Raw genomic sequence first — 56939 nt, 5'->3', positions numbered from 1 at the left:
AATCACTACGTCACCAGCGTGCGGTTCCTCGACGACCGTATCGAGCACTACCCGGCCGGCCTCGTCGGCGGCAACGGCCGCCACCACTACGTCGACGTCGAGGCGGTCCGCGTGTGCGACGACGCGGTGCCGGGCCCGTACGAGCTGCTGTGCGAGCTGGCGGCGCGCTACGGCCTCCCGATCGCCGTCACCGAGGCCCACCTCGCCTGCCACGTCGACGAGCAGATCCGCTGGTTCGACGAGCTGTGGCGCGCGGCGCTGCGCTGCCGCGAGGCCGGGGTCGACGTCCGCGCGGTCACGGCGTGGTCGCTGTTCGGCGCGTTCGACTGGCACTGCCTGGTGACCCGCGAGACCGGTCGATACGAGCCCGGCGCCTTCGACGTGCGCGACGGGACCCCGAGGCCCACCGAGCTGGCGCGCTACCTCGCGGGCCTGGCCCGCGGCGAGACCGCCCGCCACCCGGCGCTCGCGGTGCCCGGCTGGTGGCGCCAGCCGTCGCGCCTGATCTACCCGTCGCCCGCCAGCAGCGGGCGAGAGACCCCCCACCACGCGGACGCGGCCGTCCCGCCAGGAGCCTGAGCATGCACATCCTCGTCACCGGCGGCGCCGGCTACATCGGCAGCGTGGTCGTGGAAGAGCTGCTCGCGGCCGGCCACGCGGTCACCGTCATCGACAACCTCAGCAAGGGCCACGCCGACGCCGTGCCGCCCGAGGTCGAGCTGATCCGCGCCGACCTGCGCGAGCCGACGCGGCTGCGCCAGATCTTGCGCGAGGCGCGGATCGAGGCGGTGGTCCACATGGCGGCCGACTCGCTGGTCGGCGAATCGGTGCAGCGGCCCGAGAAATACTACAACAACAACATGGTCGCCGGCCTCGGCCTGCTCGACGCCATGGTCGAGGTCGGGGTGCTGCGCCTGGTGTTCTCGTCGACCGCGGCGGTCTACGGCGAGCCCGAGCGCCAGCCGATCGAGGAGACCGCGGCGACGCGACCGACCAATCCGTATGGCGAGACCAAGCTCGCGCTCGAGCGCGCGCTGGCGTGGTACGGCGGGGCCCACGGCCTGCGCTCGGCCTCGCTGCGCTACTTCAACGCGGCCGGGGCGAGCGCCCGCTGCGGGGAGGTCCACGATCCGGAGACGCACCTGATCCCGCTGGTCCTGCAGGTCGCGGCCGGGCGCTCGCCCCACGTGACAGTGTTCGGCGACGATTATCCGACCCCCGACGGCACCTGCGTGCGGGACTACGTGCACGTCGTCGATCTGGCGCGCGCGCACGTCCTGGCCCTGGACGGCCTGGAGCGCGGCAGCTGCACCTACAACCTCGGCTGCGGCGGCGCCGGCTACAGCGTGCGCGAGGTCCTCGACGTGGCGCGCGAGGTCACCGGGGCCGCGATCCCGGTCCGCGTCGGCGCGCGCAGGGCCGGCGATCCGGCGGTCCTGGTCGCCAGCTCGACGCGCATCGAGAAGGAGCTGGGCTGGCACCCGCGGCCCGGGGCGCTGGCCAAGATCATCGATTCGGCGTGGAGCTGGATGCGGGCGCATCCCCACGGTTATGCGCACAATTGAAGGCGAGCCCACGCGTCGCGTGAGCCCGCCTGCGGGTACGAGTCACCGGGTCATTGATTACCCTGGAGGTACTCGCGGACCCGCTCGGCCGAGGTCCCGACCGCCTGGACGGCCTCGCGCAGCTTCTCCGGGGTCGTATTGAGCGCTCTCGTCCACGAGCGGACTTCGTGCTCCTGGTGGACGTTGATGAGCTTGCGGTCCTGCGGACCGTTGATGTTCGGGTCGTCAGACATGGCTTCCTCCTCCTCCTCCCTTGCTTCCCTGTTCCGGTGTCACGCGGCCGCCGTGCGTCGCTGCTCGGCCGCCTTCATGTGTTCGATCCACGCGTCGCGCTCGCGCTCGTAAGCGTCGGCCAGCTGCGCCGCGTCGCGCTCCGACAGGCTCTGCTGGGCCAGCGGGAACATCTGCAGCTCCTCCTCGTCGACGTGGTGGCCGACCATGTCGGCGAGCACCTTGATCTTGGCCGTCCAGTTCTCGGCGTCGGTGCTGGTCCCGTCGAGCTCGGCCAGCAGGTGGTCGACCTGCTTGTGCTCCTCGATGCCCTCGCGGGTGATGTCGACGGCCTGCGACTCCTGCAGGAATCGCGGGTAGACCACGGCCTCCTCCGCCTTGGCGTGCGGCACCAGCTTCAGCTTGAGCTGGGAGTACAGCGCGAGGGCCTCGGCGCCCTCGGCCTCCTCGAGCTCGTGAAACAGCTCGCTGACCTCTTCGTGCTCTCGCTTCAGGATGTCGTAGATCGTTCGCTTCGTCATGACAAAATCTCCTTGTCGCTCCCCGCCCGCAGGCGGATGCAACTGCCACGAGAACTGTAGGCAGGAGACCGTGGCGAGCAAGCCGAGATCGAGCATTCGCGCGAGGGCTGCGAGCGAGGCGCCCGCCGGGCCCCGAATGCGAGGATCATCCGCCCGCCGCCGAACGAGTAAAAACCCCGGGAAAGTGACAGCGAGGCGGAGAGACCGGCTCGATTCATGGCACCCCGCGGGCCGGCCCGGCCGGCTCTGCTCGCTGTAGAGGTCCGAGGAGCGGCGGCGCGAACGATGGAAAATGCGCGCCGGGGACCGTTGCGGCCCGCGCGCGGTGGCGCTGCGAACGGTCGTGGTCGCTGGATCCCGGCCATTTCTCGACCTTCTCCGGCGGGGGGCGCGAGGGCGGGGGGCGACGCGGGCCCCGGCGCCTCCCGGCCGAGCTCGCACGATCGGCGACGGCGAGTTCGTTGCACCCGCACCGCGATCGCTCAGGTTTGCGGTGGTCGTGGCGGCGGCGGGAATGCGAGCGGTCGCCCGCGAATTTTCATCGCACTGGAGAACACCGTCATGAGAGCACTGTGCTGGCACGGCAAGGGCGACGTCCGCGTCGACGATGTCCCCGATCCCACGATCCTCGACTCGCGCGACATCATCATCCGGGTCACGGCCACGGCGATCTGCGGCTCGGACCTGCATCTCTATGACGGGTTCATGCCGACCATGGAGTCCGGCGACATCCTCGGCCACGAGCCGATGGGCGAGGTGGTGGAGGTCGGCAAGGCGGTCACGAACCTCAAGAAGGGCGACCGCGTGGTGGTCCCGTTCGTGCTCGCCTGCGGCTCGTGCTTCTTCTGCCGGCGCGGCGAGCACAGCGGCTGCGACGTCAGCAACCCGAACGCGCACATGGCCCGCGAGGCGATGGGCCAGTCGCCCGCGGGCCTGCTCGGCTATTCGCACATGCTCGGCGGGTTCGCCGGCGGGCAGGCCCAGTACCTGCGGGTGCCCTACGCCGACGTCGGCCCGATCAAGATCGACTCGGGGCTCAGCGACGAGCAGGTGCTGTTCCTCTCCGACATCTTCCCGACCGGCTACTTCGCGGCCGAGCTGTGCGGCATCGAGCCGGGCGACACGGTGGCGATCTGGGGCTGCGGGCCGGTGGCGCAGATGGCGATCCGCAGCGCCTGGATGCTCGGCGCGGGCCGGGTGGTGGCGATCGATCGCGTGCCCGAGCGCCTGCGCATGGCAGAGGCCGGCAAGGCGGAGACGATCAACTTCGACGAGACGAAGGTCTACGACCGACTGATGGAATTGACCGGCGGCCGCGGCCCCGATCGCTGCATCGACGCCGTCGGCTGCGAGGCCCACGGGGCCGGCAGCGCCGACGCGGTGATGGACAAGGTCAAAACCGCGGTCAACCTGGCGACCGACCGCGCCCACGTGCTGCGCGAGGCGATCATGTGCTGCCGCAAGTTCGGCACGCTGTCGATCCCCGGCGTCTACGTCGGCGCGGTCGACAAAATGCCGATGGGCGCCGCGGTCAACAAGGGCCTGACCTTCCGCATGGGCCAGACGCCGGTCCAGCGCTACCTGCGGCCGCTGCTCGAGAAGATCGAGGCCGGCGCGATCGACCCGTCGTTCGTGGTCACGCACCGCCTGCCGCTCGAGCAAGCGCCCGAGGCGTACAAGACGTTCCGCGACAAGCAGGACGGCTGCATCAAGGTGGTGCTGCGGCCCTGAGCCGCGCGCGGCGCCAGCCCGCCGGCGCTGGCGCCGTAATTCTCGCCGCGATCGAATGGTCAGTCCGGCGAGGACACGATGACCGCGAAAGCATAGAGTGCGCCCCGTGACCACGCATCAGAGCATGCCCCTCGGAAATTTCTCGGTCAGCCTCACCGTCAAGGACCTCGCGGTGTCCCGCAGCTTCTATCAAAAGCTCGGGTTCGAGGTCGTGGCCGGCAACGGGAGCAGCTACGCGATCCTCAAGAGCGGGGCGGCGATCGTCGGCCTGTTCCAGGGGATGTTCGAGCGCAACATCCTCACGTTCAACCCCGGGTGGGACAGCGACTGCAATAGGCTGCCGGCGTTCGTCGACGTGCGCGAGCTGCAGCGCCGGCTCCGCGCCGAGGGCATCGAGCCGATCACCGCGGCCGACGAGACGACGACCGGGCCGGCCAGCTTCGTGGTCGTCGATCCCGACGGCAACCCGATCCTGTTCGACCAGCACGTGTGAGCGCGCCGCATCGGCGGCGCGAGGCAGTTCAGCCGTCGCGCCTGGCGTCGACGGCTCGCGCGAGCGCAGGCGCGGTAGTGGGTAGTTCGGCACCCGGCCCGCGAAACTGTTCCGAGCCACGACGGGGCTCCGGGCGCGCTCCGCAGGCGGGGCTCACCCGACGCGCTCGTGCGGGTCGCCTGGTCGTCTGTCGTCGCCCTCCAGCGCCGGGTGGGGCATCTCCCCAACAGCCGCTATCGTCTGCCGGCGTTCCCACGACCCAACGCCACACGCAGTAGGCGTCGCAGGGAGGACCGGGTCCACAGGCGAATGGAGTCGCTGGCGCCGAGTGGATGCGCGGACGAACTTGGTAAAGCCGAGGATCCACAGGACCCCCAGGGCCTTCGTCCACCAGCCTGGGTAGAACATGAAGACGAGGAACGCGAGGTGGAAGACGTGATGGACCAGGCGGTCGTATCTCCCGAACCACCGGGTCATGAAGTCCTCGTAGTCATCGAGCCCGCTCAAACGAGAGACGGGCGCACGCACTTCCTCCGTCGATGAGGTCTCTATACCCGCATCAGCGACCAGCACGCGCCGATGAAGCTGGGCGAACCGCCTGCGGGCAAGCCGCTCCACGAGCCCCCCCCAGAGTTGATGGTATAGGTAGAAGCCCAGCGCGGTCTGCCACCAGGCCACGTTAAAATGCAGCGTGAGCGGAAAGACGAAGACGGCGAAGGGCAACCAGAAGATGAGCGCGATGGGTGTCAGCAATGCCCGCGCCCAGAATTGGTCAGTCGGCAACCAGCCCCAAGGCTGGGGGGGGAGCGGCGTATAAACCCTGAGCGCAGACATGGGCCCCGTCTCGGCTAGTTCTGCGCCTTCTTGCATTTGTCATGCACGATGGCCCCGGTCTGCGTCCCCAGCCCGCCGCCCAGAGTGACACAGGCGGCGGTGCCGAGGCCTGACGTTGCCAATTCGCAGCCAGCGAACACGCCGGCGGAAATTGCCAGGAAGCTGATTCCGGCCGCGAGACCGCAAAGCAGCCCTCGCGTCTCCGCCAGGGCCTTGATGACGACCTCGTGGTCCCAGACCTGATAGACGCTTGCGACCAGGAGATACGCTTCCTCATCGGTGAGAGCGCCGAACGCGGTGCTCTCCGTGATGACTTTGCCGTCTACGAATTTCTGCTCGGCGAGCACGCGCTGGTTGAGAGTCAGTCGCGCCACGCCGGTACCCTCCTCGCCCATGCGCATGGTAATTGTCACGTGACCGAGCGCGATGGGATAATCGACCTGCATGTGGATTCCGTGCGCGGTCTCCACGAAGGCGTCGACATGATGAAGGTCGATCGACAATTCGAGGTCGTTCAACACGGCCTCGAAGTCAGCCTCGGTGACATCGTTCGCCCTGGCCGCCCTGTCCAAGAACTCGTCCGGCGTGGCGGGCGCGGGACCGGCAGCGGGCGCCGCGAACAGCGAGACGGCGATGAGGAGTTCGGTGAGCATGTCGCGCCCATGGCAAATGCTGGGCCGATCACAACCGGACGTCCATAGATTCCCGGCCGCGATGTCGGCGCGGAGCAGTTCCGCCGGCCGGACGGGCGAGAGTCGCAGCCTCCGCCTGTTTGTGGGATGAGCGGGGACGGCCGGGCCGTCGACGCGGCGCTCGCCGCTGTGCGAGCAGGCCGCCCAGGTTCAAGGCGCACCGCTGAGCCGGTCCGCTAGAAGCGGAGCCCGAGCCCGCCGGTCCACGCGACGCGGCCCTTGAGGCTGCGCAGCTTCCGGGCCCCGACGCCGATCCCCGCGGCCGAGGCGAGGGTGCAGCTGAAGGTGGCGCCGAGCATGGTGTATGCGCCGCTGCGCGAGCGGTCGTTGAATCGATCGCGGCCTGCTATCAGGGCATAGGTGATGAAGCCGAAGCCGGCCGAGCAGAGCGTGGCGAGGATGATGCCGCCGGCGAGCAGCCCGCGCGCCTGCCGGAGCTCGCGCTTGGCCGGGGGCAGCGGCGGGCGACGCGGGCGACGCGGCTTCTCGGCGGCGATCTGGATGGTCTCCACCACCGGCAATACGGTCGGAGTGTCGGGTGCCTCGGCGGCGACCTGGGCGGTCTCGGGGCTCGTGGGCGGCTCGCGCGGCTCGACGGGCACCTCGGTGACGATCTCGTCGGTGCCCGGGCGCGCGGGGCTGACCCACACGTCCAGCGGTTCGCTGGCGAGCGGTGCGCTGCCCAGGGGGGCTTCGAGCGGCGGTTCGCGGGCGAGCGTCGCGGCGTCCGGATCGTCGGCCCGCGCGAGCGCCGTCGGCGTGTCGGCGAGGAGCCACGCGAGCGCCAGCAGGGGCGCCGTGAAAGCCTCGATGAAGCGCCGCTCTCGCATGCTCGCGATCTGAAAACAGATGTACCACCGGCGTCGGCGCCGGCGCTGGATTTCGCCGGCTCGAACCTGCGCGCGCAGCAGGATCGAGCATTTCGGACGGCCCGCACGCGCGGGCTGTCCTCAAACGGACGGGCTCGCGAGCGCCGCCCGCGAGCCCGTGCACTGCGGGCTCGCCGAGCGGGCCCGCATCGCCGGCCGATCAATCGATCAGCTTGAACTCGATGCGGCGGTTCTTGGCCTTGCCCTTGGCGGTCGCGTTGGTGTCGATCGGCTGCTCGGGGCCGAAGCCCTTGGGCACCAGGCGCTCGGCGTCGATCCCGTGCTCGATGAGGTAGGTGCGGACCGCCTCGGCGCGGCGCTGCGAGAGGTCCATGTTGTGGTCGCGGTCGCCGTCGGCGTCGGTGTGGCCCTCGATGCGCCAGCGCGTCTCGGAGTACTCCTTGAGGACCTTGATCGCCTTGTCGAGGATCGGCTTCGAACGCGGCTTGATCGAGTCCTTGTCGACGTCGAAGTAGATGCCCTGGAGCACCCCCGAGATCTTCTTGACCGCCTTCGGGATCTCGTCCGGGCAGCCGTCGCTGTCGGCGATCTGGTTGTAGACCTCGGGCTGGTCCGGGCACTTGTCGAGCTTGTCGATGATCCGGTCCTGATCGCGGTCGGGGCAGCCCTTGAGCTCGCGCGGGCCCGGCTCGCTCGGGCACAGGTCGATGTCGGCGGCCGCCACCGGCTGGCCCGGATCGAAGAGGCCGTCCTTGTCGGTGTCGATGAGCGGGCAGCCCTGGCTCTCGCGCGGGCCCGGCTCCTGCGGGCACGCGTCCTCGTCGGCCGCCGCGACCCCGCCCTGGCCGGGGTCGTACAGGCCGTCGCCGTCGCTGTCGCGCAGCGGGCAGCCCCGGTTCTCGCGCGGGCCGGGCTCGTGCGGGCACGCGTCCTCGTCGGCCGCCGCGACGCCGGCCTGGCCCGGATCGTAGAGGCCGTCGCCGTCGCTGTCCCTCAGGGGCGCGGCCGTGTCCTTGTGCTTGCCGAGCCGGAGCGACAGGCCGAGCAGGACCTCGAGGTTGTTCGAGCGCGCGTTGCCGACGCCGCGCGCGGTGGCGACGTTGTCGACGATGTCGAGGCGCAGCGCCAGCAGGCGATTGACGTAGAACTTCACGCCGCCGCCGATGTTGAGGGTCGGATCGATGTCCCGGCCGAGCGTCGGCGAGCTGATGCCGAGCAGGCCGAAGCCGACGCGGACGAACGGCGCGATCCGGTACGGGAGCTGGGCCACGGCGACCGGGCGGAAGGTGTAGAGCGTCGCCGAGCTGCCGTCGGCCACCCGCATCGGCATGACGCCGCCCTCGAGCTCGAGGCCCAAGAAGCTCAGCGGGTAGTAGCCGACGCGCAGGCCGACGTCGGCGCCGGCGCGGCCGAGGCGTTGATAGCCGAAGCCCTCGACGCGCAGGTCCGGCTCGTAGAACTCGTGGCGGGCCGAGGGCAAAAAGACGCCGCCGTAGATCCCGAGCTCCCACGAATTGCGGACCGGTCGGTAGCGCTTGATCCACGGGGTCGAATTGTCGCTGGCGCGGGCGCCGGTCGAGGCGGCGGGCGCTGCAGGGGCCGCCACGGCCGCGTCTGCGGAGGCGGCGGCGGCGGGCTCCTGGGCGGACGCCGGTCCGGCGGCGAGCGCCGTCGAGAGGAGCGCTGTCAGGGCGAGGGTGCGAGCGGTTGCGGGGGTCGTCATGAGGGTCCGCGTCGTGGAGTGGGGGAAGATGGGGCTAGTTGCAGGTGGGGCCGAACGTGAGGTCGTCGACCGGCGCCGCGAGGTCGGCGAGCTTCGTGAAATCATTGGAGCCGTCGAGCGCGATCGACAGCAGCGAGGTCTGGTCGCACGAGAGCGCCAGCTTGGAGGTCGGGTCGTACTCGAGGCCGCTGCCGTGCGGCTCCTGCGAGACGTCGGCGATGCGCGTGGCGGTGCCGTCGTCGGGGTTGACGACGTAGATGCCGCCGGAGATCGAGTCGGAGACGAGCAGCCGCTGCTCGTGGCAGTCGAAGGCCATGCCGCAGTCGGCCACGTTGAGCGTCTTGCCCTCGAAGGTCAGCGGCTTGATGTTCTCGGGCGAGAGCGAGCCGTCGGGGTTGAAGCGCAGCAGCTGATCGACCTGGCCGTCGATGCCGTAGAGGTCGCCGGCGCGGTCGAAGGTGATGCCGCAGATGTTCTTCTTGTGCGCGGCGGGCAGCGGCGTCGGGGTGCCCGCGCCGCAGTAGTCCATCGTCATCAAGCGGTCGCGGAACGCCAGCGCGGCGTAGACGGAGCCGTCGACCGGGTGGACCGCGAGGCTGGTCGGGATCCACGGGTTCAGCAGCCCGACGTCGACCGAGGCATAAGGGGTGAGCGAGCCGTCGGCCGGGTCGACCTCGAGGATCTCGCCGGTGGTGATCGGGGCGGTGACGAGGACGTTGTGGCTCGGGTTGAGGACCGGGTTCTGGTCGTAACAATCGCTGCCGGGGGTGACGCCGGGCCCGGGCGCCGCGTCGCCGTGGTCGTCGTCGTCCTCGTCCTTCATGCAGGCGTCGGCGTCGTCGTTGGGCGCGGCGCCGGGGAAGGTGGTCGCGCCGTTGTCGTCGCAGTCGGTGCCGGGGGTGACGCCGGGGTTGGTGGGCATGTCGTCGCCCCAGTCGTCGCCGTCGGCGTCCTTCATGCAGGCGTTGGCGTCGTCGTTGGGCGCGGCGCCGGGGAAGGTGTCAGCGTCGCCGTCATCGCAATCGGGCCCGGGGAACTCGGCCGGGTAGGCGTCGCACATGGAGAGCCAGCCGTCGCCGTCGGCGTCGGTGCAGCCGTCGCAAGTGGCCCAGGCGCTCATGTTGGTGTCGTCGCAGTCGGTGCCGGGGACCACGCCGCCCATGCCCTGGCCCGGGGGGTTGTTGTCGCCCCAGTCGTCGCCGTCCTCGTCCTTCATGCAGGCGTCCGGGTCGTCGTTGGGCGCCGCGCCGGGGAAGGTGCCGCCGCTGCTGTCGTCGCAGTCGCTGCCGGGCACGATGCCGCCGCCGCCGCCGCCGCCGCCGCCGCCGGGGTTGCTGTCACCCCAGTCGTCGTCGTCGGCGTCGCTCATGCAGGCGTCCGGATCGTCGTTGGGCGCCGCGCCGGGGAAGGTCTTGCCGTCGCCGTCGTCGCAGTCGCCGTCGTTGTCGACGGTCCCGGGCGGCGGGGTCTGTCCCGGCGGGACGTCGGTGCATTTCGAGGGATCGCCGAAGCCGTCCATGTCGGCGTCGACGCACCACTGGCCGCCGTCTCCGCCGGTCGTCGGGGCCGTCATCGTCTCCGAGGGGTCGGTCGTGCCGTCGGTCCCCGCGGACTCGGTCGCCGACAGGGCGGCGACGCAGCTCGCGTCCTGCTGCCAGGCGAAGCCGTCGTCGCTGCAGACCTTCTGACACCCCGTGGCGAGCGCGAGCTCGAGCAGCAGGCCGGCGGCGAAGACCGTCGCTCGTGAACCGATGAATGGGAGGCCCGGGCGACGGAGAGGCTTGGTACGCAGCGCGATCATGCTAAATCCTGGGATCGTGGGGAGTCGAAATATTAGGGACTCCCCTGCTGCTACTGCAAGGTCCCATCGCTGCCGCGCAAGTCGGCCGAACGAGGCCGTGGGGTGCCTCTGGGCGCCCATGGGCGCCCAGGCACAGAGCCGGCGGCCACTGCGCGTACTGGTGATTCCGGGTCCGCCTGCGAATGCCGAAGCCAGCCTCCGGACCGTTCAATCCAGCGATAGCGACGGTTCGGGCGCTCGTTCATGGAGCGAGGCGGCCGATCCTGGAACGATTGAAAGGCTGCCCGCGCGACGCGGCGGGCTCATCGGGGCGCCCGCAGCTGCCATGACGTCACGGACCCTGTCGCGCACGCCAGGCTGAGCCGTTCGGGGGCGGGGAACCGGCGGCTAGCAGCCTGTCCAGGAAATCGCGTGGCTGAAGACGCGGGCCCTGAAGATCTGGGTGACGGCGGGCACGGAGCGCCAAGCGTCGAACCTTGCACGGCGACAAGCGGGGCCGGCGACGCTCTCCGCAGGCGGGCACGGAGCGGCGGCGTGGGACGCAGGCGGGGAGTAGCACTTGGCCCGAATTCCTGCCTCAGTGCAGGAAGTCGGGACCGCTTGCGTCGGGTTGCAATTTCTTTGCAACCGGCTTCGCGGGCGTGAGCGCCCGCTCGAGATCGAGCGCGTCGACCGTCGACCGCCTGAGCGGTAAGCGCGATCTTCTCCAGGTGAATGTAGTATTTCATTGTCGTTTCCAGGTTTTTATGCCTGGCGAACGCCTGGAGCGCGTAGGGCGAAACCCCACGCCTGGCGAGGACGGACAGGACCGAGTGCCGGATCCGGTGAGGGCCGAAAGCCTCGAGATCGGCGTTGGTCTGCATGCGGCAGACCCGGTTGGCGGCGGCCTTGTCGTTCCACGAAAGACCTGGACCTCACCGTTCTGGAGCAGGCGTCGCCGACCAGCTCGACCTCGCGGGGGTTGTTGAGGTTTGAGCCCGATGGATGAGGAGAGCCAACGGTACTAGAACTCACAGCTTCTCATCGTGGCGACGCCCCTTCATCCGCCGAAGCGGATATCGAAGATTGTCGCCACCGATCTCAACCGGCGGTGTCGTCAGAAACAATTGCAACTCTTCCTCATACGTGCGCACCGACAGGGTCCCATCAAGCTCGAACATACCGTAAAGACCGTACTTCAAAAACAGGAACTTCACCAAATGGAACGCAGGAATCCGAGATGCCTGTACTCTGGTCAAAGTAACATCAGCGGCCTCGGAAACAACAACTGAATTTTTGCCAAGACCAGCCGATTGAGCCATTTGGTCCAAGACATCCTTTAAATGGCGTTCCCCGGACCGTTCAGGCATCGAGATCACGCCCTCCGTCCACCGCCAAAACGGATGCACCCCATGAACCATGAGGTCTGCATCCTCCGGAGATGTTTGTATCAATTCGGTGTGGGCGACCTCCCCAGTGAAGCAGAGCCTGAAATCTGTGTCTTGGGCAGTCTTCACTCCTGCCGTGATCTTGTCACCAATCTCAATTTGTTCGATATCGAACCGGCCTGTCGACAATTTTCGTCCGGCAATGGTGAAATCGGCAGTCGGGAGCTTAGTCGTGTTGTAGGTAGTCCCAAACTTGTGCAATCTAAACGACGGATCCCCTTGAACCATCTCGAAGCGCAACTGTCCCGCCTGACGCGAAACAATGCTGACGTATGCTCGATTCTGACTCATTCTCAAACTCCGCCAGAGAAAAGAATTTTGGCTTGCTGGAGAACGGGGCGATTAAGTTCATTCAGCGCAGCGGGAACGAAAAAGCCAATCTTATCCCAGATCTGCTTTGCGGTGACCTTCGAGGCCCTAAAGTCATGCAGATCGGTAAGCGCGATCCGAGCTTGTAGAGAAACGTCTGCGATTGAGAGGTCTGGCACGTATTCCTCCTGGGGAGGGCGGAGCAGATTCAGCGACACGTACGCCAAGGCGTCCTTCGGAACAAGCCCAATGTGCCTAGCGAACAAGAGGACTTCGGTTTGAACTTCGTAAGGAGTGCGCGCCTTGCTGATAATGCTGACGTCCAGATACTTCACGCCATCGATCTCATCAAACGAAATAATACTCACGTCGTATCCAAAGAACTCGACCAGTTGACGATGGATCGCCTCAGTGACAGTATCGAGAGACAGATCACGGTCGGGATCCAGTGCAGGGCTTTCCTCGATTTGAGTTGAGGTCGCTTTTCCTCGCTTCACCGCCGCGGCTTTTGCCGCCTGGTTTATGGAAGCGAGGATCTCGTTGAACGCATCAGCTGTGACGAGTCGTGTTGGGCCCACAGGCCAATTTCTCCAGGTGATAGGCAATCCGAGCGCTCGCCGAACTCCTGAGATTGCTCTCAAGATCTTGTTCATATGCTCTTCGGTAACGTTCTCACCATGTCGAAGTCTCGTGTCGATAGTACCCTCGATGGAAAGCTCGTCTTCCAAATTTTGGATCAAATCGTAGAGTCGCTTGAACTCTTCCTCTCCGACGATTTCGCCATGGGCCACGGCCGGAAGGAGCCGGGCCTCAACAATTGATGCCGGTGTATTTTTTTGCTGAGGAAGAAGATCCGCAGGGAGATGAGCCCATAACTCCTCGAATGTCGTAGCGTCGCTGAGGGTGTGAACCGATGGGGTCGTCCACGACGAATCAATCTTTAGGGGCAGCAGCGTTAGCTCGAGTCGTGTGTACTGCGCATTGTCTGGCAAGAAGCGGTTGCAGTAGACCCGTTCCTTGTTGATCTTCAAAATTTTCTCGATTGCCAAGCGGACGAATGGCTGTGGCTCTTTGCCGGGAAGAGGAAAGTTCGTCGTCACATCCTCGGGTCGGAACTGCATGGTAATGGCGATGTGCTTTCGATTGGGGTCGGGTGCGACGCCCAGGACTCTTTGATTAAAAGCCCAGAAAAATCGAGAGGCCTCCGGCAATTGCATTTTTGCCTCAAGATCCGCGGGGGCGCGCTGTGCGTCTTCGTCAATTTCGTCAGCGAGACGTACCAGTGCCGCAACTCGACGGATTCGCAAGGTGTGTTCTCGAACTTTGAATTCATCAGGGTATTTCTTGCAGTCCTCCTCAATCAGCTGAGAGCTGGAGTGGTCACGCACCGCGATCGACATGTACTCCTTGTCAAGCGCGTCGAAAACGTAGTCATTCCGCTCCAGCGATAGCAGGTACGCGCTTTTCTCTGCGTGCTGCTCCCGTCCAAGCAAAATGCCTACATCGTGATACAACACCGCCATCATTGCGAGAAATAATTCGTAGACATTAAGCACCTTTGTAGGGTTTTTACCGAGTAGAGCGTCGAGATATCCCAACACTCGAAAGATGTGCTGCGGTCCGTGATCGTTGCCTCCTGCAAAACCCTGCATCGCCTGCGCATATTCGACCTTCGTCAGTCGCTCACGCAGCAGAAAATACTTTGTGAAGAAATCGTGTCCAGCCCTATGCGCGTTCGCGCGCTGGTGCCTGTGTAGGGCCTTCTCGATGGTCAAGGTCGGCGTCATGAACGTGAGGGTTTACCATACCACGGAGCGGGCGAACGTGGCCAGACGGGTGTCGCGCAGAGCGCGATTGCGCGCGTGCGGTTACTTCCCCGCTCTGTGCGCGCTTGGCGCGGCGACAGCCGGTTCCGCCAACCGCAACCGCCTCCGCGCAAGCCGACACGAATTTCAAATGGGGCTATTCCTTCCGCATGGGGTGGCAATGCATTCGCCACCTCTCTACGATTGAAGGATTTATCGATGGACAATGCGAAGGGACGGCATATCGACGGTGAGAACGCCGAACTCGTGATCGGTTGGCCGCTGGGGGCACTCTCCCGGGGGCACTCTCCCGTGTCGACGAGCAGGACGGCTCGGTGCTCGGTCGGCGACAGGTAGGCCGATGGTGTGGCGGCGAACCGCACCGACTCACCCGGCGCGAGCTCGAGGTGCGAGCCCGGCGGCCTTCTGGCGTGGGGCTGGGCCTGGTCGAGCCGCGAGAGCATGTGGGGCGTGATGGTGACGTGCTTCGGTGTCGGGGAGGGGACCTCCCGAGTCGGCCCTTGCGAGATGAGTAGGCTCAGCAGCGACTCGCCATCCTCGGGCACCATCGGGTCCTGCAGCGAGATTTTCTGGGTCCCCTCGTTGCCCAGGGTGAACTCGAGCCGGGCCGAGTAGCTCGGCCGTCCACCGAGCTGCGCCGGCGAGCACCTCGCGCGGGCTAGCGAACGCCGGCGCTCCAGGTGACTTCCACGCCCCCCACGCCAACACCACCGGTCCCGATCGGACCGGAGAGGGAGCCGGAACACTCGAAATCGAGCCCTGTGCTGGCCGGTATTGCAGAGCACCCTCGAGCTCCGTCATGGATGCGCCGTTGATCCCCGTCAAGACTGATGTGCCCTCCACGTCAAGCCTGTCGACGCGCACGGCCCTGCACTCGTTGCTGACCACGCGCCGTGCGGAGTTCGCCCGTTGCCCTGACGCACCTACGCAGTTGACCTTGGCAATCGATGTGGGCCCAAAGGTCGTGCTCGCCGAGATCCAGCACGTCGCTGCCGATCCTGAGGAGCCCCTCGACCGCGGCGTCGGCGCGATCATCAACGGGCTTGCGCTTCCACCATCAGCACCCCGGCACGCCTCAGTATCAACCCTCGGCCTTTCCGGTGACTAATTCGGCCCACTGAGCGAGCACTCAGCGACGCCGCCCGCGTCTTTGCGCCGGCGCCGTGCGATTGTGCGCGGTCATGGCACATTCGGGAACAAGGTTAAATTTCGTAGAGTCCGCAAATGCGAGTCTATGCGAAGAAGCCTCGGAGCGGCGTACACTCTTCCGATGCTTGAACAACAGCACCGCTTTAATCCTGAAGAAATAGCGGCCCATTGGACAGTTCCTTCATCCGGCACGCAGCCCGCATCGTCCGAATCCAGGCTCGCTACGGCCGTGATATGCTGGTGTATCGGTGTGGTCTCGCTCATCTTCACGGTGAGTCTGATAGAGGCCGACAAGATACTCCCGGGGTTCGCATGTCTCATTGTGGGTATGAGTGCGAGCATTAGTTTGGGCTTGTATGCCTTTCCTGCCCCTTCCTGGCCGGGCGAGCATTCGGCTGAAATGGTTTTCTTGGCGGCCCATCTCCGTCGCCGTGCCAGGGGGCTTCGCACGCAAAGTTGGTTCATACTCCTTGCTATCGTCTCTTCGATTGGCATCGCTATCTGGATCTTCGTACGGGCGGACTCGTTTGGGGCGCTCGCGGAGATCGAAAAACGGATGCGGCAGGCAACCTCTGTGCTTAATGAATCTCATGCCGCTTTCCAGGCAGGTTTGCCGTTTCAGGAAAAGGAGAGGGAGAAGGTCAGCCTGACCTTTAAGGGGTTGCGTGATTATGAAAAGAAGGGTCTGCTCCTTAGTGACGAGTATGCCGATAGGCCGTGGGTCGTCGCAGCATCCGTGTGTGAGGCGCAAAAGGCTCAGGCTGACAAGCTCATTGAAGGGTTCGCTGAATTGCAGAAAAGCACCGCGTTTCAATCGGAGAGTCGCTTGGAGACATACCTTATTACAACGCTTTCGACGCGAGTCGGCATCGTGCTCATGTTGGTGTTCTTGGTTCAAATTCTGGTGTCGTTGTACAGATATAATTCCCGTCTTGCCAATGCATGCGAATCGCTGGCCGACGCGATGTTTGTGCGGCATCATTCGCCTGAGCAATCGCTTGAAAAATTGTCGAAGCTGTTCGCAAGCCATTCTGTAGACTTTGGTGCGTCACCCAAGGCACCACTGGCCAGTTTGGAACAGGTGCTCAAGGACACACTAGCTGTGTTGCGCTCCCAGCAGACGAAGCCTTGAACTCGGTGTCGCCGGGGGGAACGGGGTCGAACGCTTTGGCTGCGAGGGAGACGTCCATCGCCAGCGCCGCGGCGACCAGCGCCGCGGCCCTGACGGCACTGCCTCGCTGACCCACAGGACCCCTGCGGCGGCCCGCGCGAGCTCGTCGATCACCGCTGCGAGATCGGCGGGCGAGTCGGCTGCGAGCGAGTTGCATTCTCATCAAGAAGCCCACCGCACGTGCGTGTCGTCGATACTCGTATCAACCCGCGTGAAACGTTCTGTCAGGACTCCGCGAGGTCCCGAGCGGCCGGGAGGCACGGGACCACCGGTGCCATGCCACCACCGGCGCTCACGACCGTCGGGCTTGCAGCGGCGGCGGTGAGGCAACGGCGTCTGTGCCACTGCACCAGGCGGTACGGGCGGACCACCTGGCCTGGCTCAAGCGGGAGTTGGCCGGCCGGCCCGAGTTGGAGGCGCGCGAGCCGCGGCGACGTGCTCCTGTTCGCTGCGAGAGTCAGATGCGCTACGGCCGAGGCTACTGCCTTTGCCCTTCGAGACAGGTTAATATGTTGGCGCCGGTAGCGATTGGCGAAAATTTGCCGTCGTGCTTTGCCGACGCGTTTCGTGGACACGTTTCGCCGCGCGTGTTCCCGCGGGTCGCCGCGCACGCCGAGGGCCGGCGCTCGAAGGAGTGTCGACCCGCAGTGGCCCTGACACCAGGTCTCGGACGTAGTGGGCGTAACCGGGAGGTTCTCGGTCACCAGGTTCTTCCGCGAGCGCGCGGTTGCGTTCGGTTTGCAAACAGAGCCGGCTCGGTCCGGTTCGGTCCGGTTCCGAAATCCCCGCAGAACGCCGAATTGGGCCAGGAAACGACAGGGGCGGGTTTGGGGCGTTCTGCGGGTACGCAGGCGGGACGGGCCGCAGGCAACCGCGCGCAGGAGCCATCGTCCGTGGTGCACGAGACACTTCTGTTCTTAAGGACAGATGTCTCTCGTAGTCGAGGGCGACGAGCACGTCGCCTGGGAGGGCCCCGCCGTAGCGAGCAGTTGTGTTGCGGCGTCAAGTCGGATTCGACCAGGGCCTGTCATGAGCGACCATAGCGTTGAGGATGACGATCAGCTTGCGCATGCAGGCGGTGATGACGACCTTGTAGAGCTTCCCGGCGGCCGTGAGGCGCTCGTAGAGCGCCCGGATCGGCGGATTCCACTTCGCCGCGCTCACAGCGCCCATGTAAAGCTTGTCGCGGACTTCGTTGCGGCCACCCTTGACGGAGCGCTTGCCGTGCTGGCGGCCGCTGTCGCGGTTCATTGGAGCGACGCCGACGAGGGCACTGATCTCGCGGCGGCCCAGGCGACCGAGCTCCGGGAGCTCCCCGACGAGCGTGGCGGCGATGATCGGCCCGATCCCCGGCGCCGTTCGCAGGAGCGCAGCTCGCTTGGCGTCGTCGGGGTTGCCCTCGACCGCTTGCTTGAGCTCGGCCTCGACGCTGGCGATCGACTTCTCCAGCTCCTCCAGGAGCGGCTGAAGGTGCCTTCGGGTCGTCTCGCTCGCCGTCTTCAGGCGGTTGTTGTAGGCGGTGCGGGTGTCGACGAGGTCGCTGCGCACCCCTCGGAGGTCCGCGATCTTGCTCTGGTTCTCGGTCGGCAACATCGCCGGCTCGGGTCGTCGCACCTCGGCGAAGTACGCCAGCATCAGGGCGTCGATCTTGTCGGTCTTCGCCAGGAGCCCCATCGAACGGGCAAACGCCCGGGCATGGTTGGGCTGCACCAACGCAGCGCGAAGGCCTGCCTGTCGCATCGCGAGGTACGCACGCCGCTCGTAGCCTCCACTCGCCTCGAGCACGATGAGGACGGGATCGAGCTGCTGGAGGCGCTCGATCAGCGCCTCGATCCCTGCTTCGTTGTTGGCCGACGCCCATGCCTGGTGAGCTCGCTTCGTCGGCTGCGAGGCTTGGCTCGGGTCCACCGCCTTGACGGCGACGTCCAACCTGTCCTTCCCGACATCGATCCCGATGAAGTACACGCGCTTCATGTGTCGTTCTTCCCTTCCGTGGCTGTCCTGCTCGTTGCTTCGCTTGACCTACCGCCCACCCTTGTAGGATTCGAGCTGGCTGACGCTCATGCAGTTGTCCGGGCTCTTGAGGTCAAACTCGAACTTCGGGGCCTCGTCTCACGCGCGGGCTCGCTGCCCCAGGGACCCACGGCCTCTCGAAGTCCTCCGAGAAGTCTCGCCCTGCGAAGGATGAAACGGCGGTACGACAGCTTACGAACCCGGCAGCGGTGGGGCCGATTTGAGTCCGCAGCCCCACAATTATCCAAGAAAAATCGAGATCGAACTTCGGGGGACCACACTCGCTACCGGGCTCGAAGCCCCAGGGACCCTCGGCCTCCCCGAAGTTCTGGAGGCTTCGCCGCGTCGGGCTCACCTCGTGCGAGGAACATACAAGGGACCCGCTCCGCCGCTCCGAGCCCGCCGTCAACCAGATCCCCACGGCCCCGCGCCTTCGCCCGCGCGTTTCTCAGGCAGGCTCCTAGCGGCGGGCGACCGCGGTGAAGAATTCCACGAGGCGATCGGCGTGGTGATCGAAGGTGAAGACGTCGCGCCGCTGCCAGACCCGCTCGCGCACCGCGTCCATGCCGGGCCGGTCGCGCAGCCGGGCCCCGAGCTCGGCCATGTCGCGGGCGAACAGGCCGACACCGAGCTGGCGGGCCAGGTTTTGGGTGGCCACGCAGGCGCCGTCGTTGTCGCGCTGGATCATCGGCAGCCCGGCGGCCGCGAGGGTGCTGGCGCGGGCCGGGATGTTGAGGTCGTCCCAGTCGGCGCGGCCGACGTCGCCGCCGTTGCGGCTGGCGAAGAAGTGCAGCCACCCGGCGTCGTAGCGCGAGAACTCCTCGACCCACCGGCGCGGATCGACGTGCGGGTGCAGGTGCAGGTGCCGCGGCGCCGCCGCGCGCGCGCGGTCGATCCAGCCGCGCCACTGTCCGTGGGTGAAGTCGCCGTAAAAATGCAGGTGCACGTCCTCCGCCGCCAGCTCGGCGATGTGGCGCGGGTGGAGGCCGATCGGCCGCCCGGGCACGACCGTGTGGATCGCCCCGTCGCGCTGCGACAGCCGCGGCGTGGTCGTTTCGACGAACCATTCGCGCCGCGGCAGGTCGCCGTCGAGCACGATCGACGGGATGGCGGCGGCGCTGGCGGGCAACACCGTGGCGAACCAGTCGCGCATCTCGGGGCTCGAATACACGAGGCCGTCGGCGCGGGTGTGAAGCTGCATCAGCGCGTCCCAGCTGCCCTGCTCGCGGCAGATGAACGGCCCCTCCTTGAAGTGCCAGACGAACGGCACGCCGGTGTCGGCGGCCAGCACCTCGCGGGCGAACGGCACCGCTTGCCAGTTGAGCTGGGCGTAGATCACGTCGGGCCGGAGCGCGGCGATCATCGTCCGCCAGTCGTCGCGCGGCAGGTCGCGCACGTGGCCGAACGGCAGCGGCCCGACGGTGTTGTACCAGTGCGGATCGCTCATCCACAGGCCGTACAGCGAGTGCCCGCGCTCCTCGAGCGCGAGCACGCGATCGGCGTTGTAGGCCAGCTCGCCGACCAGCAGGATCGTCAGGCCATCGCGCGCCCGCGGCGTCGATGGCCGCTCGCGGGCGCGGCGGTAGTGCTCGACCTCGTCGATCGGGTTGCCGACGCTGCTGTGAAAGCGGAGCGGGTGGCGCACGGCGAAGCGCTGGCGATAGGCGTTGAGCCCTCCGAGCGGCTCGCGCAAGAGCTTGTGCAATTGCCCCGGGTGGTCGACCCATTCGCAGGTGGCGCGCCCGGTCGCCACCGCGGGGCCGTCGCGCAGCAGGCGGTCCCACAGCATGCGCCCGAGGTCGTCGGTGACCAGATCGGCGCGCTCCAGCCAGCGCGCGGCGGTGCGCCGATGCATCACCTGGACCAACTGTAGACAATGGCCGTCGACGGCCCCGTCGGCGCGGCGGTTGTAGTGATGGCGGACGCCCGAATAGGCGAGCACGGCCGCCGGGTCGGCGTCGAGCCGGGCCGCCAGCGAGCCGAGGTGATCGGGGTCGTAGCGGTCGTCGGAGGGCAGGTAGGCCAGCCGGGGCGCGCGGGCCAGGTCGCTGGCGACGTTGAGCGCGGCGCCGAGGCCGAGGTTGGCGGGCAAGCGCTCGTAGCGGATCCGCCGGTCGGCGAGGTAGGGCGCGACGACCACCGCGGTGTCGTCGGGGGAGGCGTCGTCGACGATGACGAGCTCCCAGTCGGTTCGCTCCTGCGCCAGCAAGCTGGCGAGCGCGGCGGGCACGAAGCGGGCGTGGCCGAAGGTCGGCATCAACACCGAGATGGCGGGCTCGCTGGCGGCGATCGTCATGGTCCTCCGATGGTTCGGCGCGCGCGTCGGCGCGGGCGGTCAGCGCCCGCTGCGGGTCCTGTCCTGGCGGACGCCGGGCTGCTCCTCGTCTTGCTCGTCCTCCGCGTGGCCCATCGCCCGGGTGACGTCCTTCATGCTGCGGAACTCCTGCTCGGGCATCGCCTCCATCTCGCGCAGCACGGCTTCGTCGGCGTTGTTGTCGCGGGCGTGCTGGATCAGGTCCTCTTTTTGGACCGGGAAGTCGATGCCGCGGAGGTGACGAGCCAGGTCGATCGGGGAGGCCAGGGTCTTGGTCATGATGCGTCTCGCGGGCTAAACGGATAGCACCGGCGTTTTTGCGGTCAAGCCGGCGCTCCGGCGCTCCTACGATGGCGTGGCCAGGGTCACCGCGTGGATCGTGGCAATGAAATGGAAGGTGTCGTTCGTCCGCCGCGCACGGCCCGGGAGCGGCCCTGGGCGGCGAGGGTGTGCGCATTGCCGATGCACGAATCACGGCGCCGCGGCGGTCGCCCTTGCTTGTCGTCGAGGCGACGTGTGCAAGCCTTCGCGCCGCCGCGCTGCCCCCATTCGTCATGAACCACCTCGATGTGCTGCTCCCCACGTGCGGTCGTCCGGCCGCGTTGGCCGTCACCTTGACCAGTTTGAGCGCGCAGACCCTGATCGCGCCGGGCGGCGCCCCGTTCCGGATCGTCGTGTCGGATCAGGGGGACGTGCCGGTGGAGGCGCACGGCGAGGTGCGCGCGGTGATGCGGGTGCTGCGGGCGCACGGCCACGCGGTGGAGCTGCACCGTCACTTGCCGCGGCGCGGCGTCGCCGAGCAGCGGCAATTCTTGCTCGACCAGGCCCGCGCGGACCAGGTGCTCTACCTCGACGACGACCTGCTGCTCGAGCCGTGGGTGGTCGCACAGATGACCGCCGCCCTGGCGCGCGAGCGCTGCGGCTTCGTCGGCAGCGCCGTGATCGGCCTGAGCCGGATCGATTGCCTGCGCCCGCACCAGCAGCGCTTCGAGCTGTGGGACGGGCCGGTCGAGCCCGAGCTCGTCGAGTGCGGCGGCCCCGCGTGGTCGCGCCACGAGCTTCACAACGCCGCCAACCTCTGGCACGTGCAACGCGCGCTGGCGCTGACCCCCGAGCGCACGCGCTGTTACAAGGTCGCGTGGGTCGGCGGCTGCGTGCTCTACGACGCGGCCAAGCTGCGCGCCGTCGGCGGGTTCGGGTTCTGGACCGAGCTGCCGCGCGAGCACTGCGGGGAGGACGTGCTGGCCCAGCTGCGCGTCATGGCCCGCTTCGGCGGCTGCGGGCTGATGCCGAGCGGCGTCTATCACCTCGAGCTGCCGACGACGATCCCCGACCGCGAGGTCGACGCGCCGCGGGTGCTGCCGATCGCGCCGACGCGCAGGGCGTGAGCGCGGGGTGCTGGCATTGCCGACGACATCGGCGCGACGATGAGACACGAAGGCCGCCCGGGCCCGAGCGGGCAGGGCGGCCTTCGTGGCGACGTTGCGAGGATCAGCTGGCGACGGCCTGCTCGAGCTCGCCGCGGGCCGCGACCTCCGCGTGGGCCTTGAGCCAGCGCGCGACCGCGGCGGCGTGCAGGTTCTCCTGCGCGAGCGCCCGCCGGCACTCGGCGGCCAGCTCGGTGTGACCGAGGGTCTCGGAGAGCGACGCGAGCAGGTCCCAGCCGGCGACGTCGGCCAGCTCGGCGATCTGCTGCGCGTGCAGGGCGTGGGCGAGGCCGGTGCGGGGATCGGAGATGACCTGCAGGACGCCGAGGCTCTCGACCGCCGTGATGTCGGCCGAGGGGGTCATCGCAGTCGGGTCGGCGCCGAGCTTGACCAGGGCCTGGACCATCAGCTCGAAGTGGCGGGCCTCGTCGCTGCGGAAGGCGACCAGCTCCTCGAGCGTCGGGCCGCCCTCCCACGAGCCGTTGGCCTCGAACTTGACGATCAGGCCGTCGTAGAGGCGCACGCCGGTGCGCTCGAACGCCAGCCGCTCGCCGAGCTTGTCGAGCAGCACGTTGGCCTTGTGGCCCTTGAGCAGCTCCTTGGCGGTCTTGGCCAGGCCGCGCAGGGTCGCCGGCGGCGGCATGTGGCCGAACTCGCTGGCCTCGGCGGCGTAGCGGAGGCGGACCATGGCCGCGTCCTGCCACGAGCCGGCCGAGCTCGGCGGGGCCGCGCTGGCGCCCTCCGCGGTCAGCGGCCCGTCCAGGGGCGACAGGGCGATGCCGGTGCGATTGATGCCGATGTCGGTGGGGCGGTCGTTCTTGTTCATTGTGCAGCCTCCTGTCCGCTCAGCGGCGCGAACGCTGCGTCGCGCACACGCCGGTCGGTGAGCTCGGTCCCGGGGCGCCAGTGATAGCCGGCGGCCACGGCCTCGGACGGCGAGCCGCCCGCGTTGAGCTGGGCCCGGTAGGCGATCGACGCCGGGCTGTCCTGGTCCATCGGGACGATGTCGTAGCCGCGCGCCCGCAGGTCGACCTCGGCCGCCAGCGTCTCGCGCACGAACTTGCGGTGGCTGGTGAAGCTCAGCGGGTCCGGGAACTCGGCCGGCAGCAGCTCCGCCGGATCGCGGTTCTCGAGCTTCTGCATCAGCTCGCGGACCAGCCGCAGGTGCTCGAGCTCGTAGCTGAGGAAGCGCTCCCAGATCAGCTTGATCCGCGGGTTCTGCTCCTGCGAATAGCAGCTCCAGTAGGCGTAGACCTCGGTCGCCTCCTGCACGAGCCACTTCTCGAGCCAGGTCTCGCTCGGATCGCTGAGCGCCTCGTACTGGGTGACGTGCTGCTCCTCGATCGAGGCGATCTCGGCGTAGAGCTGGCGGGCGATCGGGTCGGCGAAGGTCGGGCCGACGGTCAGGTAGTAGTCCCGCGTCTGCCACTCCGAGCCGGTGATCAGCGCCGCGTGGATCTTCGTCAGCGGCGCGGCCCGGGTCTTCTGGTAGTGAAGGCGCAGGTCGTCCTCGGGCGCGCGGTGCTCGACCGAGGTCGGCCGCCCGGGCATCACGTCGGTGTAGCTCTGAAGGATGTTGTTGGCGTCCTTGCCGCACAGGCGGTCCATCAGGGCGGCGTAGCGGTAAAGGTGATCGAAGTCCTCGAGCAGGCCGAAGCGGTAGATCTGGGCCATGTAGGGATCGGGCTCGACCGCGGCGACGTGGGCGGTGACCTCGATCGCCACCTGCTCGAAGCCGATCGTCGTCTCGAGCGTCGACTGGTCGCCCGGCATCAGCCAGTTGACCATCGTCGCCTGGTGGTGCTCGACCCGCCGGATGCGCGCGAGCGGCAGGCGCAGCTCGGGGTTGAAGCGGGCCGCGAAGTGCTTGAAGCGGCAGGACTCCTGCTCCACGCCGTGCATCAAGATCTGACGCACGCGCGTGAAGGCGTCGTCGTCGAGCTTGCTGTAGGGCTCGCCGACCATGTCCTTCCATGTGAAGGATTGCCGATCGAGCGGCGTACCGCGCTCTTTGAAGATATCGAGGCTCATTCCAGCTCCTGGACAGTGGATGCAATCGCCTCTCTGAGGCGCGTCGCGGATCGGAGCAACACGAAAACCAAATTTGGCGACCCAGGGGGCCTTGACGACGCATGTACCGATCGCGGGACGGTGGCGGCGCGAACGCCCCTCCATTGGCGCAAGGTCTTCAAACACCCTGATGTGGCGGCCGCGCCCCGCGATCGATCGGCGGCTGGTGCGGAGCCTCGCGCTCGTCGCGGCGACCCCACGCCGACAGCCCCAGCAGCAAAGTGGCGACGCCCGCCGCCACGAATACGGCGAGCGCCACGGGCGAGTCGGCGAAGCCGAGCAGCCAGGGCAGGGCGATGAGGATCGGCGCCAGCGCGACCTCGAGGATCCCGTGCACGCTGTAGCGGATGACGCAGGCGGAGCCGAACGGATAACAGGTGAGCTGGGACAGCAGCCACAGCCCGAGCATGAGCAGGTAACAGGCGGTCGTGGCCACGCGCGGGGTCCCGGGCGGGAAGGCCGCCGGAGCCAGCGCCAGGGCGACGACGAGGCCAGTGTCGAGCGCGCCGTGCAGCTCGGGCGGGCATACCCGCGGGGTCTTTGCATTCGCCACGAGGCCAAGGCTAGCGCGAGTTTCCGGGCGCGCAGGCTGGTCAAATCCCTTGTCGCTGCCGCCGGCGAGGTCCGCGGCCCCGCGCCGGTCGGGAGACCGCCGCGCTCGCTGACGTCATTCATCACCGGCCCCGACGTATCCGCAAACCATCGTCGCGGCGGTCGGCGGCGCAGCCGGCCCGTCGAGCCTGCCCGCGACCGACCGCGTCACGGGCCGCCGCGGCGCGCCCCGGCTTGCCCGAGCGGCGGTCGTCTCTATGCATAGGCGGAAACCAGCCGCGGGCCGATCGCCGGTCCCGGCCAGACCCGGGAGAATACCGATGAGATTCGTGTCACCGCGTGTCCATGGCGTCCTCGACTACCTGTTCGCGGCGCTGTTCCTGCTCGCCCCGAGCTTGCTCGATTTCCACGACGACGCCGCCATGCTCAGCGCCTACGTGGTCGGCGGGGCGCTGCTCTCGCTGTCGCTGCTGACCCGCTATCCGCTGGGCGTGCTGCGCCTGGTCCCGTTCCCGGTCCACGGCGGCATCGAGATGGTCGCCGCGCTGGCGCTGGTGGCCCTGCCGTGGCTCGCCGGCTTCCAGAACGCCAGCCCGGAGCGCGACTTCTTCGTCGGCACCGGGATCGTCCTATTCGGCCTGTGGGCCACGACCGACTACAAGAGCGCCGAGGTCGACAAGGCCGACGCCCGCGACCGGCAGGTTCGCACCGAGGCGACCGCCACGGGGTCCCGCGCCGGCAACGTCGGCCGCGCCGCGTAGGGGTCCTTCGGGCCAGGCGGCCGCGCCGGAGGAGGCGAGGCCGCCTGGCGATTGCCTCGCCGACGCAATCGCCCGCGCACGCTCGCGGCCGATCGCTCGCGGACGAAGGCGCGAGGCCGTGCGCGGGCCGCCGGAACGCGGGCGATCCGGAAGTCGATGTGGTGGGTGGGGCTGATCGAAGCTGTCCGTAGGACCCGGTGGGTCGACGACCACGGCGAGGATCGCGGCAGGCGCCTCGTCGCAAGCCTGCCGAGCTTGCCCGAGGTTCACCACCGGCGCGAGGGGCGGTAACACTCTCGAGGCGCGGTTCGGCCCCATCCTCGTGCGAGCATCTTCGAGCGCTCCGCGAGGGTCCGAAGCGACGATCGACGAGGTCCCTGGCTGTGATAGCGTCGGCCTCGCGCTCCGGACACTTTCGTCACCCCGGGACGCGGAGGCTGGGGGCGGCATCGACCAGGGATAGCGGGCCGTTTCCGGGATTGAAAGGAGCACCGTGGCAACCCGTCATCGCGTCGAACCCGGAGATTGCATCTCCAGCATCGCATTTCAGCACGGCTTCTTTCCGGAGACGATCTGGAACCACCCGGAGAATGACGACCTGAGGGCCAGGCGCAAGGATATCAACGTCCTCATGCCCGGCGACATCGTGTTCGTTCCGGACAAGCGGATCAAGACCGTGATCAAGCCGACCGACGCGAACCATGTGTTCCGCTACAGGGGCGTGCCGGCGCGGCTGAACATCGTCGTCAACTGTTACGGCGAACCGCTGCGGAACAAGAAGTTCGAGCTCGAGGTCGACGGGGTCACGCTCTCGGGCCAAACCGACGGCGAGGGCGGCATCAGCATCGCCATCCCGCCGAACGCAGGGCTCGGCACCCTTCGCGTCGACGAGGGGGAAAGGCGGCGGGAATTTCGGCTGGAGCTGGGGCGGCTGAATCCGATCGACGAGGTGACGGGGTTCAAGCAGCGCCTGCAGAACCTCGGGTACGAGGTCGGCGATCTGGACGAGACCGTCAGCGAAGCCTTCCGAGCCGCGATCTCGCGGTTCGAAGCAGAGCAGGGGATGCCGCCGACTGGCGAATGCAACGACGCGAACCGTCTAAAGCTCCGGGAAGTCTACGGGAGATAGGAAGCCATGAAGTTCAAGCTCACCCTGAAGAAGAGAGACGAGCCGACGGTCGAGAAGGACGAGGTGAGCTGGACCCTCCAACGCCAGGGAATGGCTGTCAAGGGCGCGACGGGGACGGGGACGGTGAACGCCGAAGGTGCCTTCGAATTCGAGGAGGTCCAGGCGAAGGGCGGCGACACGCTCTTGTTGGATCATCCGCCGAGTCCGGGCGCGCAATTTCGCGGCCGTTTCGTCGTACCCAGGGACAGCGAGGACGACCCCTCGTACGTCGTCACCCCCACTGTGGAGGTGAGGCTCGCCCCGCATGCTCAGGGGCAGTCGAACAACGCATCGTCGGAAGCCAGCCCGAAGAAGATGGTGTCGATCTTCGACATCCAACAGAACGATGAAACGGACCGGGACTGGTTGATCTGGGAGACCGAGGGGAATTCGGATCCGAAGTACCAACGCGGCGGCAAGGAGCGGAAGCTCGGGCTGTATCGGCTGAACTACGATCTTCTGCGCAAGGACGGTCAGACGTCCTGGCAGCCGGAGCACGACGATGGCACGTCGGGGGGGGGAGCCGTCAAGATCGCCGTCCTGGAACAGCTGGACTACGATCAGCACAAGGCGTTGCTGAAGACGTTCTTGCCGTGCTACTCGGTGGAGGGGGGCCGCCCGAACGAACCGGACAAGTTCGCCTTCGTCGCCAAGCCCAAGACGGTGATCCTCAGCCGCGCGCTGACGTCCGACAGGACCAAGAACACCGTCGACGTGGAGCCGCCGTTCATCGTCATGCCGTTCAACTATGACGATAACTCGCCGAAATCAGGCGCGATCGGCAAGAACCTCGGCGCGTTCGAGAAGTTCGATGCGAAGCGGCTGGCCGCGACCCTGCCCAGGTGGGCGACGGCCTCGCGCAGCACGATCACTGCTTTCCCCCCTGCGAAGGTCGACCTGTCGCCCGACCAGGACAACACATGGAAGCTGCGCCCCGACGAGGCTGACAATCAGAAGCTCCCGCAAGTAGAGGGGGACGTCACGGCCAAGACGCTGATGCAGCATCAGGCGGACGACGCGAACGCAGCCGCGAAGTATTACTCGGTCAAGACGGGGGTGGACTACGTGGCCACCCAGAGTCAGCGAGTCAACGGCAAAGACAAGCTCGAAGCGAACTCCATCCATGCGATGTCTCGCTCGAACATCATCGCGGGGGTGCAGAAAAAGTTCGGGGCCCAGACGTTCGAAGCCGGGTACCAGATCGAGATCCTCAGCATCTTGCTCCGCGACGGCGCAGAGTGGGACGGCATCCAGATCCGCGAGATCGGGGGCGCCGGCGAGGGCGAGGTGTGGTTTCCGGCGCTGGCCATCCCCAGCCACGGCAAGGCCTTCGCCGAGACGTGGGAGCCGAAGTGCGACTGGGTGGATTTCTGGACCCAGAACTTCGCGACCCCGGCCGGCCGCGCGAAGGCCGAGATGTTGGCGTACTTCGGGCTCCAGCACATGACATCGAACGCGCAGAACTTCCTGAGCGCCTTCGACAGGGCGGGCAAGGGCGCTGCGCGTCGGGTGATCCTGCGCGACATCGGGGACACGATTCTCAACACCTGCGTGTTCGATGCGCTGAAGTCCGGCAGCACGATGTTCGCGTCCATGTTGGAGAAGGAGCTGGCCGACGAGAAGCACGGCCTCGTCCTGACTCCCGGCCCTCCCGCGCTGGGCGGCGGGTATGCAAACCCGCAGATCACCCGGATCGGGACGGGGATCATCTTCTTCTTCGCTCCGTTCTTGAAGGGCGATTTGAACCTGGAAGACCCTGCCAAGACCGCGATCGCGGGGAAATGGGGCCTCGCCCACAACGAAGGGTTCCTGGCGTATATGCGGGAGAAGGTGGGCTACGCCGAGGCATGGTCCAGCGGAGGAGGCGTGGACGGTCCCGAGCCCGACAATCTCCGCACCCACGCCGACCTGAGCCGCACCGGCCAGACGGAGGAGTACGCGGCCCTGACGAGGGCGGTCCTCGCCCTGCCGGCTCCCGTTCGCCAGCGCTTGATCGGCGAGTTCAAGCTGGAGATCGAGGGCGTCGTGCCCCAGTCAGCCAACGACATCGGAAAGCTGCAGGAGCTGGTCGGAGCGCACGAGCTGTTGGTTTGCGCGGAGATCCACTGCTATCTGCTGAGCGACGAGGGAAAGCAGGCCCTCCGCGATCTCCATGCGGGGAAGAAGCCCCGCCAGGCCACAGGTGCTGCAGTCGGGTGCCCGCTTTGCAGCGGAGTCAAACCCCCCACGCCCGTGAAGTCATACGCCTGCAAAACCTGCGGGACATGGGTCTGCGCGTCCTGTGTGCCGGACCTCAAGTTCCCACGGGGTACGATCGAGAAAATGAAGGCCATGACCGAGGAGCGCATGTGCTGCAAGCAAGGCTGCCCCGGAATCATGGATCCCGTGAAAGGGTGAGGCGTCGACACGGGCCGGCGCGGCGCGCGATCGGCTGCATCGGCCCGCGCGACCAACTCCTCGGCCGCGAGACCGAGATCCGGGCGAGCCGCGATCGCAATCAGTTCGGGTCGAGCCGGGTCGAGCGCGGGAACAGGATGCGGAACACGCAGCCGACGCTCGGCACGTCGTCGACGCTCAGGGTGCCGCCCTGCGACTCCACGGCCTGGCGGGCGATCGCCAGGCCGAAGCCGCTGCTCCGCGGCCCGCGGGCCCTCCGCTGCGTCGGATCGAACATGTGCTCCTGCGCTTCGCGGGACAGCCCGCCGCAGCGATCTTCGACCTCGATGCAGACCGCCGCGTCGCGGGTGCTGGCGCGCAGCGTCACGGTGCCGGCGTCGTGCGTGAACTTGACCGCGTTCTGCAGGAGGTTGCTGATCGCCGAGGTGAGCAGCCGCGGGTCCACCTCGAACTCGAGCGCCGGCTCGACTTCCAGGTGGACCTGGATGCCGCGCTCGCCCACCGTCGCGTCGACGAGCTGCTGCAAGAACTCGCGGCCGTCCAGCCACTCGCGCTGGGCGGTCGAGGCTGCCGTCATGCGGGCGGCGTCGAGGGCGTGCAGGGAGAGCTGCTCGATCCGCTCGAGCGAGCGACGCAGCACGTCGCCCGTACGACCGTTGACCCCGACCTTGCCGCTCGAGATGAGGTCGAAGGCCATGGAGGCGCTCCACGCGGCGTTCCTGATCTCGTGGCCGATCGCTCCGAGGACCTGCGACTGGTCCTCGTGCTGGGCGGCGGCGAAGGCGTCGATCGCCTGCGCGGTGGCCTCGTCGATGCAGCGGTTCAGCAGCAGATGCTCTCGGGTGCTGAATTGCTCGTCCGTCTCGGCGGCGAGCGAATTGGTCGCGTCGCACAGGACGCCGTAGTCGTGGACGATGCGGTTGAGGTCGAAGCCCTGCTCCTTTCGCTGCCGCCCGTGCGCCGGGGCGAACTGGCGGCCGAACCCGAGAGACGGGCCGCCCCCGGACGTCTCGGAGTCGCCACGGAGGGTGCGGAGGACCGCGTCGATGAATGGCGGGAGATCGTCGAGGAGCTCGTCCGCCGTGCGATCGGGGTAGTCTTTCTTCAGCGCCAACAGCGTCCGCGACACGAGCTCCTCGCGCCGCGAACTGATGAACTCGTGCATCCGCATGGCAAGAAGATGGGCGAGCAGGCGCGCGGGGACGAGGGAGCGTGAGGCTCGGACGCGCGCGAGCCCGAGCCGCCGCCGCCGGCGAGCGGTCGAAACGGCCGCCGAGGCCAGCGCCGGCGGGGCGAACGCGTGCCGCCCCCGGCGCCCCGCGAGCCAATTCGAGCGCTCGCGGCGGCGGCGGCGGTCTCGTCGGAGCCGGTGAACGTCTGCGCGCTCGTTCCATGCGGCCGCATCGGCCGCGGCGCGACGAATGCTACGAGCGGAACCTCCGCACAATCTCGGGGAGCGCGACGGCGCCGGCACGCTCTCGCCGCTCGCGTGCCCGCTGGCGAGGGCTGGCGCGCGAGTGGTCGGGCCGATCGGCGGTGGTACGGAGCGAGACGCTCACAACGTGACCCCCTCGGGCGAAATCGCCATGGAGGGGACAGGAGAGACCCATGGGCTTCAATCCGCTCGCCGAAAAAGGCATCCCCCTGGAGCTGCAGATCCGCAACTGGTCGGAGCTCAACGTCGCGCCGTTCGACAAGCGCGAGGTCCACCCGTACACGCGCGCTCGCGTGATCGTGATGAACGGGATCGAGATCGAGTCGATCCTGTCGTCGCACCAATTCGCGCGCCACACCGACAGCTGGCCGGTCAAGACCACGCTCGCGCTGCTGCGGCGGGTCGACCAGCAGCAGCAGAAGGCGGTGAACTGGCTGCTCCCGGGCGACCAGACCGTGCTGGAGACCACCCTCGGCTACGAGCAGGTCGCCATCGATCTGACCGCAGGGCTCGCGCGCACCGAGCCCGACCCGTACCTGCGCCAGACCCTCGATTTCGGCCTGCTCGAGGACTTCGACCACTTGTACCGCTACGCCAACCTGATCGACCTGATCGAGGGGCCGAAGCGGGTCCACGAGATCGTCGGCAACCTGACCGAGGTCATGCCCGGCCGGCCGACGATCGTCGAGCACCGGCACCCCTTCGACGACGTGCGCCGCCACTACGACCGCCACACCGTCGACCCGCTGTCGCGGCTGCACGCGATGACGATCGTGGCGGCGGAGCAGCAGACGATGAACTTCTACATGAACGTGGGGCCGACCTACGTGCCGCCGCTGGCGCGCGGGCTCTACCTCGAGATCGCGGAGATCGAGGAGCAGCACGTGACGCAGTACGAGTCGCTGCTCGACCCGCTCGAGTCGTGGTTCCAGCGCGAGCTGTTTCACCACTACAACGAGTGCTACCTGTACTGGTCGTTCATGACCGAGGAGGTCGACCCGCGGATCCGCAAGATCTGGGAGCTGCACCTGGCGATGGAGATCGAGCACGTCCGGGTGGCCGGCGAGCTGCTGCTGCGCCACGAGGGCGTCGAGCCGCAGGCGATCCTGCCGCCGGAGCTGCCGCAGCCGACGCGCTTCCACGAGAACAAGAAATACATCCGCGAGGTCCTGAAGCACCAGATCGACCTGACCTCCGTCGGCCCCGATTTCGTGCCGATGGGGGCGCTGCCCGCCGACGCGCGCTTCTTCGCGTATCAGGAGGCGGTCAACGGCGGCGTCAAGGTCCCCAGCGAGTACGTCATCGCCCGGCACGTCGAGGTGTTCGGCGACGATTTCCGGCTGACCACCGAGGGCCCGCACCCGATCGAGGTGCTGCGGTCCGGGTCCCTCGAAGACCTCGATGCAGCGCAACACGAGCGCGACGAATAAGGAGAATCGCCATGTCCATCCTGTTTGTGACGAAGGCTTCGGGGGGCCACGGCCGACCCGCGAGCATGACGGTGATCCCACCCTCGCAGGAGGTGTCGCCGGCGGCGCTGGCGGCCTGCGGCGCGGCAGCGGGGCTGAACGGGGTCGCGCTCGCGGATGTCGTCAGCGCGATCGCCATGCACGCGCGAGTCTCGGCCCGCCTCGCCCGAGCGGCCGCCGAGCAGACCAGCCAGCCCGCGCGCCGGCAGCTCCACGAGCACCTGGCGCAGATGTACGAGGACCGGGTGACGACGCTCGAGGGGCTGCTCCACAAGCTCGGGCTGCCGCGCCGCTATGTCAGCCCCGCGGCCCGCATGGCGGCGTTCGTGGCCGAATCGGTGGGCCAGGCGCCGCTGTTGTCGGGCTCGATCGATGCGGGCCTGCTGGAGTTCGTGCTGCTCGACGTGGCGTCGACGCTGGCGGAGCGCTCGCTCGCCGACACCCGCGCGCTCGCGGCGATCGCCGGGTCGGCGCAGCCGTCGAGCGTGGCCGTGCAACTGGCCAAGGCCAGCCACGCGCTGAAGACCGACGTGGCGCTGCTCGAGAAGGTCCAGGCCCGGCGCTCGCAGGAGCTGCTGGCGGTCGTGCAGGGGCCGAAGGGCTAGGCGGCGCGAGCGAGGCGGCAGCGCGGCTCGCCGGTGGCGCTTCGCCAGCCTGGCGGTCGCCAGGCGGCAGAATCGCTCGCGGCCCATGCTCGCAAGCGGCGCCCGGAGCACCGCACGATCATGCGGGAGCGCAGCGACGGGTTGGCAAGGCACGAGGGCCATGAGAAGAAGGATGTGAGGACCTGCAGGAGTGGAGCCGTCCGAACGTGACCCGAATCTCGACGAGTGCTGTCCGCTGTGCGAGAGCCCCATCGTCCAGGGCTCACAGCATGCGCTGGATTACTGCGACGCGTGCGGTTGCCTGCTCGTGGAGCAGTCACCAAGCGAAGTCGCGGACGATGTCCCCCCGCCGGGCGTGACGCGTCGAGCCGCCACGGCGCTGACCGAAGGCGATGCGCGCGGTCCGTACCGCGTGGCGGCCGAGGAACCCCGGCTCGATATTCTCGTCGAGCACCGGCGGCAACAGTTCCGAGCGGCCGCCGCCACGGCCGCGCTCTTCTTCGTCGTTGTGGTGACCAGGATCGAGCTCTCTTCGGCGATGACGGTCGGTGCCGTGGTGCTCGCGGTCGGTGGAATCACGTGGAGTGCGATCCCCAGGACCTCCGTGATGCGCTTCATCGCCACGTCGGATGGCCTCACTGTCGTGGGTGATGGTGTCCCGCTCCACCAAGGCCAGCAATTCGTGGCCGACGACGTCAAAGGGGTGTTTGTGCGGGCCCTCGCTCGCGCCGAGCGCCCCGAGGATCGCCGCCTGGAGCTCGTGCTCCTGGGGCGCCAAGGTCGACGCCAATCGCTACTGAGTGGGATCGACGACCCCAAGACGCTGTCGTGGATCGCCACGAACATCGAGCGGGCGCTCGGGTTCGAGGGGGACTCGAGATCCTCTCATGACCCCTGAGGACCTTGTTGAGTGCGGGTGACGACGCCGCCCGAGGTCGCGCTCCACGGCGGCGGGTTCTTTCGGCGACGCGGCCCTCGCCGCTCGTCGTCGGGAATTAGTCGTCGTCCGCTTGTGGTCTGCCGAGCTTTTGTCATGGGAGATATGCTCGCCGAACTTCCTCATTGCCGTGTCGCTCTTCGCGGCTTCCAATCCCGCGCACGTCACGCCTGGCGAGTTTTCTGAAAGCCTCCGGGCGCCGGTGGACTTCTCCGCGGATGCGGTGATCGCTGCCTTCGACTTCTCCGAAGGCTTGAACATCGAGATTGCCTACGCGCTCAAGGGCGTCGGGCACGTGAGGCTGGCGGCGCATGGTGAGCTCGACGGGGGAGCGACCTTCATCCTGCTCGTGGACGACACCACCATCCTCGACTTCGACGGCGAGTTGACCGGGCTGCCCGAGCAGAGTTTGAAGACGTTGAACACGGAGTACCTTGCGACCCTCGAGCGTGAGGAAGTGGTCTCTCTCTTCAACAGCCTCGTCCAGGTCTGGACCACATCGGAGGTCGAGCAGGCGCTCGCGGACGCTGCGGAGGCGGCGCCCTCGCGCTCGGTGTCGTGCGATGTCGCCGGCGGGCTCAGCGGCGGATCGATCGGGGTAGCCACCGGCGCCGGATGCTGGTGGTTCTTCAAGAAGTTCAAGACTTGTAAAAGGTTGGAGTGGGTGTCGCCACATCCGTCTTCGGCTACATCAAGGACAAATGCAGCGCTTCGGTTTTCTTACCGACCCGGGAGTTCTGGGAGCTCGCTTTCTTCACGCCATTTTGGCCGCTGTGTGTCGTGGGCTACATCTGCCTGATCGCAGCGGTCGCCTGTCTCCTGGGCGTCAGCGTCAGCGATTTGCTGTGGTGGCACCATGTGCTGCTGGCCGTCGCCCTCACCGAAGTTTGGAGCGGCATCGTCGAGCTCTGTTGCCGGCGAGCCTTGCGACGATGGAGCAGGCCGCGCGCGTTGCGACGCGCGCGGGACGAGGTCTTGAGCGGCGGCGAATGAACGCCCGCGCTCGAGCGGCAGCGTGACCTCCGCGAGGTCGACCGCTGCGTGTTCGGTGCGGCGCTGGGCCTCGGAGGTGAGCACCGGTGCCATCGCCGCCCGGGGTCCGGTCGTCGCCGGCGAGCGTGGGAAGGGTCGCCCGGCGCGACGGTGAGGTCGAATCACACGAGCGAGAGGCGGTGGCGGCCGCGCACATCGGGGCAGCCTGCGCGATTCGTGGGCGTGCGCGTCCATCGGTGGGCGTTCCTGCTCCACTGTCCCGGGGCTGCGGTTTTTCGCTCCCATGCTGTCGGCACGCGCGGCCCCCGGGCCGCTCGATCCACCCAAACCAATCAGGACGAGAGGAAGATTCATGCGACCGAACGAACGCCGTCAGGGACAGGAAGAGCAGAGCCATGGCCGTCGTCAGCGCCCTGCGATGCAGGAGCGCGAGGGCCGGGAGCGCGGCCGTGGCGACGAGATGCGCACCTGGGCGGGCCGCGAGGAGTCCGGCGAAAGGAGCCGCCTCGCGGACGAGGAGGGGTTCGAATACGAGGAGCGGCGCACCGGCGAATTCATGGGACATGGGGCCGGCCGCTACGAGGGCCAGCAAGCCTATCATGGCGGGCAGGGCCAGTATGGCGGGCAGGGCCAATACGGCGGGCAGGGCCAATACGGCGAGCAGAGCCAGTACGGCGGGCAGGGCCAATACCGCGAGCAGGGCCAGTACGGCAGCCCGGGCCAGTACGGCGGGCAGGGCCAATATGGCGGGCAGGGCCAATACCGCGAGCAGGGCCAGTACGGCAGCCCGGGCCAATATGGCGGGCAGGGCCAATACCGCGAGCAGGGCCAGTACGGCAGCCCGGGCCAGTACGGCGGGCAGGGCCAGTACGGCGGGCAGGGCCAGTACGGCGGGCAGGGCCAATACGGCAGCCAGGGCCAGTACGGCGGGCAGGGCCAGTACGGCAGCCCGGGCCAATACGGCAGCCAGAGCCACGGCCGCGAGGGCTTCGAGGGCCGATTCCGCGGGGAGATGGCGCAGGGGCGGGGGATGTCGCGGGGCTTCGGCGAGGCGGGCCGCCTCGGCGGGCGGTCGCAGGAGCGCTACGCGGGGCGCGGGCCGAAAGGCTATCGCCGCTCCGATGAGCGCATCACCGAGGAGATTTGCGAGATCTTGACCCGGCATCCCGCGGTGGACGCCAGCGAGATCGAGGTGAAGGTCAATCAGGGCAACGTCATCCTGACCGGCATGGTCGAGGACCGCGAGATGAAGCGCATGGCCGAAGATCTGACCGAGGAGGTCTCGGGGGTGCTCGACGTGCAGAATCAACTGCGCGTCACGTCGGGGCGGCAGGGCGGCATGTCGCGCCAGGACATGGGCGGGCAGGGCCAGACCTCCGGCCGCGGGTCGCAGAACGAGCCGACGACCACGTCGACCACGTCGCGCACGCGCGAGGCGTGAGCGCGGCGTCGCGGGCCTGGTTCTCGCCATGGAGGAATGGCGAGGCCACGCCGGCCCGACTGCGATGATTTGGAAGGACGCGCTCGCTCACTCGGCGAGCGCGTCACCCCGGTTGGTGGCGAGCTGCCATCGCCGCCTCGTCTCGATGTCGAGCTGCGCGAACTGCTCGGGGGGCACGCTGCTCAGGCGGTCGAACTCGCGGAGCGCCTCCGTCCATGCGTCGACCTCCCTCGCGGTGAAGCCCTTCAGCGCGTCCTGAAAGACGATCTGTCGCGTCTTCAGCGCGGCGTAGATCACGGCGGGGTCGGCGTCGAGGTGGCGGAGGACGACCAGCAAGGCCTGGGTCGCCGGGGCGTCCGGGGCCAGTCGTGAAGCCTGGGATCGTTCCTGCTCCGAGAGGGATCCCTTCTTTCGCATGCTTCGCAACCATGGCGACGGCGGAACATCGCGCCAAGCAAAATCCGTTCGCCGCCCCGCGAACGGCGGTCGGGGTCCGTGCGATCGATCGTGCCGTCATTGCGCATTGGATGAGGATGCGCGGGACTACGAGCACCCGGTAGGTGCCGTCCTGAGCTCGACGGTCCTCGTTCGCGCGGCGGTGGTGGCCACTCGGCAGCGCCCCAGGGTTCAGGCCAGGCCTCGTCGGAGGGGGCGCGAATCGGCGGCACGCGGCGGAGCCACGGACCTCGCCGAAGGATGCATGGCGATCGCGGAGCCCGATCGCGGAGGCGATGCATCGATAGCACCAGCGCGCGAGCACGGGTGATTCGGGCCACGCGGCGAGCAGCATTGTCGGGGGTCGGCGCGGCGCTCGCTTCGCCGGGCGGAGCGGGCGCCGTGATGATTCACGGGTGGCGGCGGCGGGCGGCCGTCGGTTATAGTGAGCCGCCTCGGCCGCTGCGAGCGAGCGGCCGTGTGCTCGCCGTCGTGCGGCGCAGCCCGAAACGATGCATTCGCCAGAGCTTTTGTTTCTCATGATCCCGCCGCCGCGACGTCCCTCCCCGAGACTTCCCATGATCCGCGTCCGAGCGGCGCTGCCGCAGGGCCTGGTCCGCGCGGAGCGCCGGGCTTAGGTCGGTCTTCGTCCGGTCGGCCGGCGCCGAATGGGGATCATGCAAGCGTTCGTTCGTTTGTTCTCGCCGTGGGCGGGTGACGGGGTCCGTGACGCCGCCCGGCCGGCGCGGCCGCTGCCGCCCGGTCGTGGGCCCGGGCCGCTGCTGCGGGCCGCGTGGACGGCTCTGGGGCCCAGTCGCTCGCGGTTCTGGGCGTTCGTCGTCCTGTTCATCGTCGCCAGCGCGGCCGAGCTGCTGGTGCCGTGGGCCATCGGTTACACCGTCGGGGTGTTCGTCGAGCACGGCTTCAGCGAGGTCGCCTATGCCGGCGCGCTGCTGGGCATCGGCGCCTACCTCGGGCTCCGGTTCGTCAACATCCTGCTGCACCACCTCGGGCGTTATCTGCAGAGCGGCGTGGCCTATCAGGCGCGCATGGCGACGATGACGCGGGTGTTCCAGGCGCTGCTCGGCTACGGCCTGCACTGGCACGTCGAGCGGCACACCGGCGAGAACATGGCCAAGCTGCAGCGCTCGGCGCTCGCGGTCGGCAACCTGGTCGGCCAGTATTCGTGGCAGGTGCTCGAGGGCACCGTCAAGGTGGTGCTCGCCAGCGCGGCCCTGTGGGCGCTCGACGTGCGGGTGGCCGCCAACGTGGTGGTGATGGGCGCGGTCACGATCGCGGCGATGATGTACTTCAACCGTCGCATGGTCGAGCACATCCGCCTGGTCCATCAATTCGACAACAAGGTCGGGCGGGTGTGCGTCGATTACCTGACGAACGTCGTCACGGTGAAGACGATGAACCTCGAGGCGCTGGCCTGCGCCGACCTCGGGCGCCAGCGCGACGAGGGCGGCGAGCTGGTGCGCCGGGTGTCGCGCTTCAGCGAGCTCAAGTGGGCGGCCGTCAGCTGCGGCTACGCGCTGGTGATGGCGACGTCGCTGCTGTGGTACTTCCACGGCGCCGGGCTGCACGCGACCGCGCTCGACGTGGCCCAGGTCTATGTGCTCATCAGCTACCTGGACAAGATCTTCGGCGCGATCGGCTCCTTCTCGGCGTATTACGGCAACATCGTCGAGGCCTGCGCGGCCTACGAGGACGCCAGCGAGCTGCTGCACGGGACGCCGCAGGCGGCGCCGCCGCGGCGAGGGGCGCCGCGCTGGCGCGAGCTGCGGCTGGCGGGGCTGGAGTTCAGCTACGCGGGCGACGAGCGGGCGCTGCGCTGCGGGGCGTTGACGATCCGCCGCGGCGAGAAGATCGCGGTGGTGGGCACCAGCGGCGGCGGCAAGTCGACGCTGCTGAAGCTGCTGGCCGGGATGCTGCGCCCGGGGGGCGGCGAGGTGACGTTCGACGGCCGCCGCGGCTCGTTCGAGGAGCTGGCGAGCCGCACGCTGCTGATCCCGCAAGAGCCGCAGATCTTCTCGGAGACGCTGCGCTACAACGTGACGCTCGGCGAGGAAGTGGCCGAGGCGACGCTGGCGCAGGTGGTCCGGCTGGCCCGCCTGGGGCCGGTGATCGCCAAGCTGCAGGCGGGCTGGGACACGCACCTGGCCCAGAGCGGGCTGAACCTGTCGGGCGGCGAGCGCCAGCGCATCGCGCTGGCCCGCGGGCTGCTGCGCGCGCACGCGCGAGAGCTGCTGCTGCTCGACGAGCCGACGGCCGCGCTCGATCCACCGACCGAGCGGGCGGTGCTGGCCGCCCTGTTCGAGGCCTCGCCCGAGGCGACGGTGCTGGCGGCCTGCCATCGCTGGAGCTTGCTGTCGCTGTTCGACCGGGTGCTGTTCGTCGAGGACGGCGCAGTACACGAGCTGGCGCCGTCGCAGCACCCGCGCGAGCGGCCGCTGTTCGCGGTGCCGGACGAGCGGGCGCCGATGGCCTGCGAACTGATGTGAGTGGTTCGCGGGCCGGATCGACGCCGCGCCCGTGAGAGGGCGCGGCGGTGCGCGCGGCCTACGGCTCGTCGGGCAGCTCTTCGATGTCGTCCGGGGACAGCTCCTCCTCCTCGCCCTCGTACAGCGCCTCGATGCTGGCCTCGGCGGCGAGGTAGAAATCGTCGTCGTTCAGGTCGCTCCACGGTTCGACGGACACGCCGTCGTCCTGGCCCGAGTGGGCTTCGACTCGTTGGTGATGCATTCGAGTGTTCCCTCCCGGGGACAGCTTGTCGGCAGTTGCCGGCGCCGCGGTTCTCTCTAATCACCGTGGAGGCGGCGCAGCGGGGCCGGCGGGCCGCTCCGGCGAGGATCCCGTTTGCGCCGATCGGGGCGCTGCTGGCAGTCGCGCACGTCGCGCGGCCGGCGTGTCGCGAAGCATCGGCTGCGGGCGGACGGTCTCGGCCGCGGCGCCGATGGATCGGGCTGCTGCGGCAGACTCGGGGGAATCACGCGAGCGGGCTACGGTGATTGGCGGTGCGACATTCTCGGTGCGCCGGGATCACACGATTCGCGCTCCTGAGCGTCGCGGGCGCGCGCGGCGGGCTCGGCTTCACGCGCGGGGCGGGCCCGGGCTTCACGCGCGCGGGGCGGTCTCGGCGAGCAGCGAGAGGCCGGCGGCGAGCACCTCGGCGGGGGCCAGGGCCAGGCACTCGTGGGCGGTCGGGCAGGCGAAGCGGTAGCAGGGGGCGCAGGCGGTGGCGCGGCGCAGCAGGCGGTGCGGCGAGGCGCGCGGCCGCCACTGGCTGTCGCGGTCGGTGCCGGCGTAGGTGACGAGCTGGGGCACGGCGAGCGCGTCGGCGAGGTGCAGGGCGGCGGTGTTGTTGGTGAGCACGAGGCGGGCGCCGGCGAGCAGGGCGGCGAACTCGAGCAGATCTGTCTCTCCGACCAGGTCGAGGCCGCGCGGGCCGAGCAGCGGGGCGAGCTCGCGGGCGCGGTCGCGGTCGCGGGCGGACCCGCAGACGACCACGCGCAGGTCGGCGTACTCGGCCAGGGCGCGGGCGGCGAGGGCGTGGCGCAGCGGGTCGTAGGTGCGCGCGTCGCAGCTGGCGAAGGGGTTCCACACCAGGTAGTCGCCGCTGACGCCGTGGGCGGCGAGGCGGGCCCCGGCGGCGCTCCAGGCGGCGCGTGGGAGCCGGATCTCGAGCCGCCGATCGGCGACCGGCACGCCGAGGCGCTCGACGAGCTGGAGGTTGCGCTCGCACTGGTGGAGGTCGTCATCGAGGTGCGGCAGGGCGACGGTGAGGGCCCGCCCGCGCTCGCGCGACGCGCCGATGCGCGCCGGGATGCCGGCCAGGGCGCAGGCGAGGGCGGCCGGGTGCGGGGTCTGGCTGAAGCTGGTGAGCACGAGCGCGAGGTCGTAGGCGCCGCGGCGCAGGCCGGCGACGAGCTGGCGCTCGCGGGCGGGATCGAAGCCGAGGCGGCCCAGGTCCTGCCACAGGGCGCGGCACGGCACGAGGTCGTCGACCCACGGCAACAGCGCGGCCGCCGGGGCGCCGCCAGGGCTGGCGAGCAAGGTGAGGTGGACGTGCGGGAGGTGGTCCTTGAGGGCGCGCAGGGCCGGGCCGGTGAGGATGACGTCGCCGAGGTTGTCGAGCCGGACGACGAGGATCCGGCGCACGCTCGACCACTCGATCGCACGCGCGAGGCCGAGGGCCGCCAGGCCACGGGCGGTCGGACGCGATTCGTCATGGCGGAGCCGCGGGCGAGGATCGAGGGCGAACGGGGCGGCGGGGAGCGGGTCATTGCGAGGGGGCATGGCAGTACTTCGATGGGGTCATGACATTGCGTGGAGGGGCGTCACGGTCATGACATTGCGTGGATGTGCGTCACGGCGGGGCGAGGGGGACGGCGGCAGTGGGGAGGACCTCGCGGGGTTCGGGGCGCAGCAGCTCGAGCGCGGCGGTGACCACGGCCGCCGGCGGGACGCCGCGCAGGCACAGGTGATGGCCTTCGGGACAGGTCGAGCGGTAGCAGGGGGCGCACGGGACCGGGTGGCTGAGGACCCGCGCGGGCACGGCCCAGGGGGTGTGCTGCGGGTTGGTGAGGGCGTAGAGGTCGACGACGGGGGTGCCCACGGCGGCGGCGACGTGGGCGGGGCCGGTGTTGTTGCTGATGAGCAGGCCGGCGCGGGCGATCACGGCTGCGAGGGCGCCGAGCGACAGGCGACCGACGAGCGAGTGGGTGAGCACGTCGGCGGCGTCGCGGATCTGTTCGACGAGGGCGGCCTCGTCGGCGCTGCCGGTGAACACGAGGTCGAAGCCGTGGTCGCGCACGAGGGCGCGAGCGACGGTGGCGAAGCCGGCGGCGGGGTAGCGGCGGGAGCTGGCGGTGGCGCCGGGGTGCACGACGGCCCAGCGGCGCGCGAGGCCCAGGCGGGCCAGCTCGGCCGCGGCGGCGAGGTGGTCTTCGGGACATGGCCTTAGAGACAGGAGATCGTGCGAGGGGCGCAGGCCGACGGCGGCGACGAGGTCGAGCTGGCGGGTGACCTCGTGCCGCACGCCGCGCTCGGGCTCGGTCTCGGGGACCCACTCGGTGAGCAGGCGGTAGGGGTTCTCGCGGCAGTGGGCCAGGCGGCGCGGGATGCCGGCGAGGTAGGTCAGGAGCGCGGCGGGCAGCGGGCTCTGGCTGTAGACGGTGAACACGATCGCGGCGTCGAAGCGGCCGGCGCGGAGGCGGTCGACGAGGTCGCGCTCGCGGGCGGCGTCGGCGTGCGCGGGGCCGGCCTTGAGCCACGCGGCGTCGAAGCTCCACACTTCGTCGACCTCGGGCACGAGGCGACCGGCGACAGCGCCGGCGCTCGAGGTGAGCAGGGTGAGGTGGCGGCGCGGGTGGCCCTCCTTGACGGCGCGCAGGGCCGGGGTGGTCATGAGCACGTCGCCGAGAGTGTCGAGGCGGACCGCGAGCACGCGGCGGGCGGCGGCCCAGCTCATGCGTCGCCCCGACCGGCGCCGATGCGCGCCAGCAGGCCGGTGGTGCTGAAATGTTCGAGGTAGGGCATGAGCCGCACCTCGCCGCCGAGGCGGGCCACGAGCGGGGCCTCGGGCAGGGTGTCGAGGCGGTAGTCGCCGCCCTTGACGTAGATGTCGGGCCGCGCGAGCTCGATGAGGCGGGCGGGGGTGTCGTCGGCGAACTCGACGATGTGATCGACGCACGACAGGGCGGCCAGCACCTGGGCCCGATCGGCGGCGCAGTTGATCGGGCGGGCGGCGCCCTTGAGCCGGCGCACGCTGGCGTCGGCGTTGAGGCCGACGATCAGGACGTCGCCCAGCGCCTTGGCGCGGCTGAGGCAGGTGATGTGGCCACGGTGGAGGATGTCGAAGCAGCCGTTGGTGAACACCAGCCGCTTGCCGGCGCGGTGCAGGCTGTCGGCCAGGCGGGCGAGGTCGTCGGGGCCGAGCAGCTTGTCCTGGGCGGCGAAGTGGACCCGCAGCTCGGCGGCGGTGCAGGCGGTGGTGCCGTCGCGGGCGACGACGCGGGCGGCCGCGCCCGAGGCCAGGTCGGCGCAGGCGTGGGTCGGCGCGCCGGCGGCGAGGGCGAGGGCGAGGGCGCTGACGAAGGTGTCGCCGGCGCCGGTGGCGTTGGCGTCGGAGGAGGGGCTGGCGTAGGTGCGGTAGGCGGGCTGACCTGTCTCGAAGACCAGGGCGCCGGCGCTGTCGAGCGTGACCGCGGCCACCCGCGCGCCGGTGGTCTGCAGCAGCTCGGCCTCGTGGGCGGCGATCTGCTCGACGCGGCCGTCGCCGTGGCCGTTGCTGAGGCCGAGCAGGCGCGCGGCCTCGGCGTAGTTGGGCTTGACGGCGGTCGGCCGGGCGCGCGCGAGCCGGCGCAGGTCCTTGGCGTCGGCCACCAGCACGCGCGCGTGGGCGGCCTGCAGGGCGGCGAGCTCGTCGATGAGGCCGTCGGTGAGCACGCCGTAGCCGTAGTCGGAGACGATGACGGCGTCGGCCTCGCGCCAGGCGGCTCGCAGGCGCTCGCGCAGGCGGGCCTCGCAGGCGGGGTCGAGGCCGTCGCGGCTGCCGGCGTCGAGGCGCAGGAGGATCTGGCCGCCGGCGAGGATCCGCTGCTTGACGAGGGTGCGGCGCCCCTCGGCGCGCACGAGGCCGCGGTCGCACACGCCGAGGGCGACCAGCGAGCGGGCCAGGCGGTCGGCGTCGTCGTCGGCGCCGACGACCGAGAGGAAGGTGACGCGGGCGCCGAGCGCGGCGGCGTTGACGGCCGTGTTGGCGCCGCCGCCGGGGACGTCCCGGCGCGCGTCGACGTCGACGACGGGCACCGGGGCCTCGCGACACAGCCGCTCGCTGTGACCGTCGAGGTAGGCGTCGAGCATGGCCTCGCCGATCACGAGGGTCCGCAGGCCGGCGAAGGCGTCGAGCACGGGGAGCAGGACATGGGTCATCGCGGCGGCTCTGGGTGTGGATGTATTTTGGGACATGTCGAATAGGATATGTCCGAACGGATAGGTATGTTTTGACATGTCGCAGCGGACATGTCCCAACAGACCGGCGGTCTCGGGCAGGGGCGGGGCATCGCGGTCGCTCAGGCGAGGGGCGCGGGCTGCTCGTCGCGCTCGCTGGCGGCGGCGTGGCCGAGGATCCGGCGCGCGGCCTCGACGAGGTCGGCGGCGACGAGGGTCGGCGCGGGGCGGGTCGTGGGCGGCGAGGCGGCGAGCAGGGCGGTGCGGCAGCCGGCGCGCCGGCCGGCCTCGATGTCGCTGGCGATGTCGCCGATCATCCACGAGCCGGCGAGGTCGAGGCCGAGGTCGGCGGCGGCGCGGATGAGCAGGCCAGGGGCGGGCTTGCGGCAGTCGCAGGCGACGGCGTACTCGGCGACGACGCCGGCGGGCAGGTGCGGGCACCAGTAGAAGCCGTCGAGCTCGAGGTCGAGCAGGTCCTCGATCCGGGCCTGGACGCCGAGCAGGTCGTGCGGGCCGAACAGGCCGCGGGCGACGCCGGACTGGTTGGTGACGACCACGAGCGCGAAGCCGGCGGCGCGCAGCGACCAGGCGCCGTCGCGGGCGCCGCGGGTCAGGCGGACGCGCGCGGGGTCGACGTTGTAGGGCACGTCGTCGATGAGGGTGCCGTCCTTGTCGAGGAAGGCGGCGGGGCGGCGGCGGGTCATGGCCAGCTCGTCTCGCGCATGGGCACGACCATCAGCTCGGGCACCACCGACTCGCCGGGCATGGCGATGAGGAAGCGGACCGTCTCGGCGACGTTGCGCGGGTCCTGGAGGTCGGCGATCGGGGTGTCGGGGAAGCGGTCGAGGATGAAGGGGGTGCGCATGCCGCCGGCCAGCAGGGCGGTGACCTTGATGCCGAACGGGCGGCCTTCGACGTGCAGCGCGTGGCTCAGGCCCAAGAGGCCCCACTTGCTGGCGTGGTAGGCGCTGGCGTTCTTCCAGGCCCGCTTGGCCGCGGTCGAGACGATGTTGACGATGTAGCCGCCGCCCTGGGCGCGCAGGCGCGGGAAGGCGGCGCGGCTGAGGACGAACGGGCCGCGCAGGTTGACGGCGAGCACGCGGTCGATGTCGGCGACGCTGAGCTCGTCGACGGCCAGCGTGGTGTCGGTGCCGGCGTTGTTGACGAGGACGTCGAGCCGGCCGTGGCGCGCGACGATGTCGTCGATCAGCGCCTGGCCGGCGTCGGCGTCGCGCACGTCGAGCCGGGCGGCCTCGATGCTACCGCCGGCGTCATCGACTTCGGCGACGAGGCGGGCCAGCGGCGCGGTCTGGATGTCGGCCGCGATCACGTGCGCGCCGGCGGCGGCGAGGGTGCGGGCGATCTCGGCGCCGAGGCCCGAGCCGCCGCCGGTGACCAGCACGATGCGGTCCGCGAGGGGTGTTTCGATCACGAGGGTCATCGCTGCTCCGTGGGATGGGGCCATTTCAAGGCGAGGGGGCCACCTGCGCCTCCACCAATTCGCAGATCAGGTGCAGGGCCAATGTGTGGACCTCCTGAATGCGCTGAGTGTCGGGCGAGGGGACGACGAGGGCGCAGTCGGCGAGGTCGCCGGCTTCGCCGCCGGTGCCGCCGAGCAGGGCGAAGGTGTGGAGGCCGCAGTCGCGCGCGGTCTTGAGGGCGGCGACGACGTTGGCCGAGCGGCCGCTGGTCGAGATGCCGAACACGAGGTCGCCCGGGCGGCCGTAGGCGCGGACCTGGCGGGCGAACACGTCGGCGTAGCCGACGTCGTTGGCCCAGGCGGTCAGCACGGCGGTGTCGGCGTTGAGGGCGATGACCGGCAGGCCGGCGCGGTCGGGGGCGAGGAAGCGGCCGACCAATTCGGCGGCGAAGTGCTGGGCGTCGGTGGCGCTGCCGCCGTTGCCGCAGACGAGCACCTTGCCGCCGCGGGCGAAGGCGGCGCTGACGAGGTCGGCGGCGCGCACGATGTCGTCGCGTAGGCAGGTGCGGGCGCGCGAGAGCACGGCCAGCAGGTCGTCGAAGCCGCGGTCGACGGCGGCGAAGGCGGCGGTCGGCGGGGCGACGGGGCGGCGGCCGGCGGCGGTGACGAAGGCGCCCGCCAGGCGGGCCGCGACCTTGTCCCAGGTGAAGAGGGCGTGCACGCGCTGCAGCCCGAGCTGGGCCAGACGTCGGGCCAGGCGCGGCTGCGAAAGCACGAGCGCGAGCTTGTCGGCCAGCGCGTCGGGGTCGTCGGGCGGGACCAGGTAGCCGGTCTCGCCGTGGGCGACGGTGTGGGCGATGCCGCCGACGTTGGCGCCGATGACCGGGACGCCGCAGGCCATCGCCTCGAGCGGGGTGATGCCGAACGGCTCGTACCAGGGGGTGCTGACGAACACGTCGGCGGCGACGTAGTAGTCGCGCAGCTCGCCGCGGCCGCGGCTGCCGACGAAGGTCACGCGATCGGCAACACCCTCCTCGCGGGCGACCGCCAGCAAGCGACCGATCTCGGGGGTGAGCGAAGGATCGGGGCGCCGCGACTCGCCGCCGACGACGACCAGCCGCGCGCGCGCGTCGGCGGGCAGCCGCGCCAGCGCGCGCACGACGTTGTCGATGCCCTTGCGCGGGACCATGCGCCCGAGCTGCAGGATGACCCGCTCGTCGGCGCCGAGGCCGAGCGCGGCGCGGGCCTCGGCGCGGCCGCCCGGCCAGAACTCGCCCGGATCGAAGCCGCACGGGACCATGACCAACTTCTCGGGGTCGGCCGCGTAGAGCGTCATCAGGTCGACCTCGTCCTGCGGGCACTCGGCGACGATCACGTCGGCCTCGCGCACGATCCGCTCCTCGATGGCGAAGCGCTCGTCGGGGAACCCGTCGGCCTGGCCCTGGTGCTGGCGCCGGACCTTGCCGAGCGCGTGGAAGGTGACGGCGAACGGGACCCCGAGCTCGCGCTTGAGCTCGGCGGCGACCAGGCCGCTCATGAAGAAGTTGGCGTGCGCGAGGTCGTAGCGCTCGCGCCGGGCCCAGGCCGCGACCGCGCGGGTGAACGCCGGCATCAGCGGCAGCAGCGTCTCCTTGGCCAGCGGCGCGGGCGGGCCGGCGTCGACCGGGATCACGCGCACGCCGTCGGCCATCTCGACGATCGCCGGCGAGGTCGGGCTGTCGCGGCGGGTGAACACGTCGACGCGGTGGCCGAGGCGGCCGAGGTGGCGCGCGACCTGGGCGACGTAGACGTTCTGCCCGCCGCTGTCGCGCCCGCCGAGCGGGGCCAGCGGCGAGGCGTGCTCGCTGATCATGGCGATCTTCAGCGGGCCGCCCGGCCGCTCGAGGCCGGCGCCGGCGGCGAAGGGCAGCGGCTTCACGCGAGCCTCCGGGCCGCGCCGGCGACCTGTCCTTCGGGACATCCGGTGACCTCGCCCAGGACCCGCGACCAGTCGGCGGTGAACCTGTCGATGCCGAACCGCTCGCGGGCGATCCGCCGCGCGCCGGCGGCCAGCTCGGCGGCCTCGGACGGATCGGCGAGCAGGCGCCGCATGTGGCCGATCAGCCGCTCGAGGTCGGTCTCGACGTAGCCGTTGACGCCGCTCTGCACGGCGGTGCTCATCTCGGTGGTGGCGAGGCCGAGGATCGGCAGGCCGATCATCATCGCCTCGCACACGGCCAGGCCGAGGCTGGTGTAGCGGATCGGGTTGAAGAAGAAGCGGTAGCGGCCGAGCCGGGCGTGGAGCTCGCGCAGCGGCAGGTCGCCGAGGCCGCCGAGCGCGTCGGAGTCCATGCCGGCGAGGTCGAGCGGGACGTGGGTGCGCACGCGCTCGTAGATGTCGCGCCCGAGCCGGCGACCGCGCCGCGCGAGGTCGTTGACGACGACGATCCCGCGCGCCAGCTCGCCGCTGTAGGCCGCGCCGTCGGGCACTGCGACGCCGTGCTCGATGACCCGCACGGGGGTGCGCCCGGCGTCCCACATCAGGGCGTTGAACGGGGTGACGTGGACCAGCAGGACGTCGGGGTCGTCGATCGGGTGGCGGGTGTCGGTCGGCGACTCGCGGGGCGGATCGTGCTCGAGGAAGATCCGCGGCAAGCGGCGCTGGGCGGCGCTCAGCAGCTCGAATTGATCGCACTCGTAATTGCGGCGCGACTGGAACAGGACGACGTCGAACGCCTGGTCGGCGACGGCGTCGGCCGGGACCTCGTGGACGTTGGCGCCCCAGGCGAAGCTGCCGCCGCGCCCGCCGTGGCCCTCGGGACGACCTGGCTTTACGGGCAGGTAGAACTCGTGCGGCGCCTGGGTGAGGTAGTAGAGGTAGCTGCCGTGAACGTGCCAGGTCAGGACGCGGAGTCGTCGCACGAGGGCCTCGCTTTCGCGCCCGCGGGGGCGAGCGGCGCGCTCAGGTCGAGCGCGTCGAGCAGGGAGAGGTGGCGCCCGGGGCCGATGACGCGGGCCGGCGGGGGCGGGACGGCCGGCGCGAGCACGCCGCCGCCGAACTCGTCGGCGAAGCCGGCGCGCACCGGGATGCCGGCGAGGTAGGCGAGGTAGGCGACCTCGAACGCGGTCTCGTCGGCGGCCGTGAACACCAGGGCGGCGTCGAGGCGGGCCGCAGCCAGCCGATCGACCAGCGCCGGCAGCCCGGTGGCGTCGAAGCGCGTCAGCGCGGCCGCCGGCAGCACCTGATCGACGAACACGGCGACGCGACCGGCGGCGCGCGCCTCGGCCAGCAGGACCACCATCGCCTGCGGCATGGCGATCCGCAGGCGCACCAGCGCCGGCCCCAGCTCGTCGCAGCCGGCCGCGGGCGGGACCACGAGCAGCCGGCGGGCCCGGCGGAGGGCGGCCCGCGGATCAAGCACGGTCGACCCCCGCGAGGAACAGGGCGGCGTCGGCCTCGGCGAGGATCGCCGCGGCCGAGGCCGGGGCTTCGCGGGCGTCGACGACGCGGTGGCGCACGCGGTCGAGCGGGGCCCAGCGGGCCGGCGCGGTGCTGCGGAAGACGACGACGCTCGGGGTCTGCAGCGCGCTCGCCAAATGGGAGATGCCGGTGTCGCCGGCGATCACCAGGCGGGCGCGCTCGACCAGCGCGCCGAGCGAGCCGAGGTCGGTGCGGCCGACCAGGTCGACGAGCTCGCGCGCGGCGTGGTGATCGACGGCGGCGGTGAGGTCGGCCTCGTCGGCGGAGCCGGTGAGGACCACGGCGAGGCCGCGCGATGCCAGGCCGTCGGCGACCTGCGCGAGCACGCCAGGGTCGACGCGCCGGCGCGGTTCGGCGGCGCCGGGATGGAGGATGGTGAACGCCTTGCCGGGCGCGACGCCGGCGGCCTGCAGCAGCGCGTCGGCCCGGCGGACGTCGGCCGGCGCGAGCGGAAATTCGAGCCGTTCGCCGCGCGCCTCGATGCCGAGGAAGCCGAGCAGGGAGAGGTGGATGCGCGGCTCGGCGAGGTCCGCTGGATATTGCAAGAAGGTCGCCGGGTCGGGGCACGGCTGCGGCGGGGCGTAGAAGCCGGCGCTGGTGCGCGCGCCGAGCAGCTGGACGACGATGTTGCTGACGAGCCCGTCGCCGTGCATCTGCAAGGCGAGGTCGAAGCGGCCCTGGACCGCGCGCAAGAAGTCGGGCAGGGCGCGCACGTCGGCGAGGGTCTCGGGCAGCCCGGGGAAGCCGGGGAACTCGAGCAGGCCGTCGACGAGGTGCGAGCAGCGAGCGACCAGCTCACGCGCTCGCGGGAGGCCCAGCAGGGTGATCTTGGCCCGCGGCAAGCCGGCTCGCAGGGCCCGCAGCGCCGGGGTGGCGCACAAGAAATCGCCGAGGCCCGGCAGGGCGCGCAGCACCAGCACCTCGCGCGCCGCGTGGACCTGGGCGCCGGGCCGCACGCTCGGCTCGCGCTCCTTGACGGGCGAGCCGAGCGCGAACTCCGGGGATGGCACTCCGCTCATGGGCGACCTCTGCCTTGCGCGCGTGAATCATCACAGTCGGGCGATCAGGCGGCGGCCTCGGGCTCGACCCGCGATTCGAGCGCCTCGAACGTCTCGGCCAGGGTGCGCGCCTGATCGTCGTCGAGGATCGCCTCGACCGCGGCGAAGATAGTGTCCTCCTCGAACGCGACGTGCTCGGTCACGCTGCGGGTGAGCGCCTCGACCTTCGCGGCCCAGTCGGCGTGGTCGACCCGCATCCTCTCGAGCTCGGCGAGCAGGCGCCGGACCTGCGAGTGGTCGCGCTCGGCGTCCTTGGCCAGCGCCTTGCCCTCCGCGTCCTGCTGGATGAGGATGTCGTAAAACACGGCCTCCTCGGCCCGCGCGTGGCGCTCCAGCGCGTCGCGGACCTGGCTGAACAGCTGCTCCCCGCGCGCCACGTCCTGCTCGGCGGCCAGCTCGGCGAGCAGCTCGGCGACGGCGCGGTGCTGGTCGCGGATGACCTGGTAAATGGTGGGGTCTTGAGCGGTTTCGATCATCAGGCCCGTTCATGACACGAGCGAGCGAATGGGGCCAGCCAGACGCGCTGCCCATCCCGCGGTGATGTGATTTACGCCGGCGGCGCCGATTGTGGGCAGGGCGATCCGGGCTGGTGCGGACCCTGGTCGCCCGTCGCAGCGACGTCCGCTCGCCCGTCGTCGCCGAGCCGCGCCAGCAGGCCGGCGTGATCGGAGGCCCGGCGCTCGCCGGGTCGGTCGAGGACCAGCGAGACCTCGCAGGCGCGCGGGCCCAGGCGGCGATCGAGCAGCAGATAATCGATGCGCCGGGTCGGCGCGCCGGCCTCGAAGAAGGTGTGACCCGGATCGCAGGGGCGCAGCGCGGCCCAGGCGTCGACGAGGCCGGCGCCGCGCAATCGGGCGAGCGCGTCGCTGGTCGGTGTCTGATTGAAGTCGCCGAGCAGCAGCCGCGGGCCGGGCACCGCGGCGAGGTAAACGAGCAGCTCGCCGACGTTGTCGCCCGCCTGCGCCTCGATCCACGACAGGTGCGCGCACACGACGTGCAGCGGCGCGCGGGGGCCCGGGAACACGCCGTGCAGCAGGACGCGGTCGAATGGGTCGTCGTCGCCGCGGCGCGACAGCGGATGCACGTGCACGGCCAGGGGAGAAACCCGCGACAGCAAGGCGAGGCCCGACTCGCGTCCGCCGGGGCCGCGGGTCGCGGGCCGGTAAACGACTTCATAGCCGCCGACGTCGTGCGCGAGCTGGGTCGCCTGATCGCAGCCTCGGGCGATCGCCGGGTCACGAGCGACCGCCTGCAGCGCGACGAGGTCGGGCTGCTGCTCGGCGAGCACGGCGGCGACGAGCGGCCGGCGAGCGCGCCATGGATCGTGCTGTTCGCCGTAGCCGCCGAGGTTGAGGGACAGGATTTGCGTCATGCCCGACAAGGTGAACGAGGACCGAGGTGACGCCCGGTCACTCGACGCGTGTTCTGGCGGGTCTGCGGGCTTTTTGCCATGCTCGGCGCATGCGAATTCGACTTCTTTTGGCTTTCTCTGGCATCGGCTTGTGCGCGTGCTCGACGGCTGCGCCGCAGACCAGCGAGACGGTCGGCGGCAGCACGTCGAGCGCTTCGAACAGCGACGGCACCGGTGATCCTCCTGGACAGACTTCGGTGGCCTCGTCGGCTTCCACCGACGCGCCGACCACCGGCCTCGACCCGCTCACGGGATCCGGGACTGCGACGCAGGGCACGACCTCGGACCCCACGAGTCCCGGGACCACGGGCGAGACCGGCACGGGGGCGCCGGGCACGACGACCACGGGCGGCGAGACCACCGACTCCGGCTCGACGACGAGCGAGACCACCACCGAGGGCACGACCGGCGGCATCGGCGGCGGCCCCTGCGAGGTCGACGCCGATTGCAAGCTGCACGACGACTGTTGCTCGTGCTTCGCCATCCCCACCGAGCAGGACGACGTGGTCTGCGACGCCCGGTGCGATCAGACCCAGTGCCAGCAGATCGGCATCGACGAGGCGAAATGCGTGCTCGGCCAGTGCATCACCGAGAAGGTCCATTGCGGCGGCGAGGTCTTCTGTGACGCGCTGCCGCCCGATTGCCCGCCCGGGACCCTGCCGGGGGTCGACGACTTCATGGGGTGCTGGACCGGCGCCTGCGTGCCCGTGATCTCGTGCTGGTGGGTGACCGCGTGCGAGCTGTGCCCCGATTCGTTCATTTGCGTCAATCACCCCAGCGTCTTCGGCGACAACTGGACCTGCCTGCCGCGGCCCGTGGCGTGCGAAGACGAGGTCGACTGCGAATGCGCCGGGGCGGCCTGTAATGACGGGATCGAGGTGTGCGAGGGCGGAGGCGGCGACGTCGACCTCGTCTGCCACTGCCCGGACTGTTGAGGCTGCGCGCGGGTCGGCTCAGGTCGGCGCCGCTTCGCGGGTGGCCGGCCCGGCTTCGCGGGCCGCCGGGCTGGCTTCGCTGGTCGTCGGCCCGGCTTCGCTTGGCGTCATCCCGAACACGCCCAGGCCCAGCCGCGCCATCGTCCCGGCCAGCTCGTCCTCGCCGTTGACGCAGCGGGTGCGCGGGAACCGGCACAGCGCCTCGTACTGCTCGGCGAAGTGGACACGCGCGACCACTTCGATCGCCGGGTTGGTGCGATGGGCGTGCTCGATCACCGCGCGCGCGGCCATGGGATCGGCCGTCGTCACCAGCAGCAGCCGCGCGCGGGCGATGCCCGCCAGGTCGAGGGCCACCGTCGACTCGCCGTCGCCGGCCAGCGCGAGGGTGTGGCTGCGCCGCAGCAGGTCGACGATGTGCCAGTCCTGCTCGATGACGACGAACGGCAGGCCGTGGCTGCGGAGCGAGCGGGCCAGCACCGCGCCGACGCGGCCGTGGCCGACCAGCACGACGTGGTCGCGGAGCCGCTCGACCGCCGCCTCGTCGGCGGGAGGGACCATGTCCGGCTTCTCCAGCGGTTCGGGCTCGACCCCGGGCTCGACGGCCTCGAAGCGGCGCAGCAGGCTCTCGCGCGCCGCGTCTTCCTCCTCCGGTCGCACCAGCACGGTGACCCGGTCCCAGCCGAGCAGGCGGGTGTTGCCGGACGGGCCGATCACCTCGTTGCCGCGAGCGATCAGGGTGATCAGGGCTGACGGCGGGAGGATCAGCTCGCGGATCCGCGGGCCCGGGCGGCCCTGGGGTCCGGGCAGGTCGACGGTGGCCACGTCGAGCTCGCTGCGGGCCATCGTCACCAGCTCGAGGCCGTAGCGCGGCTGGGGGGGCTTGGGCTCCGACAGGCCGAGCTTGCGCGCCAGCAGCTCGAGGGTCGAGCCCTGCAGCGAGACCGACAGCAGGACCGCGAAGAACACGAGGTTGAAGATCTCTTGCCCGATCGCCATGCCCGCGGCCGCCGGGTAGGTGGCGAGCACCACCGGGACCGCGCCGCGCAGGCCGGCCCAGCTCATGAAGGAGCGCTCGCGCAGGCCGATGCGCATGCCGAGGGTGCCGAGCATCACGGCGGCCGGGCGCGCCACGAAGGTCAGGATCAAGAACAGCAGCACGCCCTGGAACCACAGGTCGGCCCACTGGCTGGGGAACACCAGCACGCCCATCAGCACGAACACGCCGATGTTGGCGATCATCGACAGCGCCGCGGCGAAGTTGCTCACGCCCTGGCGGTAGACGAAGCGGGTGTTGCCCATCACCAGGCCGGCGGTGAAGGCCGCCAGCATCCCGCTGGCCTGGGCCATCTCGGTCAGGCCGTAGCTGAGCATCACGCCGCCGACCATGAGCACGTAGTAATAGCCGCGCTCCTGCGGGTTCAGGCGGTTGAACAGGGCGATCGAGCCGCGGGCGATGGCCCAGCCGAACACCGGGCCGGCGAGGAACTTCCACAGGAACAGCGGCAGCGTCAGCCAGCCCTGGCTCTCGCCGGAGGCGTAGGCCTCGACCACGATCAGCGTCGTCAAGATCGCCATCGGGTCGTTGGCGGCGCTCTCGATCTCGAGCGTCGACGCCAGCCGGCTCGGCAGCGCCTGGCGCCGCAAGATCGAGAAGGTCGCGGCGGCGTCGGTCGAGGAGATGATGACGGACAGCAGCAGCGACTTCTGGGTCGTCCAGCCGAGCACGAAGTGCAGGCAGGCGAAGGTGCCCGCGGCGGTGAGCAGGACGCCCCAGGTCGCGAGGCCGAGCGCCGGCAACGCCACGGCCCGCAGGTCCTCGCGCTTGGTGAAGAAGCCGCCCTGGAACAGGATGAAGACCAGCGCCAGGTTGGCGACATGGTTGGTCAGCTCGACGTCGTCGAAGTGCCACACGTTGAGCACGTCGCTGCCGAACAGGATGCCGAACCCGAGGGCGACGAGGATGACCGGCACGCTCCACCGGTCGAGCACCACGGCAGCCAGCACCACCCCGATCAGCAGCAGCGGGATGACGACGTAGATGGTCTCCATGTCGGGGCCGACGATACCGCGTCCGCGCCCCCCAGCCGCGCGTGACCTGCGATTCTGTCCGCGATGTCACGGGACGTCGCGTGAGAGTCCGGCACGGATCGCGGGCGCGAGGCGGCGTGACCATGAGCCGGCGTTGCGGCCCGGTAAGACGGCTTTGGGCGGCTCGCAGCGGGGCGTCTGCACCGCCGCGAGCCCGTCGCGGCTCAGCTCGGCTGCACGGAGCCTACGCGAATCTTTGGCCCGTCACGCCGATGCAACGATGCAGCGGCGATTCATCACGCGGCGGCGGCGTGCGTCAGAGCCGGAGGTCGATCACGCCAGCACCCGCGCGAGCACGCTGCGGGCGCAGGCGTGGCCGCACATCCCGTGCACGCCGCCGCCCGGCGGCGTCGACGACGAGCAGAGGAAGATGTCGGGCGCGGGGGTGGTGTACGGATCGAGGCGCACGAGCGGGCGGAAGAACAGCTGCCGCAGATCGGCGAGGCCGCCGTTGATGTCGCCGCCGACGTAGTTGGGGTTGTAGCGGGCGATCTCGACGGCGGAGCGGCTGGCGCGGGCGACGACGAGGTCGCCGAAGCCGGGGGCGAAGCGCTCGATGTGGGCCTCGATGAGCCGGCTTACGTCGCGGTCCGAGCCGTGCGGCACGTGACAGTAGGCCCAGGCGGTGTGCATGCCCGGCGGCGCGCGGCTGGCGTCGAACAGGCTCTGCTGCGCGAGCAATACGAACGGCTCGGCGGCCACCTCGCCGCGATGGACGCGGACGACGGAGTCGGCGACGGCGGCGAGCGAGCCCGAGAGGTGGACGGTGCCGGCGCGGGCGCAGGCCGGATCGCGCCAGGGGATCGGCGCACGCAGGGCCCAGTCGAGCTTGAAGACGCCGGGGCCGTGGCGAAACCCGCCGAGCCGGCGCAGGTAGGCCGGAGGCAGACGGTCGGCGGCGATCGTCGCCAGGCGTCGCGGCGAGACGTCGAACAGGTAGGCGCGGGCCGGCGGCAGCTCGGAGATGTGGACGACTTCGTGATCGAGCTCGAGCGCGCCGCCGAGCTCGCGCAGGTGAGCCACGAGCGCGTCGACGATCGCCTGCGAGCCGCCGCGGGCGAGCGGCCAGCCGACCGCGTGCGCGGCGGCCGTCAGGACCAGCGCGAACGCGGCGGTGGCGAGGCGGTCGAGCGGGACCATCGCGTGGGCGGCGATGCCCGCCAGCAGGGCGCGCGGGGCCTCCCGGGCGAAGCGCCACGCGAGGCCCTCCATGGACCGCAGGCCGTACGCGCCGAAGCGGGCCAGCAGCAGCGGATCGGCGGGCCAGCGCAGCGGGCCGAGGATCATCGGCAGCAGCGCGTCGAAGCGCTCGACCAGCGGCCCCAGCAGGTCGTGATAGGCCTGAGCGTCGGCGCCGAACTGCGCCGCGGTGGCGGCGATCGATCGCTCGAGCCGCACCGCCTGGCCGTCGTCCAGCAGGTGGACCAGCGGCGTCGGCGGCTCGATCCACGCCAGCCCGTGGCGCGCCAGCGGCAGGGTGCGGAAGTACGGCGAGGCCGCGCCGAGCGGGTGGATCGCGGCGCAGGGATCGTGGACGAAGCCCGGCAGCGTCAGCTCGGCCGAGCGACAGCCGCCGCCCGGGGTCGCGCCCGCCTCGACGACCAGCGTCGAGCGACCGGCGCTGGCCAGGGTGATCGCCGCTGCCAGACCGTTGGGCCCGGCGCCGACGATCACGGCGTCGTACGCGTGAGGTGCCATTGCTGGAGGCGGCGGCGGGCGGCGTCGAGCTCGATGCGCAGCAGCTCGCGCGCGGACCAGACCAGGAACGCCGGCGTGCCGAGGCGCGGAGGTCGGTGGCCGTGGACCGCGGAGTCGTCGGCGACCGGCCGGAACAGGTTGCCCTCGACCGGTGGTTCGGGCGCGCCGAGGTGAAACCGCCCCAGCGCGCGGAACAGCAGCCGCTCCATGGTGCGCGGGAAGACGCGGTGGAGCACCAGCCCGAGCTCGGCGATCCGCGGCACGAAGCGCTGGCGCCGGGGGTGCTCGACGAGGTCGACGACCGCGCGCGCGACCTTCTCGGGCGACTGCATCGGCGGCATGGCGTTGACGTGGCGGCCGATGTCGTTGGCGGCGACCTGGAAGTGCGGCGTGTCGATCGCGTAGGGGAAGATCGTGCACACGTGGATGTCGGGGTACTCGGCCAGCTCGACGCGCAGCGCCTCGGACAGCCCGTGCAGGGCGAACTTGCTGATCACGTAGGACGGCACGAAGGCGTGACCGATCTTGCCGAGCACCGAGCCGATGTTGATGAGCGTGCCGCGGCGCTGGCGGCGAAACACCGGGATGACGGCGCGCGCGCCGTGCAGCGCGCCGTGGAGGTTGGTCTCGATGACCTGCCTGTGAGCCGCGAGCGCGCCGCCCTCGAGCGGGGCGAACAGGGTCACCCCGGCGTTGTTGATCCACGCGTCGATGCGGCCCCAGGTCAAAAGCGCCGCCTCGGCCAGGCGCAGCACCGCGTCCTCGTGGGTGACGTCGGTCGGCTGCGCCAGCGCCTCGCCGCCGCGCTGGCGGCAGCCCGCGGCGGTGCGCTCGAGCTCGTCCGCGCGGCGCGCCCCGACCGCGACCCGCCAGCCGCGCGCCGCCAGCTCGTACGCGGTGGCCCGTCCGAGCCCGCTCGACGCACCGGTGACGACCGCGACCTTCGATGCAACCGGGCGCCTCATCGCCCGCAGTATGGCGGCGAACCACCGCCGCGCCAGCGAGGTGAGGCATGGAGTGTCCCAAGGGACATGTTCATGGGGACAGATTTGCGAGGAGGCCGGCCGGACCCGCGGCGAGCTCGGGCGGACGATCCGCGAGGTCCTCGAGCGGCTCTCAAGCGCGGGGAGCGGGGTGGATGAGGCCGCGTTTCAGCAGGTCGCCGCCGAGGGCCCAAAAGTAGAGGTAGCCCCGATGATCGCCGAGGCGATCGATGACGCGATCGAGCGGAGCGTCGGCGCCGAGCAGCGCGCGCAGGCCCCGGGCGACGCCGACGTCGCCCGGCGGGAAGACGTCGAGGCGCCCGAGCCCCCGCAGGAGCACGAGGGCGGCGCTCCACGGCCCGATGCCGGGCAGCTCGACGAGCGCCTCGAGCGCGTCGGGCGTGCTCATGGCGGCGATCGCCGGTTCGGTCAATTCACCGGCGACGATGGCCCGGGCGATGCGCCGGAGGGCGTCGGCCTTGCGCGCGCCGAGGCCGACGCGTCGCAGCGCGTCCAGGCGTGCGCCGGCGATCGAGGCGGCGGTCGGGAAGGCGTAAAAGCGGCCGCCGTCGTGCTCGAGGGCGGCGCCGAACCGCTCGACCAGCCGCC

General features: G+C 69.9%; 51 protein-coding genes and 1 pseudogene (2 of these 52 only partly in view). 17 read left to right on the top strand and 35 right to left on the bottom strand.

Going from position 1 to position 56939, the window contains the following annotated elements; all coding sequences use genetic code 11:
• Together POL25_RS02270 and galE are read left to right on the top strand one after the other, a co-directional pair.
• On the top strand, positions 1-579 hold the end of the coding sequence (locus POL25_RS02270; protein WP_272084123.1) for a family 1 glycosylhydrolase. 780 nt of this gene lie to the left of the window's left edge; 579 of the gene's 1359 nt are visible here — the last part of the coding sequence; the start codon falls outside the window, past its left edge; the stop codon is at positions 577-579.
• 2 nt (positions 580-581) lie between these two features.
• Complete coding sequence (gene galE / locus POL25_RS02265; RefSeq protein WP_272084122.1) at positions 582-1565, top strand: UDP-glucose 4-epimerase GalE; 984 nt, start codon at positions 582-584, stop codon at positions 1563-1565.
• A 50-nt stretch (positions 1566-1615) separates the two neighbouring features.
• Here galE and POL25_RS02260 read toward each other — a convergent pair whose 3' ends face one another.
• Positions 1616-1798 (bottom strand): DUF3606 domain-containing protein, encoded by a 183-nt coding sequence (locus POL25_RS02260; protein ID WP_272084121.1) that lies wholly within the window; start codon positions 1796-1798, stop codon positions 1616-1618.
• A gap of 39 nt (positions 1799-1837) precedes the next feature.
• Positions 1838-2317, bottom strand: coding sequence for a hemerythrin domain-containing protein (locus tag POL25_RS02255; RefSeq protein WP_272084120.1), 480 nt, complete (start codon positions 2315-2317; stop codon positions 1838-1840).
• 561 nt (positions 2318-2878) lie between these two features.
• Here POL25_RS02255 and POL25_RS02250 point away from each other — a divergent pair.
• Together POL25_RS02250 and POL25_RS02245 are read left to right on the top strand one after the other, a co-directional pair.
• Positions 2879-4048 (top strand): zinc-dependent alcohol dehydrogenase, encoded by a 1170-nt coding sequence (locus POL25_RS02250; protein WP_272084119.1) that lies wholly within the window; start codon positions 2879-2881, stop codon positions 4046-4048.
• Between the two features lie 124 nt (positions 4049-4172).
• Positions 4173-4541, top strand: a complete 369-nt coding sequence (locus POL25_RS02245) for a VOC family protein (protein ID WP_373372080.1) — start codon at positions 4173-4175, stop codon at positions 4539-4541.
• 153 nt (positions 4542-4694) lie between these two features.
• Here the strand turns inward: POL25_RS02245 and POL25_RS02240 are convergent, their stop codons facing one another.
• From POL25_RS02240 to POL25_RS02210, 8 genes and pseudogenes are all read right to left on the bottom strand, one after another.
• Positions 4695-5294 carry a hypothetical protein gene (locus POL25_RS02240; RefSeq protein ID WP_272084117.1) on the bottom strand — a complete coding sequence of 200 codons (600 nt, stop codon included), beginning with the start codon at positions 5292-5294 and terminating at the stop codon, positions 4695-4697.
• A gap of 95 nt (positions 5295-5389) precedes the next feature.
• Positions 5390-6028, bottom strand: coding sequence for a hypothetical protein (locus tag POL25_RS02235; RefSeq protein ID WP_272084116.1), 639 nt, complete (start codon positions 6026-6028; stop codon positions 5390-5392).
• A gap of 215 nt (positions 6029-6243) precedes the next feature.
• Positions 6244-6897, bottom strand: a complete 654-nt coding sequence (locus POL25_RS02230; protein WP_272084115.1) for a hypothetical protein — start codon at positions 6895-6897, stop codon at positions 6244-6246.
• 199 nt (positions 6898-7096) lie between these two features.
• A complete protein-coding gene (locus POL25_RS02225; RefSeq protein ID WP_272084114.1) occupies positions 7097-8620 on the bottom strand; it encodes an OmpA family protein in 1524 nt (507 codons plus the stop codon).
• A 34-nt stretch (positions 8621-8654) separates the two neighbouring features.
• Positions 8655-10421, bottom strand: coding sequence for an NHL repeat-containing protein (locus POL25_RS02220; protein ID WP_272084113.1), 1767 nt, complete (start codon positions 10419-10421; stop codon positions 8655-8657).
• Between the two features lie 302 nt (positions 10422-10723).
• A pseudogene (locus tag POL25_RS44820) lies at positions 10724-11299 on the bottom strand (tyrosine-type recombinase/integrase); the annotation flags it as partial.
• Between the two features lie 132 nt (positions 11300-11431).
• Positions 11432-12139 (bottom strand): hypothetical protein, encoded by a 708-nt coding sequence (locus POL25_RS02215; RefSeq protein WP_272084112.1) that lies wholly within the window; start codon positions 12137-12139, stop codon positions 11432-11434.
• 2 nt (positions 12140-12141) lie between these two features.
• Positions 12142-13944, bottom strand: coding sequence for an HD domain-containing protein (locus POL25_RS02210; RefSeq protein ID WP_272084111.1), 1803 nt, complete (start codon positions 13942-13944; stop codon positions 12142-12144).
• An 838-nt stretch (positions 13945-14782) separates the two neighbouring features.
• On the opposite strand from POL25_RS02210, the gene POL25_RS02205 reads away from it, so the two are divergent.
• Entirely contained in the window at positions 14783-15091 is a 309-nt protein-coding gene (locus tag POL25_RS02205) for a hypothetical protein (protein WP_272084110.1), read from the top strand.
• Between the two features lie 162 nt (positions 15092-15253).
• Positions 15254-16264, top strand: a complete 1011-nt coding sequence (locus POL25_RS02200) for a hypothetical protein (protein WP_272084109.1) — start codon at positions 15254-15256, stop codon at positions 16262-16264.
• A gap of 1041 nt (positions 16265-17305) precedes the next feature.
• On the opposite strand, the gene POL25_RS02195 is transcribed toward POL25_RS02200, so the two are convergent.
• From POL25_RS02195 to POL25_RS02185, 3 genes are all read right to left on the bottom strand, one after another.
• The gene (locus POL25_RS02195) at positions 17306-18277 is read right to left on the bottom strand and encodes an IS110 family RNA-guided transposase (RefSeq protein WP_272084108.1); all 972 of its coding nucleotides are present in this window, start codon (positions 18275-18277) and stop codon (positions 17306-17308) included.
• 499 nt (positions 18278-18776) lie between these two features.
• Positions 18777-20612 carry a glycosyltransferase gene (locus POL25_RS02190; protein WP_272084107.1) on the bottom strand — a complete coding sequence of 612 codons (1836 nt, stop codon included), beginning with the start codon at positions 20610-20612 and terminating at the stop codon, positions 18777-18779.
• Between the two features lie 39 nt (positions 20613-20651).
• Positions 20652-20909, bottom strand: coding sequence for a DUF2795 domain-containing protein (locus POL25_RS02185; RefSeq protein ID WP_272084106.1), 258 nt, complete (start codon positions 20907-20909; stop codon positions 20652-20654).
• 275 nt (positions 20910-21184) lie between these two features.
• Between POL25_RS02185 and POL25_RS02180 the strand changes: the two genes are divergently transcribed.
• Complete coding sequence (locus tag POL25_RS02180; RefSeq protein ID WP_272084105.1) at positions 21185-22018, top strand: glycosyltransferase; 834 nt, start codon at positions 21185-21187, stop codon at positions 22016-22018.
• 103 nt (positions 22019-22121) lie between these two features.
• Here the strand turns inward: POL25_RS02180 and POL25_RS02175 are convergent, their stop codons facing one another.
• The 3 genes from POL25_RS02175 to POL25_RS02165 form a co-directional block, all read right to left on the bottom strand.
• Positions 22122-22883 (bottom strand): ferritin-like domain-containing protein, encoded by a 762-nt coding sequence (locus POL25_RS02175; protein ID WP_272084104.1) that lies wholly within the window; start codon positions 22881-22883, stop codon positions 22122-22124.
• Positions 22880-24088, bottom strand: a complete 1209-nt coding sequence (locus POL25_RS02170; protein ID WP_272084103.1) for a hypothetical protein — start codon at positions 24086-24088, stop codon at positions 22880-22882. The genes POL25_RS02175 and POL25_RS02170 overlap by 4 nt, the downstream gene beginning before the upstream one ends.
• A gap of 157 nt (positions 24089-24245) precedes the next feature.
• Positions 24246-24680, bottom strand: coding sequence for a hypothetical protein (locus tag POL25_RS02165; protein ID WP_272084102.1), 435 nt, complete (start codon positions 24678-24680; stop codon positions 24246-24248).
• 328 nt (positions 24681-25008) lie between these two features.
• Between POL25_RS02165 and POL25_RS02160 the strand changes: the two genes are divergently transcribed.
• The 3 genes from POL25_RS02160 (at position 25009) to POL25_RS02150 (ending at position 29005) form a co-directional block, all read left to right on the top strand.
• The gene (locus tag POL25_RS02160; protein ID WP_272084101.1) at positions 25009-25440 is read left to right on the top strand and encodes an SPW repeat domain-containing protein; all 432 of its coding nucleotides are present in this window, start codon (positions 25009-25011) and stop codon (positions 25438-25440) included.
• 493 nt (positions 25441-25933) lie between these two features.
• On the top strand, positions 25934-26569 hold the full coding sequence (locus POL25_RS02155; protein ID WP_272084100.1) for a peptidoglycan-binding domain-containing protein: 636 nt from the start codon (positions 25934-25936) through the stop codon (positions 26567-26569).
• A gap of 6 nt (positions 26570-26575) precedes the next feature.
• Entirely contained in the window at positions 26576-29005 is a 2430-nt protein-coding gene (locus tag POL25_RS02150; RefSeq protein WP_272084099.1) for a hypothetical protein, read from the top strand.
• Positions 29006-29105: 100 nt separating this feature from the next.
• On the opposite strand, the gene POL25_RS02145 is transcribed toward POL25_RS02150, so the two are convergent.
• A complete protein-coding gene (locus POL25_RS02145; RefSeq protein ID WP_272084098.1) occupies positions 29106-30176 on the bottom strand; it encodes a sensor histidine kinase in 1071 nt (356 codons plus the stop codon).
• A gap of 437 nt (positions 30177-30613) precedes the next feature.
• On the opposite strand from POL25_RS02145, the gene POL25_RS02140 reads away from it, so the two are divergent.
• The 5 genes from POL25_RS02140 to POL25_RS02120 all read left to right on the top strand — a co-directional run bounded on the left by POL25_RS02140 (position 30614) and on the right by POL25_RS02120 (position 35885).
• On the top strand, positions 30614-31870 hold the full coding sequence (locus tag POL25_RS02140) for a hypothetical protein (RefSeq protein WP_272084097.1): 1257 nt from the start codon (positions 30614-30616) through the stop codon (positions 31868-31870).
• An 11-nt stretch (positions 31871-31881) separates the two neighbouring features.
• Entirely contained in the window at positions 31882-32514 is a 633-nt protein-coding gene (locus POL25_RS02135; RefSeq protein ID WP_272084096.1) for a hypothetical protein, read from the top strand.
• A 190-nt stretch (positions 32515-32704) separates the two neighbouring features.
• Complete coding sequence (locus tag POL25_RS02130) at positions 32705-33412, top strand: hypothetical protein (RefSeq protein WP_272084095.1); 708 nt, start codon at positions 32705-32707, stop codon at positions 33410-33412.
• Between the two features lie 169 nt (positions 33413-33581).
• On the top strand, positions 33582-34250 hold the full coding sequence (locus POL25_RS02125; protein WP_272084094.1) for a hypothetical protein: 669 nt from the start codon (positions 33582-33584) through the stop codon (positions 34248-34250).
• 546 nt (positions 34251-34796) lie between these two features.
• Positions 34797-35885, top strand: a complete 1089-nt coding sequence (locus tag POL25_RS02120) for a BON domain-containing protein (RefSeq protein ID WP_272084093.1) — start codon at positions 34797-34799, stop codon at positions 35883-35885.
• An 87-nt stretch (positions 35886-35972) separates the two neighbouring features.
• Here the strand turns inward: POL25_RS02120 and POL25_RS02115 are convergent, their stop codons facing one another.
• Positions 35973-36221, bottom strand: a complete 249-nt coding sequence (locus POL25_RS02115; protein ID WP_272084092.1) for a hypothetical protein — start codon at positions 36219-36221, stop codon at positions 35973-35975.
• Between the two features lie 776 nt (positions 36222-36997).
• On the opposite strand from POL25_RS02115, the gene POL25_RS02110 reads away from it, so the two are divergent.
• Positions 36998-38827 carry an ABC transporter ATP-binding protein gene (locus POL25_RS02110; RefSeq protein ID WP_272084091.1) on the top strand — a complete coding sequence of 610 codons (1830 nt, stop codon included), beginning with the start codon at positions 36998-37000 and terminating at the stop codon, positions 38825-38827.
• Between the two features lie 58 nt (positions 38828-38885).
• Here the strand turns inward: POL25_RS02110 and POL25_RS02105 are convergent, their stop codons facing one another.
• From POL25_RS02105 to POL25_RS02045, 13 genes are all read right to left on the bottom strand, one after another.
• Positions 38886-39068 carry a hypothetical protein gene (locus POL25_RS02105; protein WP_272084090.1) on the bottom strand — a complete coding sequence of 61 codons (183 nt, stop codon included), beginning with the start codon at positions 39066-39068 and terminating at the stop codon, positions 38886-38888.
• A gap of 372 nt (positions 39069-39440) precedes the next feature.
• The gene (locus POL25_RS02100; protein WP_272084089.1) at positions 39441-40622 is read right to left on the bottom strand and encodes a glycosyltransferase family 9 protein; all 1182 of its coding nucleotides are present in this window, start codon (positions 40620-40622) and stop codon (positions 39441-39443) included.
• A 70-nt stretch (positions 40623-40692) separates the two neighbouring features.
• The gene (gene waaF, locus POL25_RS02095; protein WP_272084088.1) at positions 40693-41796 is read right to left on the bottom strand and encodes a lipopolysaccharide heptosyltransferase II; all 1104 of its coding nucleotides are present in this window, start codon (positions 41794-41796) and stop codon (positions 40693-40695) included.
• Entirely contained in the window at positions 41793-43295 is a 1503-nt protein-coding gene (rfaE2, locus tag POL25_RS02090; RefSeq protein ID WP_272084087.1) for a D-glycero-beta-D-manno-heptose 1-phosphate adenylyltransferase, read from the bottom strand. Before rfaE2 ends, waaF begins: the two co-directional genes overlap by 4 nt.
• Positions 43296-43399: 104 nt before the next feature.
• Positions 43400-43981, bottom strand: a complete 582-nt coding sequence (locus tag POL25_RS02085; RefSeq protein WP_272084086.1) for a D-glycero-alpha-D-manno-heptose-1,7-bisphosphate 7-phosphatase — start codon at positions 43979-43981, stop codon at positions 43400-43402.
• Positions 43978-44718 (bottom strand): SDR family oxidoreductase, encoded by a 741-nt coding sequence (locus POL25_RS02080; RefSeq protein WP_272084085.1) that lies wholly within the window; start codon positions 44716-44718, stop codon positions 43978-43980. Before POL25_RS02080 ends, POL25_RS02085 begins: the two co-directional genes overlap by 4 nt.
• A 25-nt stretch (positions 44719-44743) precedes the next feature.
• On the bottom strand, positions 44744-46615 hold the full coding sequence (locus tag POL25_RS02075) for a glycosyltransferase (protein ID WP_272084084.1): 1872 nt from the start codon (positions 46613-46615) through the stop codon (positions 44744-44746).
• A complete protein-coding gene (locus tag POL25_RS44110) occupies positions 46612-47598 on the bottom strand; it encodes a glycosyltransferase (RefSeq protein ID WP_272084083.1) in 987 nt (328 codons plus the stop codon). Before POL25_RS44110 ends, POL25_RS02075 begins: the two co-directional genes overlap by 4 nt.
• Entirely contained in the window at positions 47577-48098 is a 522-nt protein-coding gene (locus tag POL25_RS02065) for a hypothetical protein (protein WP_272084082.1), read from the bottom strand. The genes POL25_RS44110 and POL25_RS02065 overlap by 22 nt, the downstream gene beginning before the upstream one ends.
• The gene (locus tag POL25_RS02060) at positions 48091-49176 is read right to left on the bottom strand and encodes a glycosyltransferase family 9 protein (RefSeq protein WP_272084081.1); all 1086 of its coding nucleotides are present in this window, start codon (positions 49174-49176) and stop codon (positions 48091-48093) included. The genes POL25_RS02065 and POL25_RS02060 overlap by 8 nt, the downstream gene beginning before the upstream one ends.
• A 44-nt stretch (positions 49177-49220) precedes the next feature.
• Positions 49221-49691, bottom strand: coding sequence for a hemerythrin domain-containing protein (locus tag POL25_RS02055; RefSeq protein ID WP_272084080.1), 471 nt, complete (start codon positions 49689-49691; stop codon positions 49221-49223).
• Between the two features lie 71 nt (positions 49692-49762).
• Complete coding sequence (locus POL25_RS02050; RefSeq protein ID WP_272084079.1) at positions 49763-50587, bottom strand: endonuclease/exonuclease/phosphatase family protein; 825 nt, start codon at positions 50585-50587, stop codon at positions 49763-49765.
• Between the two features lie 37 nt (positions 50588-50624).
• Positions 50625-50798, bottom strand: a complete 174-nt coding sequence (locus POL25_RS02045) for a hypothetical protein (RefSeq protein ID WP_272084078.1) — start codon at positions 50796-50798, stop codon at positions 50625-50627.
• 25 nt (positions 50799-50823) lie between these two features.
• On the opposite strand from POL25_RS02045, the gene POL25_RS02040 reads away from it, so the two are divergent.
• A complete protein-coding gene (locus POL25_RS02040; protein ID WP_272084077.1) occupies positions 50824-51561 on the top strand; it encodes a hypothetical protein in 738 nt (245 codons plus the stop codon).
• Between the two features lie 18 nt (positions 51562-51579).
• On the opposite strand, the gene POL25_RS02035 is transcribed toward POL25_RS02040, so the two are convergent.
• The 4 genes from POL25_RS02035 to POL25_RS02020 all read right to left on the bottom strand — a co-directional run.
• Positions 51580-53610: a potassium/proton antiporter gene (locus tag POL25_RS02035; RefSeq protein ID WP_272084076.1), complete on the bottom strand. Its 2031-nt coding sequence runs from the start codon at positions 53608-53610 to the stop codon at positions 51580-51582.
• Positions 53611-53922: 312 nt separating this feature from the next.
• A complete protein-coding gene (locus tag POL25_RS02030) occupies positions 53923-55347 on the bottom strand; it encodes a phytoene desaturase family protein (protein WP_272084075.1) in 1425 nt (474 codons plus the stop codon).
• Positions 55320-56312 (bottom strand): SDR family NAD(P)-dependent oxidoreductase, encoded by a 993-nt coding sequence (locus POL25_RS02025; protein ID WP_272084074.1) that lies wholly within the window; start codon positions 56310-56312, stop codon positions 55320-55322. The genes POL25_RS02030 and POL25_RS02025 overlap by 28 nt, the downstream gene beginning before the upstream one ends.
• A 151-nt stretch (positions 56313-56463) precedes the next feature.
• Positions 56464-56939, bottom strand: partial view of a DUF488 family protein gene (locus POL25_RS02020; protein ID WP_272084073.1) — the final stretch only. It continues 1012 nt past the right edge of the window; 476 of the gene's 1488 nt are visible here — the last part of the coding sequence; its start codon lies off the right edge, out of view — the gene reads right to left on this strand; the stop codon is at positions 56464-56466.

The organism is Nannocystis bainbridge, assembly GCF_028368995.1.
Taxonomy (GTDB): Bacteria; Myxococcota_A; Polyangia; order Nannocystales; family Nannocystaceae; genus Nannocystis; species Nannocystis bainbridge.
Note: the sequence above shows the minus strand (reverse complement) of the source record. Positions and strands in the feature narration are given on the sequence as shown.

Coding starts and splice junctions, on each gene's coding strand:
- POL25_RS02145 (WP_272084098.1), bottom strand. CDS start 30,176: ATGCGGATGCACGAGTTCATCAGTTCGCGGCGCGAGGAGCTCGTGTCG.
- POL25_RS02180 (WP_272084105.1), top strand. CDS start 21,185: ATGAACCACCTCGATGTGCTGCTCCCCACGTGCGGTCGTCCGGCCGCG.
- POL25_RS02220 (WP_272084113.1), bottom strand. CDS start 10,421: ATGATCGCGCTGCGTACCAAGCCTCTCCGTCGCCCGGGCCTCCCATTC.
- POL25_RS02175 (WP_272084104.1), bottom strand. CDS start 22,883: ATGAACAAGAACGACCGCCCCACCGACATCGGCATCAATCGCACCGGC.
- galE (WP_272084122.1), top strand. CDS start 582: ATGCACATCCTCGTCACCGGCGGCGCCGGCTACATCGGCAGCGTGGTC.
- POL25_RS02190 (WP_272084107.1), bottom strand. CDS start 20,612: ATGACGATCGCCGCCAGCGAGCCCGCCATCTCGGTGTTGATGCCGACC.
- POL25_RS02185 (WP_272084106.1), bottom strand. CDS start 20,909: ATGACCAAGACCCTGGCCTCCCCGATCGACCTGGCTCGTCACCTCCGC.
- POL25_RS02150 (WP_272084099.1), top strand. CDS start 26,576: ATGAAGTTCAAGCTCACCCTGAAGAAGAGAGACGAGCCGACGGTCGAG.
- POL25_RS02085 (WP_272084086.1), bottom strand. CDS start 43,981: ATGACCCGCCGCCGCCCCGCCGCCTTCCTCGACAAGGACGGCACCCTC.
- POL25_RS02120 (WP_272084093.1), top strand. CDS start 34,797: ATGCGACCGAACGAACGCCGTCAGGGACAGGAAGAGCAGAGCCATGGC.
- POL25_RS02050 (WP_272084079.1), bottom strand. CDS start 50,587: ATGACGCAAATCCTGTCCCTCAACCTCGGCGGCTACGGCGAACAGCAC.
- POL25_RS02200 (WP_272084109.1), top strand. CDS start 15,254: ATGCTTGAACAACAGCACCGCTTTAATCCTGAAGAAATAGCGGCCCAT.
- POL25_RS02245 (WP_373372080.1), top strand. CDS start 4,173: ATGCCCCTCGGAAATTTCTCGGTCAGCCTCACCGTCAAGGACCTCGCG.
- POL25_RS02110 (WP_272084091.1), top strand. CDS start 36,998: ATGCAAGCGTTCGTTCGTTTGTTCTCGCCGTGGGCGGGTGACGGGGTC.
- POL25_RS02060 (WP_272084081.1), bottom strand. CDS start 49,176: ATGAGCGGAGTGCCATCCCCGGAGTTCGCGCTCGGCTCGCCCGTCAAG.
- POL25_RS02235 (WP_272084116.1), bottom strand. CDS start 6,028: ATGCTCACCGAACTCCTCATCGCCGTCTCGCTGTTCGCGGCGCCCGCT.
- waaF (WP_272084088.1), bottom strand. CDS start 41,796: ATGAGCTGGGCCGCCGCCCGCCGCGTGCTCGCGGTCCGCCTCGACACT.
- POL25_RS02170 (WP_272084103.1), bottom strand. CDS start 24,088: ATGAGCCTCGATATCTTCAAAGAGCGCGGTACGCCGCTCGATCGGCAA.
- POL25_RS02100 (WP_272084089.1), bottom strand. CDS start 40,622: ATGCCCCCTCGCAATGACCCGCTCCCCGCCGCCCCGTTCGCCCTCGAT.
- POL25_RS02030 (WP_272084075.1), bottom strand. CDS start 55,347: ATGGCACCTCACGCGTACGACGCCGTGATCGTCGGCGCCGGGCCCAAC.
- rfaE2 (WP_272084087.1), bottom strand. CDS start 43,295: ATGTCCCAAAATACATCCACACCCAGAGCCGCCGCGATGACCCATGTC.
- POL25_RS02205 (WP_272084110.1), top strand. CDS start 14,783: ATGGATGCGCCGTTGATCCCCGTCAAGACTGATGTGCCCTCCACGTCA.
- POL25_RS02225 (WP_272084114.1), bottom strand. CDS start 8,620: ATGACGACCCCCGCAACCGCTCGCACCCTCGCCCTGACAGCGCTCCTC.
- POL25_RS02210 (WP_272084111.1), bottom strand. CDS start 13,944: ATGACGCCGACCTTGACCATCGAGAAGGCCCTACACAGGCACCAGCGC.
- POL25_RS02230 (WP_272084115.1), bottom strand. CDS start 6,897: ATGCGAGAGCGGCGCTTCATCGAGGCTTTCACGGCGCCCCTGCTGGCG.
- POL25_RS02035 (WP_272084076.1), bottom strand. CDS start 53,610: ATGGAGACCATCTACGTCGTCATCCCGCTGCTGCTGATCGGGGTGGTG.
- POL25_RS02255 (WP_272084120.1), bottom strand. CDS start 2,317: ATGACGAAGCGAACGATCTACGACATCCTGAAGCGAGAGCACGAAGAG.
- POL25_RS02215 (WP_272084112.1), bottom strand. CDS start 12,139: ATGAGTCAGAATCGAGCATACGTCAGCATTGTTTCGCGTCAGGCGGGA.
- POL25_RS02195 (WP_272084108.1), bottom strand. CDS start 18,277: ATGAAGCGCGTGTACTTCATCGGGATCGATGTCGGGAAGGACAGGTTG.
- POL25_RS02135 (WP_272084096.1), top strand. CDS start 31,882: ATGTCCATCCTGTTTGTGACGAAGGCTTCGGGGGGCCACGGCCGACCC.
- POL25_RS02260 (WP_272084121.1), bottom strand. CDS start 1,798: ATGTCTGACGACCCGAACATCAACGGTCCGCAGGACCGCAAGCTCATC.
- POL25_RS02105 (WP_272084090.1), bottom strand. CDS start 39,068: ATGCATCACCAACGAGTCGAAGCCCACTCGGGCCAGGACGACGGCGTG.
- POL25_RS02025 (WP_272084074.1), bottom strand. CDS start 56,312: ATGAGGCGCCCGGTTGCATCGAAGGTCGCGGTCGTCACCGGTGCGTCG.
- POL25_RS02140 (WP_272084097.1), top strand. CDS start 30,614: ATGGGCTTCAATCCGCTCGCCGAAAAAGGCATCCCCCTGGAGCTGCAG.
- POL25_RS02055 (WP_272084080.1), bottom strand. CDS start 49,691: ATGATCGAAACCGCTCAAGACCCCACCATTTACCAGGTCATCCGCGAC.
- POL25_RS02080 (WP_272084085.1), bottom strand. CDS start 44,718: ATGACCCTCGTGATCGAAACACCCCTCGCGGACCGCATCGTGCTGGTC.
- POL25_RS02250 (WP_272084119.1), top strand. CDS start 2,879: ATGAGAGCACTGTGCTGGCACGGCAAGGGCGACGTCCGCGTCGACGAT.